General features: G+C 37.0%; 42 protein-coding genes (1 of these 42 running past the window's edge). 15 read left to right on the top strand and 27 right to left on the bottom strand.

Going from position 1 to position 57671, the window contains the following annotated elements; all coding sequences use genetic code 11:
• The 4 genes from LUA91_RS17545 to tgt all read right to left on the bottom strand — a co-directional run.
• Nucleotides 1-799 carry the beginning of a hypothetical protein gene (locus LUA91_RS17545; RefSeq protein WP_231427409.1) on the bottom strand. It extends 1979 nt beyond the left edge of the window, so the window shows 799 of its 2778 coding nt (coding positions 1-799); the start codon lies at nucleotides 797-799; the stop codon falls past the left edge of the window.
• A gap of 1350 nt (nucleotides 800-2149) precedes the next feature.
• Nucleotides 2150-3028: a DMT family transporter gene (locus LUA91_RS17540; RefSeq protein ID WP_231427408.1), complete on the bottom strand. Its 879-nt coding sequence runs from the start codon at nucleotides 3026-3028 to the stop codon at nucleotides 2150-2152.
• 2 nt (nucleotides 3029-3030) lie between these two features.
• Nucleotides 3031-4134: an LptF/LptG family permease gene (locus LUA91_RS17535; protein ID WP_231427407.1), complete on the bottom strand. Its 1104-nt coding sequence runs from the start codon at nucleotides 4132-4134 to the stop codon at nucleotides 3031-3033.
• Nucleotide 4135: 1 nt separating this feature from the next.
• A complete protein-coding gene (tgt, locus tag LUA91_RS17530) occupies nucleotides 4136-5266 on the bottom strand; it encodes a tRNA guanosine(34) transglycosylase Tgt (RefSeq protein WP_231427406.1) in 1131 nt (376 codons plus the stop codon).
• Nucleotides 5267-5578: 312 nt separating this feature from the next.
• Here tgt and LUA91_RS17525 point away from each other — a divergent pair, with 312 nt between their 5' ends.
• Together LUA91_RS17525 and rsmG are read left to right on the top strand one after the other, a co-directional pair.
• Entirely contained in the window at nucleotides 5579-6589 is a 1011-nt protein-coding gene (locus tag LUA91_RS17525) for a glycosyltransferase (RefSeq protein ID WP_231427405.1), read from the top strand.
• Nucleotides 6590-6695: 106 nt separating this feature from the next.
• Nucleotides 6696-7331 (top strand): 16S rRNA (guanine(527)-N(7))-methyltransferase RsmG, encoded by a 636-nt coding sequence (rsmG, locus tag LUA91_RS17520; protein WP_231427404.1) that lies wholly within the window; start codon nucleotides 6696-6698, stop codon nucleotides 7329-7331.
• A 2-nt stretch (nucleotides 7332-7333) separates the two neighbouring features.
• Here rsmG and LUA91_RS17515 read toward each other — a convergent pair whose 3' ends face one another.
• The 5 genes from LUA91_RS17515 to LUA91_RS17495 all read right to left on the bottom strand — a co-directional run bounded on the left by LUA91_RS17515 (nucleotide 7334) and on the right by LUA91_RS17495 (nucleotide 15518).
• Nucleotides 7334-8308, bottom strand: coding sequence for a M28 family peptidase (locus tag LUA91_RS17515; RefSeq protein ID WP_231427403.1), 975 nt, complete (start codon nucleotides 8306-8308; stop codon nucleotides 7334-7336).
• 59 nt (nucleotides 8309-8367) lie between these two features.
• Nucleotides 8368-8760 carry a type II toxin-antitoxin system VapC family toxin gene (locus LUA91_RS17510; protein ID WP_231427402.1) on the bottom strand — a complete coding sequence of 131 codons (393 nt, stop codon included), beginning with the start codon at nucleotides 8758-8760 and terminating at the stop codon, nucleotides 8368-8370.
• A complete protein-coding gene (locus tag LUA91_RS17505; RefSeq protein WP_231427401.1) occupies nucleotides 8760-8969 on the bottom strand; it encodes a DUF2281 domain-containing protein in 210 nt (69 codons plus the stop codon). The genes LUA91_RS17510 and LUA91_RS17505 overlap by 1 nt, the downstream gene beginning before the upstream one ends.
• A 305-nt stretch (nucleotides 8970-9274) precedes the next feature.
• Nucleotides 9275-12814 carry a chromosome segregation protein SMC gene (gene smc / locus LUA91_RS17500; RefSeq protein ID WP_231427400.1) on the bottom strand — a complete coding sequence of 1180 codons (3540 nt, stop codon included), beginning with the start codon at nucleotides 12812-12814 and terminating at the stop codon, nucleotides 9275-9277.
• Between the two features lie 406 nt (nucleotides 12815-13220).
• Nucleotides 13221-15518, bottom strand: coding sequence for an ATP-dependent helicase (locus LUA91_RS17495; protein ID WP_231427426.1), 2298 nt, complete (start codon nucleotides 15516-15518; stop codon nucleotides 13221-13223).
• 383 nt (nucleotides 15519-15901) lie between these two features.
• Here LUA91_RS17495 and LUA91_RS17490 point away from each other — a divergent pair, with 383 nt between their 5' ends.
• Nucleotides 15902-16225 carry a DUF493 family protein gene (locus LUA91_RS17490; RefSeq protein WP_231427399.1) on the top strand — a complete coding sequence of 108 codons (324 nt, stop codon included), beginning with the start codon at nucleotides 15902-15904 and terminating at the stop codon, nucleotides 16223-16225.
• 75 nt (nucleotides 16226-16300) lie between these two features.
• On the opposite strand, the gene LUA91_RS17485 is transcribed toward LUA91_RS17490, so the two are convergent.
• Genes LUA91_RS17485 through LUA91_RS17475 form a run of 3 tightly spaced genes read right to left on the bottom strand, consistent with a single transcriptional unit; the run spans nucleotide 16301 to nucleotide 19380 of the window.
• Nucleotides 16301-17809: a PH domain-containing protein gene (locus LUA91_RS17485; RefSeq protein ID WP_231427398.1), complete on the bottom strand. Its 1509-nt coding sequence runs from the start codon at nucleotides 17807-17809 to the stop codon at nucleotides 16301-16303.
• Entirely contained in the window at nucleotides 17809-18348 is a 540-nt protein-coding gene (locus tag LUA91_RS17480) for a PH domain-containing protein (protein WP_231427397.1), read from the bottom strand. The genes LUA91_RS17485 and LUA91_RS17480 overlap by 1 nt, the downstream gene beginning before the upstream one ends.
• 57 nt (nucleotides 18349-18405) lie before the next feature.
• Nucleotides 18406-19380 (bottom strand): SGNH/GDSL hydrolase family protein, encoded by a 975-nt coding sequence (locus tag LUA91_RS17475; protein ID WP_231427396.1) that lies wholly within the window; start codon nucleotides 19378-19380, stop codon nucleotides 18406-18408.
• Between the two features lie 255 nt (nucleotides 19381-19635).
• Here LUA91_RS17475 and LUA91_RS17470 point away from each other — a divergent pair, with 255 nt between their 5' ends.
• Together LUA91_RS17470 and LUA91_RS17465 are read left to right on the top strand one after the other, a co-directional pair.
• The gene (locus LUA91_RS17470) at nucleotides 19636-21006 is read left to right on the top strand and encodes a dipeptidase (RefSeq protein ID WP_231427395.1); all 1371 of its coding nucleotides are present in this window, start codon (nucleotides 19636-19638) and stop codon (nucleotides 21004-21006) included.
• A 223-nt stretch (nucleotides 21007-21229) separates the two neighbouring features.
• On the top strand, nucleotides 21230-22210 hold the full coding sequence (locus LUA91_RS17465; protein WP_231427394.1) for a glycoside hydrolase family 43 protein: 981 nt from the start codon (nucleotides 21230-21232) through the stop codon (nucleotides 22208-22210).
• A gap of 161 nt (nucleotides 22211-22371) precedes the next feature.
• Here LUA91_RS17465 and LUA91_RS17460 read toward each other — a convergent pair whose 3' ends face one another.
• The 7 genes from LUA91_RS17460 to LUA91_RS17430 form a co-directional block, all read right to left on the bottom strand.
• The gene (locus tag LUA91_RS17460; protein ID WP_231427393.1) at nucleotides 22372-23589 is read right to left on the bottom strand and encodes an MFS transporter; all 1218 of its coding nucleotides are present in this window, start codon (nucleotides 23587-23589) and stop codon (nucleotides 22372-22374) included.
• A 919-nt stretch (nucleotides 23590-24508) separates the two neighbouring features.
• A complete protein-coding gene (locus LUA91_RS17455; RefSeq protein WP_231427392.1) occupies nucleotides 24509-25510 on the bottom strand; it encodes an SDR family oxidoreductase in 1002 nt (333 codons plus the stop codon).
• Between the two features lie 22 nt (nucleotides 25511-25532).
• The gene (locus tag LUA91_RS17450; protein ID WP_231427391.1) at nucleotides 25533-26624 is read right to left on the bottom strand and encodes an NAD(P)-dependent alcohol dehydrogenase; all 1092 of its coding nucleotides are present in this window, start codon (nucleotides 26622-26624) and stop codon (nucleotides 25533-25535) included.
• A 577-nt stretch (nucleotides 26625-27201) separates the two neighbouring features.
• Nucleotides 27202-29328: a xanthine dehydrogenase family protein molybdopterin-binding subunit gene (locus LUA91_RS17445; protein ID WP_231427390.1), complete on the bottom strand. Its 2127-nt coding sequence runs from the start codon at nucleotides 29326-29328 to the stop codon at nucleotides 27202-27204.
• Between the two features lie 16 nt (nucleotides 29329-29344).
• Nucleotides 29345-30325: a xanthine dehydrogenase family protein subunit M gene (locus LUA91_RS17440; RefSeq protein WP_231427389.1), complete on the bottom strand. Its 981-nt coding sequence runs from the start codon at nucleotides 30323-30325 to the stop codon at nucleotides 29345-29347.
• Between the two features lie 14 nt (nucleotides 30326-30339).
• A complete protein-coding gene (locus LUA91_RS17435) occupies nucleotides 30340-31122 on the bottom strand; it encodes a (2Fe-2S)-binding protein (protein WP_231427388.1) in 783 nt (260 codons plus the stop codon).
• A 384-nt stretch (nucleotides 31123-31506) separates the two neighbouring features.
• The gene (locus LUA91_RS17430) at nucleotides 31507-32505 is read right to left on the bottom strand and encodes a LacI family DNA-binding transcriptional regulator (RefSeq protein ID WP_231427387.1); all 999 of its coding nucleotides are present in this window, start codon (nucleotides 32503-32505) and stop codon (nucleotides 31507-31509) included.
• 255 nt (nucleotides 32506-32760) lie between these two features.
• Here LUA91_RS17430 and LUA91_RS17425 point away from each other — a divergent pair, with 255 nt between their 5' ends.
• From LUA91_RS17425 to LUA91_RS17395, 7 genes are all read left to right on the top strand, one after another.
• A complete protein-coding gene (locus LUA91_RS17425; RefSeq protein WP_231427386.1) occupies nucleotides 32761-34497 on the top strand; it encodes an alpha-glucosidase in 1737 nt (578 codons plus the stop codon).
• Between the two features lie 7 nt (nucleotides 34498-34504).
• Nucleotides 34505-35854, top strand: a complete 1350-nt coding sequence (locus tag LUA91_RS17420; RefSeq protein ID WP_231427385.1) for an MFS transporter — start codon at nucleotides 34505-34507, stop codon at nucleotides 35852-35854.
• Entirely contained in the window at nucleotides 35854-37059 is a 1206-nt protein-coding gene (locus LUA91_RS17415) for a glycoside hydrolase 100 family protein (RefSeq protein WP_231427384.1), read from the top strand. Before LUA91_RS17420 ends, LUA91_RS17415 begins: the two co-directional genes overlap by 1 nt.
• Nucleotides 37040-37975, top strand: a complete 936-nt coding sequence (locus LUA91_RS17410) for a carbohydrate kinase family protein (RefSeq protein ID WP_231427383.1) — start codon at nucleotides 37040-37042, stop codon at nucleotides 37973-37975. Before LUA91_RS17415 ends, LUA91_RS17410 begins: the two co-directional genes overlap by 20 nt.
• Nucleotides 37976-38109: 134 nt before the next feature.
• Entirely contained in the window at nucleotides 38110-41103 is a 2994-nt protein-coding gene (locus LUA91_RS17405) for a SusC/RagA family TonB-linked outer membrane protein (RefSeq protein ID WP_231427382.1), read from the top strand.
• 15 nt (nucleotides 41104-41118) lie between these two features.
• Entirely contained in the window at nucleotides 41119-42627 is a 1509-nt protein-coding gene (locus LUA91_RS17400) for a RagB/SusD family nutrient uptake outer membrane protein (protein WP_231427381.1), read from the top strand.
• Nucleotides 42628-42736: 109 nt separating this feature from the next.
• Nucleotides 42737-44773, top strand: a complete 2037-nt coding sequence (locus tag LUA91_RS17395; RefSeq protein WP_231427380.1) for a glycoside hydrolase family 65 protein — start codon at nucleotides 42737-42739, stop codon at nucleotides 44771-44773.
• Nucleotides 44774-44838: 65 nt separating this feature from the next.
• Here the strand turns inward: LUA91_RS17395 and treF are convergent, their stop codons facing one another.
• Nucleotides 44839-46446: an alpha,alpha-trehalase TreF gene (treF, locus tag LUA91_RS17390; RefSeq protein ID WP_231427379.1), complete on the bottom strand. Its 1608-nt coding sequence runs from the start codon at nucleotides 46444-46446 to the stop codon at nucleotides 44839-44841.
• 209 nt (nucleotides 46447-46655) lie between these two features.
• Here treF and LUA91_RS17385 point away from each other — a divergent pair, with 209 nt between their 5' ends.
• Entirely contained in the window at nucleotides 46656-47522 is an 867-nt protein-coding gene (locus LUA91_RS17385) for a glycoside hydrolase family 25 protein (protein ID WP_231427378.1), read from the top strand.
• Between the two features lie 161 nt (nucleotides 47523-47683).
• Here LUA91_RS17385 and LUA91_RS17380 read toward each other — a convergent pair whose 3' ends face one another.
• Complete coding sequence (locus LUA91_RS17380; RefSeq protein WP_231427377.1) at nucleotides 47684-48781, bottom strand: mandelate racemase/muconate lactonizing enzyme family protein; 1098 nt, start codon at nucleotides 48779-48781, stop codon at nucleotides 47684-47686.
• 168 nt (nucleotides 48782-48949) lie between these two features.
• Here LUA91_RS17380 and LUA91_RS17375 point away from each other — a divergent pair, with 168 nt between their 5' ends.
• Nucleotides 48950-50971 carry a thioredoxin domain-containing protein gene (locus tag LUA91_RS17375; RefSeq protein WP_231427376.1) on the top strand — a complete coding sequence of 674 codons (2022 nt, stop codon included), beginning with the start codon at nucleotides 48950-48952 and terminating at the stop codon, nucleotides 50969-50971.
• 10 nt (nucleotides 50972-50981) lie between these two features.
• Nucleotides 50982-51488: a peptidylprolyl isomerase gene (locus LUA91_RS17370; protein ID WP_231427375.1), complete on the top strand. Its 507-nt coding sequence runs from the start codon at nucleotides 50982-50984 to the stop codon at nucleotides 51486-51488.
• A 58-nt stretch (nucleotides 51489-51546) separates the two neighbouring features.
• On the opposite strand, the gene LUA91_RS17365 is transcribed toward LUA91_RS17370, so the two are convergent.
• From LUA91_RS17365 to LUA91_RS17340, 6 genes are all read right to left on the bottom strand, one after another.
• A complete protein-coding gene (locus LUA91_RS17365; RefSeq protein ID WP_231427374.1) occupies nucleotides 51547-51987 on the bottom strand; it encodes a DUF3299 domain-containing protein in 441 nt (146 codons plus the stop codon).
• A 243-nt stretch (nucleotides 51988-52230) separates the two neighbouring features.
• Nucleotides 52231-53502, bottom strand: coding sequence for a hypothetical protein (locus LUA91_RS17360; RefSeq protein WP_231427373.1), 1272 nt, complete (start codon nucleotides 53500-53502; stop codon nucleotides 52231-52233).
• Nucleotides 53495-54079, bottom strand: coding sequence for an RNA polymerase sigma factor (locus LUA91_RS17355; protein WP_231427372.1), 585 nt, complete (start codon nucleotides 54077-54079; stop codon nucleotides 53495-53497). The genes LUA91_RS17360 and LUA91_RS17355 overlap by 8 nt, the downstream gene beginning before the upstream one ends.
• Before the next feature lie 117 nt (nucleotides 54080-54196).
• The gene (locus LUA91_RS17350) at nucleotides 54197-54898 is read right to left on the bottom strand and encodes a DUF4397 domain-containing protein (protein ID WP_231427371.1); all 702 of its coding nucleotides are present in this window, start codon (nucleotides 54896-54898) and stop codon (nucleotides 54197-54199) included.
• A 110-nt stretch (nucleotides 54899-55008) separates the two neighbouring features.
• Complete coding sequence (locus LUA91_RS17345) at nucleotides 55009-55665, bottom strand: hypothetical protein (protein WP_231427370.1); 657 nt, start codon at nucleotides 55663-55665, stop codon at nucleotides 55009-55011.
• Nucleotides 55666-55745: 80 nt separating this feature from the next.
• Entirely contained in the window at nucleotides 55746-57368 is a 1623-nt protein-coding gene (locus LUA91_RS17340) for an ABC-F family ATP-binding cassette domain-containing protein (RefSeq protein ID WP_231427369.1), read from the bottom strand.
• Between the last annotated feature and the right edge of the window lie 303 nt (nucleotides 57369-57671).

Genomic DNA, 57671 nt, shown 5'->3' with positions numbered 1-57671 from the left:
GAAAGTATTTTCTGGTGTTTTTTCCTGTGAATTTTTTAAGGCTTTGTGAAAACGGATAAAGCCTTATCGGCCTTTTTCTGATGTCGCCAAGCAAACTGTCTGAAAAGAATTGTCCGTATTTTTCTTTCATGTCGGCCACCATCAAATAACCTGTTTGGTAATAGCCTGGAGTTACGACTTTGTTTGACCCAAAGTATGCTTTGCTGTAAGAGAATTTTCTACCTTCCAAAACCGATGTTCGAAAAGGCATGATCCAATTTGGTTGCCGGCCGCGACCCGACTCAGTTAAAGCAGTCTCATTCACAACCGCATCTCCCTCAAAAAACCAGGTAGGTATGCCTGCTCCAAAATAGGCGAAGTAAGCCAACTCGGGAAACGGATGTGATTGCGTTCCTGTCAATTTGTCAAACTGTGCAATGTGCCTTAACTCATGTACGGCAAGATTATTTAACCAATCCTGACTATCAAAATATTGTGGTGGTGTTGTATAGAATTCCGACTTCTTCGGGCCTAACTGAACAAAGCCATTTGCAATAGTTCCTCGGTTCTGTAATAGGAGGGGAATGGAGGTTTTTTGCTGTCTCAAACCCATACCAATTTTAGGATAAATAAAGGGTAGGGTATTGGCCATTCTTTGTGCATCATCTTCCAGTTCTTGAGGATAGATGATTCTAAAGCCTCCTGATTGAATATAGTTCCATCTTACACTAAGTGGGTTCTGTGCGGAGCTGAAAATCTGCCCAAAAACTGATAGTGAAATTAAACTGAATATAAATGTGATTAAGTATCTGATAATCATATTTTTATTTTCTCTTATTAAGGTCATCTATTTTGAATGCTAAAATATTTAGTTTTATTGTAATATTGGTTACTGTTTTATTTTCATTTTTAATTTACTTGAAATTACATAAGTATTTGATTTTAATAACATTGTAATTTTTATGTAATTATGTTTTAGTTATCAATATTCTATATTTATAAGAATGATTCTTTATAAAATTGAAGTTTCACTAAATATTTTTTGCCATTAAATTTTATACTCTTAATTTACACTAATTAATCGATTTTCCTCGAAAAAAAATCTAACAGTTCAAGATTTTGTATGCTATAATACGCTTGAATTTTGATCTATATTTCTCACTAACAGTCTAAATTTGCACTCTTATTTAAATCTTTTTCATTTAGATTTTAGTTAGTTTTCCTTCTTAATTAAATAGTATTTATCTAATCGTATTTAACAAATGTCTACTGTTTTAATTTCAGATTTAATATGATTTGGCAGATGATTATTTAGTTATTAAATGCTTTCTTATGGCGTTTTAAACTCAGGTTTTAATCCTATTTTCAGCCTTTAAAAATTAAAAATAACTGACTAAATGTCTGATTATACTCGTTGTATTAACTCCTAAATCAATACCTGATTTAACGAACAGATTCGTATTTTTACAAAAAATGGATTATTGTGATCGATTAAACTAGTGAATCATATGTTAATATTTAATAAATAACATAGTTTTCGAATAAAATCTGACTGTATCTTAAGATTATTAGATTGTGATTTTTTGCTAAAATGTATGTGAATTATTAATTTATACCTCAAGAAAACCCTAGAATAGGAGACTGTAATCGCATTTCCTTAGCATATTTGGCTTAAAGGATTAGATTTTTTAATTTTATGTCAGAAATTCGAATACTTTTATAAGTAATTGATTATCAATGATATATTAGTAAATATTTATTTGATTTAAGTATATTTCATTTAGGCCTAGTCAAAGAAATTTAGCGCTTAGGAACTCTTTTTTTTTGATGATTTAAGAAGAAATTAATGCTAATTTCGCTTAAATATTAATTTAAGAATAGCTTTTTCCATCTTCGTATTTTTAATAAACGGTTCGATTATCTTTTAAAACTTCGGGTTTATTTCGTGTAGTTTATGGATATGTGATGTTAATTAATTACCTCATTTTTGAACCTATGATTATGGGTTCTATCCTTCGAATTAAGGCTATCTATTGAGTGTAAAATTAGATGTATTATGGTCTCGGTTTACACTCGAATTCGGCGTATTTAAATCCTGAGCCAATACACTTCAACACTCGATTTATTTAACTATTAATATGACTAAGCAGCCAATAAAAGTGCCGATTTTTTAATGTTTATTTTGTCTCTTTTTATAGATAGGGTAAAGAAATATTGAGCCTAAAATAATCAGTGCTCCAATGTAAAACCCGCCTGTCATTTGTTCTTTATCTTTAAAGAAAAAATAAGCCAGAATGATGCCATATACTGGCTCAAGATTGGTTACTAAAGCAACGCGAAAAGCTGATAAAGTTCTCATCACTGATACTCCAGCAACATACGCAACTGATGTGCAAAGTGTACCTAAAATACCAATGTAAAACCAGTCAGTTGTACTCAAATTAAATGGAGAACTAAGTAAAGAGCCATCGTAAAATCGATATAAAGTAATCCAAAAAAGGCCGCCAATTAACTCGTAAAATCCGATGATTGAGGGTTCGCTTTTTTGTACTAGAGTAGAATTTATGGTAGAAAATAAACTCGAAGCTACTGCAGCCAGGAGTCCGAAAATGATACCAAGAGTATATTGACTTTCAAATTTGAAAATCATGTAAATTCCCAGTATGATCAATAACCCAACTAAAATATCGCCAATTTCAATAGGCTGTTTTTTTATCAGGGGCTCTAAAATTGCTGTAAATAAAGTAAAAGATGATAAGCAAACCAGGGTAACAGAAACGGTAGAAACCTTAATGGCATGGAAAAAAAAGATCCAGTGAATGGCCACTATTCCACCGGTTAAAAAGAACTGGAAAAATTGTTTTTGAGTGACCTTAATGTTTTTTTTAGTAATCAGAAACCACAAAAAAAGTGTCGACGTTGCAATCAAAACCCGATACCACACAAGCGGTACTGCATCAATAGAAATTACCTTTCCAAGCACACCGGTGAAGCCCCAAATTAAAACAGTAATATGAAGGATTATTAAGTTTTTTTTGTTGATATCCATTGCTATTTTGGAGCTCTCTGCAGTAGGTAAATGCCCAAGACGCCGAATACAATTGTAGGCAATATCACTGCGATAAAAGGAGGTAATCCGCCTTTGGTAGAAAACATCTGCGTAAATTGATTGAATACTATGTAGGCAAAACTAATGAAGATGCCAATACCCAAAGAAACGCCAACACCGCCACGAACTTTACGTGATGACAGGGCTACTCCTATAAGCGTTAAAATGTAAGCTGAAAGCGGATGTAAGTAACGTTTAAACTTTTCAAATTCCAGGTCGTTCATAATTCCCGTACCACGAATTTTTTCCTTGCTGATCTTCTCTGAAAGCTCCTTGGTTGATAGATTTTGCACCACATTATCGTAAGCAGAAAAGTCATCTGGACGCATATCTAAAATGGTATCTTTTACTTTGCCACTTCCATAAACCATACTTTCTTTTAAGCCATCAATTTTCCTGATGGAGTAGTTACTGAGTTGCCATTTGCGCTTTAATGAATCCCATTTAATATTGTCAGCAACAATCTTTTTAACCATCACATCGCCGTTGAAATTATCTAGCGTAAAGCGATATCCGTAATTGGTTTTATTATCAAAGCTTTCAATATAAATATAGGTTTTGTTATCCAATTTCATGTGGATATTGGATTTAGTTGATGGATCGTTACGCTTTACAAAAGTATTCTCAAAACTATTTTTAAGCGTATTTGTGTAAGGTAAAATGTAAAGATTGGAAACTAAATTGGCAGAAAAAATTATAGTTGCAGATACGAAGTAAGGGAAAAGGAAACGATTAAAACTCACGCCTCCACTTAGTATGGGCACAATTTCAGTTTGATCAGCCATTTTTGCTGTAAAAAAGATAACCGCAATAAAGTTGATCAACGGGGAAAGCATATTCACATAAAAAGGGATTGAGCCAGCATAGTATTTGGTGAGTACGCCCCAAAAACTTAGTCCGCTCTTCATAAAATCATCCATTTTTTCCGACAGATCGAAAACGACAATAATGATCACGAAAATAGCTAAGGTATATATAAAGGTACCCAGGTATTTGCCAATGATATATTGATCAATAATTTTTATTCTCCCTTTTATTAGACTCATTTTATAATTTGTTGCCTAAAATTTTTACCATTTTGTTTTTCCATTCATAGAATTCTCCAGAAATTATTTTCTCACGGGCTTGCTTAACCAGCCACAAATAGAAATGTAAATTATGCAGTGTTGCAATTTGAGCGCCAAGCATTTCTTTGCTGTGTACCAAATGCCTTAAATAGGCTTTGCTGGTTACTTGGTCGGCATGTAAATCACTTTCGGCATCCAATGGAGAAAAATCATTTTCCCACTTTTTATTTCTAATGTTGATGATCCCGTTTCGGGTAAAAAGCATCCCGTTTCGTGCATTCCTTGTTGGCATTACACAATCAAACATATCTACTCCGAGCGCAATATTTTCTAAAATATTGATCGGTGTACCAACACCCATTAAATAACGCGGTTTTTCATAAGGTAATATATCACAAACCACTTCGGTCATGGCGTACATTTCTTCAGCAGGTTCACCAACCGATAAACCGCCGATTGCATTCCCTTCACGGTTCATGCTGGCAATAAATTCTGCCGATTTTATACGTAAATCTTTGTAAACCGAACCCTGAACAATAGGAAATAAGGTTTGATCGAAACCATATTTTGGTTCTGTATTATCGAAATGTGTACAACAACGTTTTAACCAACGGTGTGTCATTTTAATAGATTGCGCTGCGTAGGTATAATCGCAGGGATAGGGTGTGCACTCATCGAAAGCCATAATAATATCGGCTCCAATGGTTCGCTGAATATCCATCGCATATTCTGGCGTAAAAAGGTGTTTTGAACCATCAATATGTGAATGGAAGGTTACGCCTTCTTCCTTAATTTTTCGAACCTTACTTAGGGAATAAACCTGATAACCACCACTATCAGTTAAAATCGGACGATCCCAGCCTATAAACTTGTGTAATCCCCCGGCGCTTTCTAAAATGTCCAACCCTGGTCTTAAATATAAATGGTAAGTATTTCCAAGGATAATTTGCGCATCAATATCTTCTTTAAGCTCACGCTGATGAACAGCTTTAACCGTTCCAGCTGTGCCCACAGGCATAAAAATAGGGGTTTGTATTTCTCCGCGAGCCGTTGTTACGGTTCCTGCTCTGGCTTTTGATAAAGGATCGTTTGCCTGTAAAGTAAATTTCATATAGTATGCAAAAGTAACAAATTTAAAACACCTATATATATTGTTAATGAGTTTAATGGGAGAAGAAATTAGGATATAGGCCGATGTAGATTGCTTCCCAAAATCAGTTTATTACATTAATCCTTCTTATTTTTTTCAACATCAGGCATATTACAGATTAAAAATGAGAAATTTGCGCCTATTTATCTTACCATCGTGATATTAACCCTGCCAGAAATTATACTGCTTTCCTTTTTAGCATTTTGCTTAATTGTTCAATTATACTATGTTCTTTTCGTACACTTAAAATTAGCCAATACCAATGTTGAACAAATGCCGGAAATAGCTCTCAAGCCAATAAGTGTCATTATTTGTGCAAGAAATGAAATCAGAAATCTCGAACAATACCTTCCTTCGGTTCTCCATCAGAATTACCCTGAATTTGAGGTCGTGGTAGTAAATGACCGTTCGTGGGATGGTACGGAAGAATTTTTAGAAGCTTGGGAGAAAAAATATGATCATCTAAAAGTGGTTAAGATTTTAGATAATGATAAATTCCTGGCAGGGAAAAAGTTCGCGGTAACAATGGGGATTAAAGCCGCTAAATACGATTGGTTAGTATTTACCGATGCGGATTGTACACCTGCTGCTAATAATTGGTTATTTGATATGCAACAACCTGCAAATGAAGAAATCGATATTGTTTTGGGTTATTCGCCATACCTTAAACGTAAAGGTTTATTAAATGCACTTATTCGTTTCGAAACATTTTTTACTGCTGTAAACTATTTAGGATTTGCTTTAAAAGGCATGCCATATATGGGAGTGGGCAGAAATATGGCTTATAAAAAATCGTTATTTTTTAAAAATAAGGGTTTTGCATCGCACATGCATATTCCATCTGGCGATGATGATTTATTCGTAAATGCACATGCAAATAAACACAATACCGAAATAAGGTTAAACCAGGAAAGCCATGTTTGGAGTGAGCCTAATCATACCTGGGCGGGTTACCTTCGACAAAAAAAGCGTCATTTTGGTGCCGGAAAATTATATAAATCAAAGCATAAATTTATTTTAAGTCTGCAAATTGTGATGCAATTTCTGTTTTACGGATTCTTTATTGGATGTATGTTTTTAAGTCGGGAAGCACAATTTACCGCAGGTGGAATTCTTTTATTGAGCATCATCATTAAATGTTTTGTTTATCCAAGGTTACTGAAACGTTTAAACTATGGCGATTTGCGTTGGTGGTTCCCGATTTTAGATATACTTTTGTTTCTGTTTTTAACCATCAATGGATTTCTAGCCATGTTTGGTAAGAAAAAAGTGAATTGGAAATAAAACAGATTTACAATTGAAAAATATTGAGAGTTTAGACTAATTAGAATAGGATAGAACTTAGCGTATTTGACTTTGAACCTTAACTTTCTAATTTTAATTTATAAATATGGCTGATATAAAACCAGATATCATTTTAAAATATTTTCCTGATTTGACTGCGAAACAAATAGACCAGTTTTCACAACTATTTGATTTGTATAGCTATTGGAATGCACAAATCAATGTGATTTCTAGGAAAGACATCGAAGAATTATATGAACGCCATGTTTTACATTCATTAGGTATAGCAAAAATCTGCACTTTTAAAGCTGGCGAATCTGTATTGGATGTAGGTACAGGCGGAGGTTTTCCTGGTATTCCGTTGGCCATACTTTTTCCTGATACGCAGTTTTATTTGGTTGATTCTATAGGAAAAAAAATAAAGGTTGTTAAAGAAGTAGCTTCTGCTTTGGGATTGGATAATTTAAAAGCTGATCATTTAAGGGCAGAGCAAGTGAAAGAAAAGTTCAATTTTGTGGTTTCAAGAGCGGTAACTCGCTTGGGCGAATTTTACCCATGGATACAAGGAAAATTCAAAAAAGATTCAATTAATGCCATTCCTAATGGAATTTTGTATTTAAAAGGTGGCGATTTGGCTGAAGAAATAAAGGAATCAAAACTGAAAGCAGAATTATATCCACTTTCAGAATTGTTTGAGGAAGATTTTTTTGAAACCAAATATGTGGTTTATGTACCGCAGTAAGCCTAAAACTTATTCATTTTCTGAGGATTGTCAGTCATTCGCATCTTATCCTTTAGCGATTGTTGTAAACTGGACTGTTTGTCTACACTTTTAACAACTTCTAACACTGCATTAGCTGCATCGCTAAAGAACTGTTTTGTAATGGTAGAATATTCATCGGTGGCTTTATGGTAATCTTTATGGTCTTCAACCCCAAAGTACAAGAATGGGATATTTTTAGCATTAAAAGCACCTTGGTCGCTTTGGTTTGTCCAATCATCATGACCAAGCTTAGGATCATCGTGACCTAAAATAACCTTTATTTCTTTTCTTGTGGTATCAACATACTTTTTTAATTCTGGATATTTGAACGTGCCAGCTACATAAAGCTCACTCTTGTCGCTGTGGCCAATCATATCCATATTTAAGTTGATAGCTATGGTATTAATATTTACAGGCGGATTGGCAACAAATGCCTTTGCGCCTTGTAAGCCCATTTCTTCAGCATCAAAAGAAGCAAAGATTATGGTGTTATTTGGTTTGTTCTTTGCAAAGTAGGTGGCAATTTTTAAAAGTCCAGCCGTACCGGATGCATTGTCGTCGGCTCCATTAAATACATCATCCTTTACTACGCCTAAATGATCGTAGTGGGCTGAAACAACAATAACATTCGTTCCTTTGCCAGGAATATAGCCAATAATATTTGTGCCGTTAACTTTTGTACCCCCTCTTGAATTAAAAGTAAATTCCTGTGCATAGTTTACATGTTGAGGATAAGATTTTAAACCTAGTTTTTGGAAACGGTCAATAATATAGGCTCTGGCCATCTCAGCACCCTTAGTTCCGGTTTTTCTACCTTGATAGGCATCAGAAGATAATACTTCAACATCTTTTAAAAGTTGATTATCTAATTTTTCAGCGCCAGTTGAAGTTTGGTTTTTAACTGATGAACAGCAGCTTAGCATAATAGCCAAGGGAATGATATATAGGATTTTCATGTTTTTTTCTTAATTGTAAAATATCCTGCAATTGTATTTTTATTAACTCCAGTACAATTTTAAAATATCTGTGTAATGTTTAATTTTTCATCAGCCGACAATAAAGTAGCATCCTTTTGCAGTGCTGAAGAAATCAACAATCTATCAAATGGGTCTCTGTGTTCATTTATTAAAGGGATAGTTCGATAACTAAATATTGCGGAATTTTCTATGGGAAGAAAGGTAAATCCATCAGCCAAAGCCTGATTGTAAATGTCTTCTGATGTAATGTTAAAATGAGGTAATTTGCCAATTGATTGCTTTATTGAAATCTCAAAAAGACTTATTTGACTAAAAAATATAATATTATTTGTATTCTGAATGAGATCCATAACCTCTCGAGGTATTTTTGGATTATCCTCTTGAAACCAGATTAAGCAATGAGTATCTAAAATGTAATAATTAGATGCCATTACATATATTCCTTTAAATCGTCTAGCGGTTCGTCAAAATCATCAGGCAAAGTCACCTTTCCTTTAAAAGCACCAGGAATTCTTTTTGGAAAATGAGGTTTTTCTTCTGTTAAAAATGTGACAATAACATCTGTTTTTGTTTGAACAGGTGCATTTTCTTCTAATATAATTTTCCCTTTTTCGTAATATCCTTTAAAAGTTGCTAACATAATTTTAACTTCTTAAACAAATATACGTTTTTCAGTATGTTATTCAAACGCTGTTTTTGATGCTGTATTACACAGCTGAGGAATTGTCATGCCGGGGATTAATTTATTTTATAACAATAAATATGGATAACATTTTGTAGCAGTCGTCATTTTGAGGTACGAAGCAACCCTTTTTTTGCTAAAATAATATTTCGAATGAGATTGATTCTTCGGCTGAAAAAGCCTCCTGGCGAAGACGGTATTCGAGCGTTATACTTTTTGCTTTAATCTTTCTTCTTTGAGCTTTAAACTTTCAGCTCCCAACTTTATGCCGCTACTTCCCTCAAATCTACCGCCACAACCCTCGAAACGCCTTGTTCTACCATCGTAACACCATAAATAATATCGGTACTGGCAATGGTTCGTTTGTTGTGGGAAACGATAATAAACTGAGACTGATCAGAGAATTTGCGGATAATATTGTTGAATTTATCAATGTTTGTATCATCCAATGGTGCGTCAACCTCATCGAAAATACAGAATGGGGCAGGTTTTAAAAGGTAAAGTGAAAACAATAAGGCTGTAGCCGTTAACGTTTTTTCTCCACCAGATAACTGATTGATAGACAATGGTCTTTTACCTTTCGGACGGGCAATGATATCAATATCAGCTTCTAAAGGATTGTTTACATCAGATAAAATCAGATCGCAACTATCTTCTTCATTAAATAATGAACGAAAAACAACAATGAAATGCTCCCGAGCTTGTGTAAAGGCTTGCATAAATTTATCTTTCGCAGTATCGTCAATTTCTTTGATGGTTTGCAAAAGGTCCGTCTTAGCTGCGTTAAGGTCTTTTTTCTGATTTTGAATAAAGGTATATCGCTCTTCCATTTCTTTAAAAGCCTCCATTGCCATTGAGTTTATGGCACCAAATTCATCTAACTGGCGTTTCATTTTCTCTACTTTCTGGCGAATTTCAAACTCACTCTCAGTAATTTCAACTTCGCTTTCCGTTTCTAATAAGTCGTTGATATCGATATTAAATTCCACTGCCAAGCGTTCTTTAAGCGAATTTAAATCTATTTTAAGCGTATTCTTTTTGTCCTTAATTTCGGTTAACAGAAAATCGGTTTTCTCACGGTTTTTACGAATGATTGCCATGTTATTTTCCAGCTCATTAATATTGCCCTTATTGTCAAAATACTCTTTTTCAACTTCGGCAAGACCTTTTTCCAGCTCTTCACGCTGCTGATACATCTCCAAAAGCGTATCATCACTTAAATCGGTATGTTGTAAAGTTGCCGTAATTTGAGTTAAAGTTTCCTGAAGTTCTTTATCATTTTGCGCAATTCTTTTGTTCAAAGCTTCCTCTTGCACAAATCGATAATCCAAATCTTTCTCTAAGCCTGATAATTTATTTTGCTGTTGATGAAAACGAATATTATCCTGATTATATTTTCCTGCAGATTCATTTACCTGATCGGCCACTTCCTGGTAATTCAATTGCTGTTCTTGGAGGTTTAGATGGTCTTGTTGTTGCTTTTTCTGTAATTCAACCAATGCAGGCAACTTTTCTGAAAGCGATTTTTGTATCGAAACTATCTTTTGTGCAATATCCGTTTTGCGGTTTTCGCTGGTCGTGATAAATTCCTGGTATTGGTCTCGACGCGTTTGGACAGAGATTTGCTCATTTATAAAACGATTCAATTCCTGCTGCAAAGTATTAATCTGATTAATTTTTGAGGCGTTTTTGAGGTTAAAGATATTATCAGTTTCAGTAGTAATCGTGGTATTGTATTGATTTATCAGCGATTCTGATGCTTTAATTTCTTTTGCTAAATTCTCCAGGTTTTTAGCACGCCCAATTCTTTTTCCTTCGAATAAGCCAACGGAACCGCCCCCCAAAGTAAACTTAGTCTGCGCATATTTTCCGTTTTTGGCCAAAATGGTTATACTTTCAGTTGGTGTTTCTTTGAAGATATTTTCATGTTCTGTAATGGCGATATATACATTTTGCAAGAGCAAATTGCAAAGTTGCTGGTACTTTTTATCAACCTCAATTACAGATAAGGCTGAAATTAAGCCATCATGTGTGGCAAGCGTTGGGTTTTTATCAGGAATGTTCTCTAAAATAAAAAAGTTTGCCCGCCCGCGACTGGCATCGGTTAATAAATTGATCGCCTGAACAGCATCAGCATATTTATCAACCACGTAATGATTCATCACCGGCTCCAAATAATTTTCAATAGCGATGCGGTAATCCTCATCACAGAATAAAATATCTGATAGGAGTAAGGCACTTTTTGCAAATGCACTATTCTTTTTAAGGAAGCGAATGGATTCTGGAAAACCCTCTAAACTATCTACAAGTGATTTTGTAAGGTTATATTCGTTCTGTTTTGCATCTTTTTTACGATTTTCGGCAGTTAGTTTCTCTTTGTTAGCGCTTAAGTTAATTTCCGATTCGAGCAATTTTTCTTTTAAAATTTCTTCAGCTTCTTTAAGTTGTTTGATATTGATTTGCTTTTTAGCAACCTGAACATCCAATTCTGCCAAAGCATGGTCGAATGCTTTTAATTCTGATGTTTTGGTTTCCGTATCATCAACATTTCTGCTGGTTTCCTGTACTAAAGCATCTTTTTGGATGTTTAAAATATCGATTTCTTTTTGCGATTGATAAACTTGATTTTGTAGATCGTTAACCGATTTAATCAGGTTGTCAATCCGATTTTTCTCTATCTGCTGTTGTTCACGTAATGTATCGAGAGACGATTTTAAAAGTTTTAAATCAGATTCTATTTTATTAAAAACTTCGGTTTCTATTAGCACTTCTTCGTTTAAGCGCTTAATGTTATATTTAATGTGGTTAACCTGATTTTTATCCTTTTCAAGTTCACCTGATAAACGCGTTTCTTTTTCCTGCAAGAAACGCATTTGCTCGTTTTTTACTTTCTTTTCACTTTCGTAAGCACGAATTTTCGAAACCAATTCATTTGTAGTTTTCTGCTGAACGGAAAGGTTTTTCTCCTGATTAATGCTCTCGAGTTTAAGCTTTTGAAGTTCAGCTTCCCGGGTATCGATTTTGGTGCTTAATTCCGTTTTTAAAACTTGCTGACTCTGTTCCTGGCTTTCTAGTGCATTTAAATCGGTACGGAAAAAGGCGATTCTGTGTGTAGCCAATTGAACGCTCAATTCGCGATATTGTTCTTTCAGTTTATAGTAGCGTTCAGCTTTACGGGCTTGATTTTCAAGGGTTTTTAAATTCTTTTCAATTTCAAAAAGCAAATCTTCAACACGTTCTAAATCAGCTTCTGTATCTTTTAATTTGTTAAAAGTTTGTTTCTTACGAAGCTTGTATTTCGATATTCCCGAAGCTTCTTCAAACAATGAGCGGCGACTATGTTCTTTATTGGTAATGATTTCATCTACCATTTTCAGCTCAATGATCGAATAACTATCTGAGCCAATTCCCGTATCAAGAAATAAATCGGTAATATCTTTTAAACGACATTGAACATCATTCAATCGATATTCGCTATCGCCATTTCTATATAATTTTCGGGTAATCGTAACTTGCGAGTAAGCTGTGGGAAGAATGTTTTTAGTGTTATCGAAGCTTAAGGAAACCTCAGCCAATTGCGCCTGTTTACGGTTTTTAGTGCCATTGAAAATGATGTTCTCCATCTTTTCAGAGCGTAGCGCTTTGGTACTTTGCTCACCTAAAACCCAACGCATGGCATCAATAACATTCGATTTTCCACAACCGTTCGGACCCACAATAGCTGTAACTCCTTCATTAAAATTGATGGTCACTTTGTCGCCAAAGCTTTTAAATCCTTTAATTTCTAATCGGGTAAGTTGCATGGTTTTTTACGGGAGAACCGAACTCAATAATAAGGATAATTTTGGGCTTTTTCAAGTTTTTAACCGCAAAGGCCACAGAGTTTTTCGCAAAGAATGCAAAGGGATTTACCACAGAGTACACAGAGAAGCCTCACCCTTTGAAAGTTTGCATTTTGGCAAAAGCTGTAACCGCCCTCTTCAAAAGAGAGGATTTTCAGAGGTGGTGCTTTTAACCAAAGGCTAATAACCTCACCCATTGAAAGTTTGAGCTTGGGCGAATATTTTAACCGCCCTCTCCTGAAAGAGAGGGTTTTTAGAGATATTGCTAACAACCAAAGGTTCGTAGTACAATCTTCGTTTCCCTCTCTTTCAGGAGAGGGACTGCACTAAAAGAAGATAAACTACAACCATTGATAGGGTGAGGCCTTTACTTCACAATCATCAGTTTCGCAAACTTCAACAATAGCTGCTTGTTACCTAAACCTTGAAAAAATACTGTTGCTTTAACATCAGGTAAATTGCCTTCCAAACTGATAATTTTTCCGAAGCCAAATTTTTCGTGTTCTACTTCCATACCACCTTGAAATTCATGGGGTTGTGATGGTGCAAAACCAGGAGTTGGAATGTGCGCTTTGGCCAGCAATGAAGTGGTTTTTGGTCGAGGCGGTGGGGCAGAAGTTGTGCCTGCAGGTTTTGGCTTGCTAAAGAAATCACGAGGTTGCGAAGTCCAGGTTTTACGTTCATCATCAAAATTGCCTTCAAAAACATTGCTTTTTGCCGGCTTAACATCTAATTCTAAAAACCTCGGATTAATTTCATTAATAAAACGACTAGGTTCGCAATTGGTTAATGTACCCCAACGGTAACGTGAAGTAGCATAAGTAATCGTTAATTTTATTTCAGCACGGGTAATGGCTACGTAAAACAATCTACGTTCCTCTTCTAAATCTGCTCTCGAATTAACCGACATCTGCGATGGGAAAAGGTTCTCCTCCAAACCTACAATAAACACGTTTTTAAACTCCAAACCTTTAGCCGAGTGAATCGTCATTAACGAAACCGTATCTTTGTTTTTATCGCCATCCTTGTCATCATTCGTTAAAAGGGCAACATCCTGCATAAAAATATCCAAGCCTTTTTCTTCGATATCCTCACGCTCTGCAAACTCCTTTATACCATTTAATAACTCCTGAATATTTTCGTATCTCGCTCTTCCTTCAACACTATCATCGGTATACAATTCTTTCAAAATCCCTGCGTGTTGAGCTATAAATAATGCCGAATCGTAAGCATCAAGCTTTTTTGCTTCAGCCTGAAAGCTTTGAACCATCATCGAAAAATCGTTCAATTGGTTTGCTAAACGACCATCCACATACTGATGCGCATTTGAAATTACATCCCACATGGTGATGTTGTTTTGGTCGGCAGCAACAATAATTTTATCTATAGAAGTATCTCCAATTCCGCGTTTGGGATAATTAATAACCCTTTTTATCGCTTCTTCATCTTTCGGATTGAAAGTCAGGCGGAAATAGGCAATTAAATCCTTAATCTCTTTGCGTTGATAAAATGAGGTACCTCCATAAATTTTATAAGGAACATTCAGCTTTCGTAAACCTTCCTCCATTGCTCTACTTTGCGCATTTGTACGGTACAAAATGGCAAAATCGTGGTATTGATAACCTTTTAAACCACGTTCCTGGATAATGGATTCAGCTACTAATTTTCCTTCCTCATTGTCGGTAAAAGCACGCGAAACTTTAATTCTATCCCCCTCAACATTTTCAGAAAAAACATTCTTTTCCAGTTGATTTTTGTTGTTGGCAATAATGCTACTGGCTGCATCAACAATATTTTGGGTAGAGCGGTAATTTTGCTCCAGTTTGTAAACTTTTAAATCAGGATAATCGCGTTCAAAATTCAAAATGTTTTGAATATTTGCCCCACGGAAAGCATAAATACTCTGTGCATCATCACCCACCACACAAATATTCTGGTAAGCGGCAGCCAATTTTTTTACAATGGTATATTGCGAAAAGTTGGTATCCTGATACTCATCAACCATTAAATACCTGAATTTTTGCTGGTATTTATTTAAAACATCCGGATGTTCTTTCAATAGGATATTGGTTTTGAACAATAAATCATCAAAATCCATTGCGCCAGCACGAAAGCAACGTTTTGCATATTGTTCGTAAATCTGCCCAATTAACGGGCGTTTGTTCTGAATATCTTCTGCCTGAATCTTGTCGTTAGATTGATATTCTCCCCATGAAATTAAATTATTTTTTGCCGATGAAATGCGGCCAAAAACGAAATTTGCTGCATACAATTTATCGTCGAGCTGCATTTCTTTCAAAATAGCACGGATTACACTTTTGCTATCGTCGGTATCGTAAATGGTAAAATTGCTTGGGTAGCCAATTTTCTCCGCTTCAACACGTAGAATTTTAGCGAAAACAGAGTGAAAAGTACCCATCCAAATGTTTTTAGCTTCGGCACCAACCACTTTCGAAATACGCTCACGCATATCCTTACTTGCCTTGTTGGTAAAAGTTAAAACCAAAATATTAAATGGGTCGTTGCCAGTTTGAATTAAATGCGCTACACGGTAGGTTATTACACGTGTTTTGCCAGAACCAGCACCCGCAACAATCATTACTGGTCCTTTTGTATTCTCTACTGCTGCTCTTTGTTGTGGGTTTAATCCTTCTAAATAATCCAAATCGGCTCCTGTTTTTTTGAGGTTCAAAAATAACAATTCAAAAGTTTTTTATTGAATTTGTGGAGAAATAGCGGGCTGATTTTTTTGAAAAGCAAATCCTGAGTATAAGTAGAATGGCAGTCCTTTGCTTTGCTCATACGCCTTCAGGCCTTAGGCGCTTGGCCGGTATCCGCTACGCCAAGGTTTAGATCAATCAGGTTTGTGGTTCTATTAGAGATAAAACCCAATCTTTTAATCTTTCTCAAAGTTAAAAACATAGCTCTTATCTTACGGGTAAAGAATCTGCTAGCCTTATTATTTGTTGCATTTAGTTGGTAGAAAGTTGCATTTATGCCAAAATTGCATACCAATTATTTAGGAATAGAATTTGATATATTGCAATCATGGAAGAGAAAAAAATAAATAAAGACATCGAATTTATTGATATTCCAGAAGGAAATAGTACTGATATTTATGCCAATTTAAAAGAGAAATTAGAAAGCGTTGAGAAATTTCCGGGCTTATATAATTTCAAATTTATTATTACTGGTGGATTAGATAAAGTAGAAGAATTAAGAAAGGTTTTACCGAGTGATGAATTCATTGAACAGCCATCGAAAACTGGTAAGTATGTATCGATTACTGTAAAAAAACAAGTAGAAAATGCAGATGAAGTGATTGCTATTTATAAGCAAACTGCAACTATTAAAGGCATTATGACATTATAATTTTTCCCGCAAAAGAATTGATTTTCGAAGAGAAATCTGAAATAATCTGTTTCATTTGCGGAAAAAATTATTCAGCTACATCCAATCCTCATTTCCACTTTCAAGCTGGTATAGCCAAAAATTAACCAATTTCTTTATCTCGCTATAATTACCATATTTAAAACGGATTTGTCCGGCGGCCGTGTGTAAACATAAATGACCTACATCCACGCTTTTATGCCATGGATATTGCGAAGCGGTAATGGCCTGGATTTTATGTGGAACAATTACTTCTTTTGAAATATCCCAAATTCCGCTCGTTTTGATGATAAAATCTTGATCAACAGCAATCCGATGTCGGCGGTAACTGATAGAAATCATAAAAATGCCAATAAGAAAATATGCAGCGGCAAAGCCAATATATGGTTTTACTTCTTGAACATTAAAAGCAACAATCAGAAATATAGCCACAGGTAAAACTAGCTTAAAGAATATGGGTAAGTTCAAAAAGCGCCAATCGGGAGCGAAGGTTTTCCCTGAAATTGGAACCTGCCCAAGTATCATCTTTAAAAGCTGATCTCTTTCAATAGCATCGCAACCAACAATTTCAAGTGTATTTCCCTGCATTTCCTTTCCCTTCTTGCTTTCTCCAAAATGCGCCTGCTTAAGGCTTATGTTTAATAGATTAAGTTTCTTTTGAAAATAATTCTGGCTATGCTTAGTTATTTGAACTTTATTTGGATTGATTAATGTATTCTTTTTAGCAATCACGCCAGAAGATAGTAACAAAGAGTTTTTGTGATGACTTACTTCCAATTGAAAATATTTATAAAAAGTTCTGATCAGATTAATGAATAAAAGCACCATTAAAAAAATAACAACTATTACAGCAACAGAAAACAATGTTGCTAAACCTAAAACGGTACTTTTAACATAACCCTTATCAAGTTCGAAAATATCCATAATGTGCCTGGCTTCCTGTACGGTGTACATAAAAAATACAAGGATTACCGTTAAACTTTGGCCATAGTTGGAGGTTAATCCTACTTTGAATAATGTCCAGGAACTGATTTTTAAGAATGGAATTTGTTCAATTAATGCATCTTTTTCAATCAAGATATCAGATTGATCAATTGCAGCAGCTTTACCTTTAAGTAAGTGCTCTTTTAAATTATATGCAGAAACTTCATCAATGGCTTTAATGCTTACTTCTTCTCCGCTGGCACCTGCGGTATCAATTTTAAGTCCGTAAACGCCAATCATTTTTTGTAAAAGGTTCTGGTTAATATTCACTTGCTGAATTTTATCCAGCTGAATGATAACCTGGTCGCGATTTAGAATACCTTTATTAACTACAAATTCCTGCTTTTCTTTATCTAAAAAAAATGTAAACTTTAAATACCATAAATAAGAAAAGATAATACAAAGCACTATAATTATACCAATGCCTAATAGGGCATAAGTGGTATAGGCCGGGCCCATTTTTATGAAAGCATAAACAATAAAGAAAAATGTTGCCTTGCCAATTTTAAATGCGGTATGGGCTGCCATTACAATGATACCAAATGCCGATTCTCTTTGCGGCTTACTGAAATCGCTGTTCATTATATTTCGGTTTCAGGAGTTTCAACTAATTCGAGTTTGTTCAGCAGCAAATCTCTTATGCTTTTTGCCTCATCAATTGGTATTCCTGCAATGTGAATATGACCTGTTTGACCGCCGGCGGTAAATATTTGAAGCGAACCTAATTTAAACATCCTAGAGAAAAATCCCTCGTTTAATTCAATATGCTGAATTCTGTTAAGCGGAACAATAGTGGTTGATTCTGCTATAATACCACTTTTATAAATAACATCTTTTGTTCTGATGGCATAACCGCGTTTTTTAAAACTTACATAGAACAATAAAATTGAAAAAATTGCAATGGTTATATAAGTTATACTGATTAGTATAGCATGTGGCTGTATTTTCTCATTGAAAAAAATTAGCAGACCAGCCGAAACTCCGATTAATAAAAAGGTAATAATTAAGTTAATGCAGATGATTTTCCAATAATTGGTATCTGGTTTCCTTAACGGAATTTCTTCATATTTCGGTAATGCATCAATGTCGATTGCATCGTTTGTGAAAGTTTCTGTAGGCATTTTTTAAAGATATAAAAACTAATTAATCTGTTTTAAGACTAATGTTATTATCTTTTGTTACCTCGCTACGATGAACTTTTTAGCAGCATTAAATTGACCAGAATCTGAAGTAAGCTTAAAAAAGTAAATCCCCGGAACAAAGGTTGAAGTATTTATTTCCAAAGTATGTTTGCCTGTATTGATGTACTCATTCAGAACTGTTTTCACTAATCTGCCCATCATATCAAAAACCTGAATGGTTAGTTTATCTGTTTCTGGTAAAACTACATCCAGATATGTTTGTGTACCAGCAGGGTTGGGGTAGTTTTGTGAAACAACAAACATAAGGAACTTATCAAAAATGGCCTTGTTAATGGCATCGAAAATTACATAACTAATTAATCTGTAACCTCTTGCATTGGGGTGAAAGGCATCTTGATAAAGGGTGAAATCTCGGCGCATGGCTGCATTCACATCAGCTAAATAAATTTTATATTCAATGGCTAACCTTCTGTAAATAACATTTAAAGCCCTAATGGTTGCGTTTGCTTGCACCAATGGCGGATTATTTCGATCATCAACATTTTGCAGGGTGCACAAAATTGGAACCAGATTTTGTTTCAGGCTTGTAGTAATTAATGAACGCATATTGGCTTCAGTTTCGGCAATGCTTCCTCTTCCAGCGCCCATGGCCAGGGCATCATTAATGCCCATTGAAATCACAATGAAACCTGTCCTATCTTTTATCGCGTTGTCTATCCTTAATAATCCCTGGAATGTGGTTTGGCCGCCAATACCATGATTGGTAATATCAACAACTTTGTTTGGATAACAATTTAAAAAATTGTTTCTCAACATGGTTTGAAACCCTGCTCCATTAACACCTTCGACTGTACTGGCCCCAAAAGTTACGATATTGATACTGTCTTTGGCATAAAACTGAGCTGCCTCGGGACAACTTATCCGTGGTGGCGTTGTAGTTTGCGAAAAACCAGAAATACTGATGGAAAATAGCAATACGAAAAAAATAATTGTTTGTATGCCAATCTTCATTATGAACGATTCATTTCGGGTTTTATTAAGAATATTTAAAAGGTGCAATTTACGAAAAAATGGTTTAAAAAATATTTCATAAAGTTGAATTTTATTTAAAAACAACAATTTTTTAACAAACCCGATCCGATTATTGAATTTATAAAACTTAATTTATTATTCATTAAAAAAAACATTCCCGGTAAAAGTAAAATACACCCGATTAACCAATAGCTTTTATCCTAAAACCCTATATTTGCCCAAATTCATTTTGTTATGCAAGAGATTAAAAATTATGTTGAAACGCACAAACAACGCTTTTTAGATGAGTTGTTCGAGTTATTGCGTTTTCCATCAGTAAGTGCTGATCCAAAATATAAGGCTGATGTTTTAAAAACAGCTGATTATGTAGCACAAAAACTGAAAGATGCAGGTGCAGATCAGGTTGAAATATGTCAAACGGCTGGATATCCAATTGTTTATGGCGAAAAAATTATAGATAGTTCTTTGCCAACAGTTCTCGTATACGGACACTATGATGTGCAACCAGCAGATCCGTTGGAATTATGGCATACACCGCCATTTGAGCCCACAGTTCGCGACGGTAAAATTTATGCCCGTGGCGCCTGTGATGATAAAGGTCAGTTTTACATGCATGTTAAGGCATTTGAATTAATGATGCAAACCAATACTTTGGCATGTAACGTAAAGTTTATGATCGAAGGTGAAGAGGAAGTAGGTTCAGCAAATCTTGGCATTTTTGTTAAAGCAAATGCTGAACGTTTAAAGGCCGATGTGGTGCTAATTTCTGATACCTCTATGATCAGCATGGAACATCCTTCAATTGAAACTGGTTTGCGTGGTTTGGCATACATGGAAGTTGAGGTTGTTGGTCCGAACCGTGATTTACACTCGGGTGTGTATGGTGGTGCGGTAGCAAACCCTGCAACTATTCTATGTAAAATGATTGCTTCTTTACATGATGAAAATAATCACATTACCATTCCTGCTTTTTACGATAAAGTAGTGGAGCTGAGTGATGAAGAAAAAAAAGCTTTAAATTCTGCTCCTTATGATGAGGCAGAATACACTAAAGATCTTGATATTGAAGAAGTTTGGGGTGAGAAGGGCTATTCTACTTTAGAGCGTACAGGTACTCGCCCTACTTTGGAAGTTAACGGAATTTGGAGCGGTTATATTGGCGAAGGTGCAAAAACCGTATTGCCAAGTAAAGCAAATGCAAAAATTTCGATGCGTTTGGTGCCGAATCAAAGTTCGGAGGAGATTTCAGAAATCTTTACCAAACATTTTGAAAGCATTGCGCCTAAAAATGTGAAAGTGAAGGTTACGCCTCACCATGGTGGAGAGCCTGTGGTTACCCCTACTGATAGCATTGCTTACCAGGCCGCCGAAAAGGCCATTGAAGATAGCTTTGGTAAAAAAGCCATCCCAACCCGTGGTGGCGGTAGTATTCCAATCGTTGCTTTATTTGAAGATGTTTTGGGTATCAAATCGGTACTTTTTGGTTTTGGTTTAGATAGCGATGCATTGCACTCACCAAATGAGAAATATGATATTTACAATTACTACAAAGGCATTGAGACCTTACCATTGTTTCATAAATATTTTGCTGAATTAAGTAAATAGAAGGCAAAACATTTAAGCTATACATCTAAAATCTCTGTTTAATAAGCAGAGATTTTTTTTTGGAAATTGATCAGTGTATTTAATAGATGCTGTGGTATTTTTAATGTAATGTAGTCATCCGATGAATATCTGCATACCGTCTATATTCATCGGATGACTATTAATTAAAATCATCAACTTTTCTAAATTTTCTAACAAACGAATTTTTTTATAAATTACGCTCATGAAATACTTATTCTCATCACTTCTACTTTTAGCTGGAATCACTTCTTTTGCTCAAAGTACTAAAACGATTAAGCAGTCTGGAAATCCAATTTTTCAGGGTTGGTATGCCGATCCGGAAGCTGCAATTTTCAATAATAAATACTGGGTTTATCCTACCTATTCGGCAAAGTACAGAGAGCAGGTTTTTCTTGATGCTTTCTCGTCAGACGACCTGGTAAAATGGAAAAAGCATCCCCGCGTTTTAGATACGGCTGCGGTAAAATGGGCTAATAAAGCCATGTGGGCACCGGCAATTGTTCAAAAGGATAAAAAATACTATCTGTTTTTCGGTGCCAATGATATTCAGAGTGATAATGAGGTTGGAGGAATTGGTGTTGCAGTTGCCAATAAACCAGAAGGACCCTATAAGGATCATTTGGGTAAGCCTTTAGTTGATAAATTTTACAATGGTGCACAACCCATAGATCAGTTTGTGTTCAAGGATAAGGATGGCCAATACTATTTGATTTATGGTGGCTGGAAACACTGTAATATTGCTAAGTTAAATAACGATTTCACTGGTTTTATACCTTTTGAAGACGGAACTACCTTTAAAGAAATTACGCCAGAAAATTATGTGGAGGGCCCTTATATGTTTATTAAGGATGGAAAATATTACTTTATGTGGAGCGAAGGTGGCTGGACAGGGCCAGATTATTCTGTAGCTTATGCCATTGCAGATTCGCCTTTTGGACCATTTAAAAGGGTAGATAAAATTTTAAAGCAAGATCCTGAAGTAGCAAGAGGAGCCGGACATCACTCTTTGTTTATCAACGAGAAAAAAGGTACTTACCATATTGTTTATCACCGCCGCCCATTGAGCGAAACTGATGGTAATCATCGTGTTACCTGTATAGATGAAATGAAATTTGATGCTGATGGAAAAATTCTTCCAGTAAAAATTACGAATGAGGGAGTGAAAGCGCAGAAGGTTAAGTAGCTCTCTAATGGCAGTTATAAGTATGATTATGGCTGCTGATTTACAATTAGCTGTTTACAGCGATTATCATTTTGAAGGGCATAACCCATTATAAATTATAGTAGAAAGTTCAAATTGGAGGGGTATACATCTTTCCAATTTGAACTTTTAACATCCCATATTTAAATTCCACTTTTAACACTTGCTTTTTCCAGTCTGCTAAATCCCCAGGCACATAATAACAACATGCAGGCGAGTCCAAACCAAAGCCAGTTGTAACTTAAATTTTTGGCGATATAAAACCCGAACAATGGGCCAATAACCTGTGCGCAAGACCAGCTAAGCGTGTAGCCGGCAGCATATAAACCTCTGTTGTGCTCGTTACTTCTGCTGATTACAATGGTGTTGATAAAAGGCAAAGAAAACATTTCGCCACCCGTAAAAATAATAATCACAATTACTGCTCCAACAATATGTAATCCTATTAGTGCGCTTAACATCAGGTAAGAGACCGCAAAGAAAATTGCACCAATGATAATGAAAAACATTGGAGGCCTTTTGGCTTCAATTTTATTAATCATAATCATTTCAAAGAGTGCAATTACCGCCCCATTAATGCCTATAATTATCCCGATAGCAAATTCATCAATATGCCACTGCTCTTTAAAAAATACCGGAACCACCCTAAACATTAAGAAAGCACAAGTGATAAAAACGGTGGTGAGTAGAATGAATTTTACGTAAAATATATCCCGCCAAGGCTTTGTAATGACCATATTTAATGCATTTTCTTTCGCTTTTTTAATAAAACCCTTTACCTGTGGAAGAAACGACAAGATGAGTAACCCAACAATAATGCTCACTCCTCCTTCTACAATAAACAATAGTTTGTAATTGATGGAGGCAATAATACCTGCCAAACTTATTCCTACCGACCAGCCAATGTTTACCGCCAGTCTGTTTAAGGAATACGACCTCGTAATGGTGCCTTCAGTGGCGTAATGTGCAACTGCGGTAAAGTTGGCAGGGCGAAAGGCTTCTGAAAAAAAACTGATGACCACAGCCAAAATACACAAGGTAGAAAAATGGGTAATGGTAGAAAACAGGATAAACAGCAATCCTCCAATAATAGATGACAGGATTTGCACGGGGCGAAACCCAATCATATCTGTTAATTTACCGCCGGTTGCCGAACCTAAAATTGAGCCCACACCGAACAAAGTAATAATTAATCCAGCATCCATTTCCGAACGGTGCAAACTTTGCGTTACGTATAAGCCCATAAAAGGAACGGCCATACTTCCACATCGATTAAACATCATCACAATGCTTAACAACCAGGTTTCGCGACTTAGACCTCTGAAAGACGTTTTATAGGTATCAAATATGAGCTTGAACATGAGTTTATCTGGTGCGCAAAAGTAGTGATCTTTTTATTTAAGTGGGGATCTAATGATGATTAAAACCTCTATAATCAATGGGGTCAGCTACAGTTGAAAAGTTGAAATAAGCTTGCTGTTGTGTAGGGCAAATCATGGCAGTAGAATCAAGGGGCAATGTCACAACTTATTTAATTTTTTTTTTACCTCACGAGCGTCGGCCTCTTTTTTTTCTTTTGATAGAAATGAAACAAATGAACGAAGCTTGGCTCTTTTGTTGCATGAAGCTAGCGGAAAACTTCTAGCGTTAATTTGAGGCCAGCCCAAACGCTTTTTCTTCAAGCTACAATTATCCTGGTAAATTGTGTTTGAATTTTTCTGATTATTTTCCACTTCTTTCTGCTTCCAAAATTCGCTAGGCCGGGTAGCGAGACGCAGAAACCCAATCGGTTATCGTCATCCTCGCGAAGGCGGGGATCTTAAAACACTAGAGTTATATCATCTTCAAACTAGGGATTTTTTCTATCACTTTATCGATGACCTAGTAAGCGTACTTTACTCAAAATTTTTGGTGAAATTTTAATATGCCTTAAAATGCAATCATCATGCCTTAGGCATGCAATGGAACCCCAATGGGGTGGCGATCGTAATTATCGTCTTTATCAAAGCTCTAATACTAAAACACCTTCTTCACACAAAGAAGTTAAAAAAGCGTTTTGTTACTGAAAATCTTTTTCATGGGCTTAGACTAAAGAATCTTTTCATAACTAATGAGGCATAGGTTTTATTCAATATGAAAGGTTTTTGATGGATAGGCTATTAAAAATGAGCACCATGACTTTTACATTGATAAATAACAGCAAAAAAATAGATATGCATTTTCAGCATATCTATTTTTTATTCCAATTCAGGTTAATAAACTAAATTTTTATTTTGAAAATTACGGCTGTCCACCGCCACCCATTGCTCCGTAGATTTGTCCTGTAGAATAACTTGCACTATTATCTGCTAATTGTACATATATAGAAGCTAGTTCGGCAGGTTGCCCTGGTCTGCCCATTGGGGTAGCCTTACCAAATTCTGTTAGTTTTTCATTAGTTGCGCCACCGCCAACTTGTAAAGGCGTCCAAATCGGGCCAGGGGCAACACCATTTACCCGAACGCCCTTGGGCGTAAGGAATTTCGCAAGTGAGCGAACCGTACTTGTATTTGCTGCTTTGGTTTGCGCATAATCAAAAAGTTCGGGAGATGGGTCGTTGGCTTGTTCCGATGTGGTAATGATAATACTTGATCCTGGTTTCAGGTGCGGAATTGACGCTTTTAATAACCAGAAAGGACCGTAGATGTTAGTTTTTATGGTGGCATCGAAATCTTCAGTGCTAATATCTAAAATAGATGGTTTTGTTTGCTGGCGGGCAGCATTGCTCACCACGATATCCAGACCGCCCAAACGTTTAACACTATCGTCTACCAAACGCTTGCAAAACGATTCCTCGCGAAGATCTCCCGGAATGGCGTATCCTTTTCTACCGGCCTTGGTAATTAAATCGATCACCTCTTTCGCATCTTCTTCTTCAGCAGGCAGGTAATTGATTACTACGTCTGCACCTTCTCGGGCAAAAGCGATCGCCGCTGCACGGCCCATGCCCGAATCACCTCCAGTAATTAAGGCTTTTCTTCCAGCCAATCTGCCAGAACCTTTATAGCTTGACTCCCCATGGTCGGGCCGGGGATCCATTTTACTGGCTAAACCTGGAAACGGCTGTTGCTGCGCTTTAAAAGGAGGTCTGGGATATTTTGTAGTTGGATCTTGAAGTTCGGCTGGTAGATGGCTGTGTGCAGTTGAATGCTCAGCACCAAAAGCAGGAGAAACGGCAAGTCCTGCGAGGCCTAAGCCAAGACCTGAAACTGCCTGGCGTCTAGTGATATGATCTTTTTTCATCGTTCTGATTTTTTTAGGTTAACTAATTTTTAGCTTCATTTTTCAGACTTGCCATATCAATTACATATCTGAAGCGCACTTCTTCATCTTTAAGTTTGTCAAAGGCTTTATTGATCTGATCTATATTTATCATTTCTACTTCTGGTAGAATTTGATGCTGTGCGCAAAAATCAAGCACTTCTTGAGTGATGGCTGTTCCGCCTATTAGTGATGCTCCAACCGTTGAAGAAGTTTTTGCGAGCTCCATATTATTTGTGGCTGATTTGTAAGGGCCTAAAAGACCAACGGTGACTAAAGCACCATGCCTGCGTAATAAGGGGATGTAATCATTCACATCAAATGAATAGGGAATTGTACAAAGCAGGAAGTCGAATTTCATCGCATTTGCCTCCATCTCATCCTTATTTTCTGATATGATCACAGCATCTGCGCCAATTTCAATCGCCGCTGTTCTTTTATCTTCTTTACTTGTAATGGCAGTTACGGTAGCACCCATTGCCTTAGCAATTTTTACAGCAACATGCCCTAAACCGCCAATACCAATTATGCCAACTTGATGCCCGGCTTTTACCCCAAAGTTTTTTAGTGGAGTATAAGTAGTGACACCGGCACACAATATTGGGGCGACTGCGCTGATTTCTAAATTTTCAGGAATGCGCATTACAAACTTTTCCTGAGCGATAATATTTGTGGCATAACCACCGTACGTGTTAAATCCTGTTTCGTCAGGTTTCCAATAACCATTGTAGGTCATGGTTTGGCCGTGAGGTCCCTCGCAAAATTGTTCTTCATCATCCAGGCAAGCTGAACAGGTTTTACAAGAATCGATCATGCAGCCTACACCAACTACATCACCTGTTTTAAATTTCGTTACTGAGGCACCCGTTGAAACTACTTTTCCAATAATTTCGTGACCAGGAACACAGGGATATATTGTATTTTTCCAATCATTATTCACTTGGTGTAGATCTGAATGACATACACCACAGTATAGTACATCAATTAAAATTTCATCTTCTTTTGGTTCATTTCTTTGAATTTCTATTTTTTCGAGGGTTTTACCACCGATGAGAGCGCCTGATGCTCCATAGGCCAATGTTTTTATCTTTTCCATAGTAGAATTTTAACATTAGGAAATTGATAAAGGTTTTAACCTAGATACTACTCATGAGAATAATGAGGAAACTTTGGATTTGCTTTTATTCAATTTTAAAACCTTGAAAACAAGATGGTAGGGGAGATTACCTGGTAGGGGGACATAACTATAGTTCACTCAATAAAAGAAAAAGGTTTTCTATATAAGTGAATGCTGATGGACTGTATTTTTTTATCAGTTTGAATATTTTCATCTAAGCACAGTACTTACTAAAAGTAATTGCATGTATATCAATAATCCTGATCCAATAATAAAAACTAATGCTATTACCAACAAATTGGCTTTCAATTTTTTATCTTTCTGCATTTTATAGTTAGAACGAGCGCTTCTGGCAATGTGGTAAAGCAAGAAGGAGATAAAGGGTTTGAAGAGAATTGCAGCCATTCTGAGCGATATGTTTATCCTTAGCCATTAAAATAATTTAACTATTGATGGGTTCCAAAGTTGAATTTTGCCAGAAAAGGTTTTATCAACCCTACAAACACTTAAGTTTATTGACTTATTAAAACCTTTCGTTTCTAATCTCCAGCGGAATTTAAAGCAGTTTATCTGGCGTGATTGGTAGCGATCTTACTCTTTTTCCAGTCGCATTAAATACTGCATTAGCTACCGCGGCAGCTACGCCAACGATACCTACTTCACCAATTCCCTTAACGCCCATTTTATTTGGAATTAAATCTTTCTCATTGATAAACATCGCATCCAATCTGCCAATATCCAGGTTTGTTGGAACATGGTAATCAGCAAAAGATCGCGTAGCAAAATTACCATATCTTGGGTCGATGATTGATTCTTCTGTTAAGGCCATACCAATTCCCCATACATTGCCACCAATAATCTGAGATCGGGCTGTTTTAGGATTTAAGATTTTTCCGGCTCCGGTTACAGCTAAAAATCGTGTTACTTTAATCATTCCGGTAATGCTGTTTATCCTTACTTCAGCGAAATTTGCATTAAAACTATGTGCCGAATATTTTTCCGCTTCAGCTGGTGCTTTAGAATCGGAACGGGTTTGAAAATCGGTTATGCTTTCTGAAACCATAAGCTGTGCTGCTGTTGGTCTTACAAAAAATTGTTTTCCCGATTTTGCCAGTAATTCATCTGTAATTTTAATGCATGCATCGTTAACAGCATTCGCAAAACTTGAAGCGCCAACAGATCCAACAGAACCTGCAGCAGGAGGAAGCTCAGAATCGCCCAGTTTAACATTAATTTGCGCAATAGGAAGTCCAAGTCCATCGGCAGCAGTTTGTGCTAATATTGTATTTGTTCCAGTACCTAAGTCTGATGCTGCAATTTCGACGGTCGCATATACCAACTTGTTTCTCAGGCTAAGTTTTATTATTGCCGAACTGTCTCTTTGTCTCGCCGGGTATGTACCACAGGCTACGCCATAACCTACTAAATCATCACCTATTTTATTTGTGCCTGGTTTTGATTTTCGTTTTTCCCATCCAAATGCTTTTGCTCCTTCCTTTAAACATTTCACTGTGGTTCTCGATGACCAGGGTTTTCCATTAGAAGGATCTTTTGACGGCTCATTTTTTATCCTCAATTCAATTGGATCCATATTTAATTTGTAAGCCAGTTCATCCATTGCAGATTCCAGCGCAAAACTTCCAGTTGATTTTCCTGGACCACGAGTATAGGTAGGTAAAATGAGGTTCATCGGAACAACGCGATAACTGATCAAGCTATTGGGAACCTCGTACATTATTTTTGTACAATCGCCACAAGGCTCAATATATTCATCATCTACAGCCGTATGTGAGATCGTTTCATGCGCCAAGGCAATTAGCTTACCTTCTTTTGTTGCACCTATACTTAATTTTTGCATGTTTCTTTGTCTCATGCCTACAGAATTAAACATCTGCTGCCTGGTAAGGGCTAATTTTACGGGCCTGCCAACCATTTTAGCCGCTACAGCAGTGAGAACAAGATTGGCCCATTGCCCGCCTTTGGAACCAAATCCGCCACCAATAAATGGAGAAATAATTCTTACCTGTTCGGGCTTCATATTTAAAGTAGCTGCAGCTGCGGTTTGGGCACCGTTTATAATTTGTGAGCCATTATATAAAATTAGTTTATCTCCTTCCCAAACAGCCATGGTTGAATGCGGCTCCATAGGATGGTGGTGTTCAATGGGTGTTTCATATAGCTCTTCCACCTTAACCTCGGCAGTTTCCATTGCCAATTTTCCTGCACCACGAACCAAATCCGCCAACTCTTTACCCTTAGGCATGATTGGTGTTTGGGCAAGTTTCTCAAAATCTATCTTCTCTTCTTTTTGATTGTATTCTATTTTAATCAGATGGGCAGCAGCGGTTGCCTGTTCAAAGGTTTCTGCCACCACTATTCCAATATGTTGTCCGTGAAAGGTAATTTCTGGCCCCTGTAATAGTGCGCCACCTCTTAAGCCTCCCTTTGTATTAAGTTTGGGTGCATTTTCATGTGTAATAATTTTCAATATTCCTGGATACCGCTCTGCTTCAGTACTATTTATACTTTTGATTTGACCAGCAGCAATGGTGCTTTTGAACAATACCGCATAAGCCATGTTTTTTGCAGGATAATCAGTGGCGTAAGTTGCTTTACCCGTAATCTTCAAGATTCCGTCAATGCGGTCTATTCCTTTGCCGATGCTTTTTTTGCTGTCTTCCATATTTAATGATTAACGGTTATCCTTTTAGTGCCAGCTCAAGAGCGTTAACCAAAGTTTTTCTACCCATTTCTATTTTGAACTTATTATGTGATAAAGCTTTCGCAGCCACCATTTCTGCTTCTGCGGCTTTTAAGAAATTTGCTGTCGTGGCTGGTTTACCCTTTAAAAATTGTTCTGCTTTTAGCGCCCTCCATGGTTTGTGCGCAACACCACCCATGGCGATATTGGCAAATTGAATAACATTTCCTTTCAGATTGAGGCCTGCAGCAACAGAAACCAGTGCAAACGCATAAGAACTGCGATCTCTTACCTTAACGTATGCTGAGTTTGCGGCAAAATTATTTTTGGGAATTTCTATAGCAGTAACCAATTCGCTATGCGTGAGGCTATTGTCTTTTTCAGGGTGATTGCCTGGAAGGAGATGGAAATCTTTAAATGGTATGTATCGCTCTGCATTGTTATTTTGCACTTTTACTGTTGCATTCAAAGCCGATAAAGCAACTGCCATATCGGAAGGGTAAACGGCAACACAATTTTCAGTCCATCCAAAAATAGCATGCATCCTGTTGAAACCTTCCAGTGCAGAACAGCCGCTTCCGGGCATTCTTTTATTGCATGGCATAGATATATCGTAAAAGTAACTGCAACGCGTTCTTTGTAATAAATTTCCACCATTAGTGGCCATGTTTCTGATTTGTGCGGAAGCCCCTGCCAATATCGCTTTACTTAACATTGGCAAGTTTGAACGGATTAGAGAGTGGTTTGCAGTTTCTGTATTTTTGGCCAGAGCGCCAAGTGAAAACCCAGTAGCTGTTGCTTTAATTTCTTGTAGTTTAAGGTTACCAATATCTATAATCTCATTTGGGAGAGCAACATGCTCTTTCATTAAATCAAGGATGTTCGTTCCTCCACCCAAAAAAGCAGCTTCAGCATTATTACTGAGCATATCGATAGCCTCACCAGGATTAGTCGCTGAAATAAATTTAAATGGTTTCATCTTTTTGTCCGTTGTTAATCCGTGAAAAGCCAGTTTTGTGGGATATTTTCTCCTGTTTGCGCTTCTTTAATTGCAGCTATTATATTAGGGTAGGCACCGCATCGGCAAATATTTCCTGACATCCGCTCCGCAATTTCCTCATCAGAAAGCATGATTGATTTGGCAGCTGCTCTCACATCTTTAGTCGCAAAGCTTGCCTGACCTTCTTTAGCTTCTTTCATTAGTGCTACAGCAGAACAAATTTGGCCAGGAGTACAAAAACCACATTGAAAACCATCATGTTTAAGAAAGGCAGCTTGCATCGGATTAAGCTCATTTGCTTTGGCCAAGCCCTCTATAGTAATAACTGATTTTCCTTGACAAGTGGCTGCTAATGTAAGACAAGATAAAACGCGTTGGCCATCAACAATAACGGTACAGGCACCACATTGACCGTGGTCGCAACCCTTTTTGGATCCCGTTAAACCAATTCTTTCGCGAAGGGTATCGAGCAAGGTCATCCTGGAATCAACAAGTACTTTTCTAGAGGTGGCATTAACGTTAAAAGCAATGTCTACACCATTTTCGATCGCTTCCGGGATAAGGTCTGGAATTTCCTCTATCTCAACTGTTCGTGCAAACAATTGCTCCGCCCCAATCGCATAACTGGCCAGTAAACCTGCTGATGCCAATCCCATGAGTTTAATAAAATGACGGCGGTTAAACCCTGAGTTGATCACTTCATCCAATTCTTCTGGCATAAGGTCGCCAAAGAGCCTATGTTCTTCAGGGGTAAGTCTTGTTTTGTTTTGTTTCATGTTGCTGTTTTGAGGTTAAAACAGTTAATATGTGGTTGATTAGCAATCACATTTAATTTTAAACAGCAATGCTGGGTTAAGGTTTTGTTTTCAAACAAAAATGTGTCAATCGTTTTCGATTACATGGAAAGTAATATACAATTATACAAGAACCTGCATTTCAGCAATGGTTCTGTTAAGTTTATCGATATTCATTTGTTATCAAAATTGCTGGTGCCTTGCTGTAACAGAAAGAAGATTTAGAACTTATCTGACTGCTAGCCTTGATTTGGTGAAGAAAAAATAAATCGATGTCAGAAAAACGCTACTTAAATTTTATGGTTCGAAGCTTAATCATTAAACTAAATGGCTTTTGGAATTTTATTGAAAGCTCAAAACATTTTTTTATATTGAACCGCCAACAACGAGTTTGGATTCATCTATAATTGTTTGTGCAAAAGAACTCCCAGCAATACATCGCATCATTCTGTTAAATGCCAGTTTACCCAGATTGCTTCCGCTGGTTTCTGCATAGGTAATTTCCGGATAAAAGAGTTGTGGAATCATGCCATCACTAATAGCGATCAAGCCTAAATCTGTTGGTGTGCTTAGGCCTTTTCTTTGTATCGCTTTCATGACACCAGCTAAAATCTCGTCGCTCATACAGAATATCGTAAATTTTTTACCCACCCAATCTGGTAGTAATGACCAAGTAATTTGTTCGGCTTCTGCAGAACTACATGCATGTACCGTTTTCAGGTTAATATCGTTTCCATTTTGTTGAAGAACGGTGGCGAACTTCTTTAAACGGGCTTTAGTTATTGACATGTTTTGATCTCCAAATATCCCCAGTACGTTTGGAATTTCTTTTTTTATGATCTCTTCGGCAGCCAGCATGGCAGCATGTTCATCGCCTACACATATTTTATTGCATGATTCATATTGCGGAACTTTATCAAAGAAAATAACAGGAATACCATGAACATCCATTTTCAAAAATGGCTCCATGTTATCTGTTTCTGAAGTAATTGCAATAAAAATTCCTGATACCCGCTTGTGCCTGCAGCTTTTCAGAATCTCCTGTTCAATTGTTGGATCGTTTGAAGAACGGTAAATCATTACGGAATAACCATAAATCCTCGCTTCCTCTTCAATTGAACTAATAAAGGAATGATAAAAAAAGTTGGATAAGCTCGGTACAACTATTGCAAACTCCTTGCTACTATGGGTACGAAGATTTACGGCATATGGGTTAGGGTCATATTCGAGTAATTCTGCAAGTTCCTTTACTTTTCGACCGGTTTCAGGTGAGATATCCGGATGATCCTTTAAGGCCCTAGAAACAGTGGATATACTTACATTGAGCCGCTCAGCAATTTTTTTTAAAGTTGGGTTTTGTCTCATCTAAACATATTTGGTTAACCAAATATAAGTTTTCCACAGCAAACATTTCCGCAAATGTTACCGCAAACGTTTGCGGAGAAAAATGATGTATTTCTATATTTTTAGATAATTTATACCGCTATCTTCATATAATAATAAGGAAATAACCTCAGTACAAACCATTTGGCTAGCTGCTATTTCATTAAATAACCAAATATTAAATTTTACAAACCAATTAGTTTCCTATGATCAGGAAGCCTGTTATAATATAGAAATATGAGAAATTCCATTGGCTTAGTTTTTATATTCCTAATATGTTTTGTTTTGAGGGGCAATTCTCAACAAGCTCAGAACAATCAGCCGGCCTGGTGGAAAGAAGCTGTTGTGTACCAGCTTTACCCACGTAGTTTTAAAGATAGTGATGGAGATGGGATTGGTGATATAAAGGGTATTATTTCAAAACTCGATTACATAAAAAGCCTGGGCATAGATGCTGTTTGGTTGAATCCGATTTTTTCTTCTCCAAATGATGATAATGGTTACGATATCAGTGATTACAGAAACATCATGAAAGAGTTTGGCACCATGAAGGATTTCGATGAGTTGCTTGCCGGCTTACATCAACGCAAGATTAAATTGATTTTAGATATGGTGCTCAACCACAGCAGTGATGAGCATGAATGGTTTAAGCAAGCTAAATCATCACGGACCAATCCTTACCGAAATTATTACCATTGGTGGCCCGAAGAAAAGGGCAAACCTACACCACGTTATAGTTTCTTTGATGTTAACAGTGATGCCTGGAAGTACGATGCAACTACAAAATCTTACTACCTACATTATTTCTCGCAAAAACAACCTGACCTGAACTGGGAGAATGAAAAACTTCGTAATGAGGTTTACGATATGATGAAATTTTGGCTCGACAAAGGCATTGATGGTTTGAGGATGGATGCTTTCCAATATGTTTCTAAAGATACTACTTGGAAAAAATATCCTGAAGGTTACGAAAAAGACATTATCAAATATTACGGCATGGGTCCAAATCTTCATCAATATTTAAAGGAGATGAACAAAACTGTGATCAGCAAGTATAACATTATGACTGTTGCTGAGGGTGCTGGCAGTACATTAGAAGATGCTCACGCTCTGGTTGATGAAGACAGGCAGGAGTTAAATATGGCTTATCATTTTGAGATCATGGATATCGGGAACGATCCCGCAGGATATAAGCTTACCGATCTGAAAAAAGCCTTCACAAAGTGGGATCAATCCTTTGCTGAGAAGGGGTGGTTAGCCATCTTTCTGGCTAATCATGATGTACCCAGGATGGTTAGCAAGTATGGGAATGATAGCCCACAGTTCAGAAGTTATTCTTCAAAACTTTTAACCACACTGATTATGACCATGCGGGGCACTCCATTTTATTTTAATGGCGATGAATTGGGCATGTCGAACATCAAATTTAACAACATTGATGATTACCGAGACATCGCAACCATTAACGCTTACAAAAGCATTAAAGCAAAAGGTGTTGATGTACAGGTTTTTATGGATAAACAAAAGTTTATCTCCAGAGATAATACCCGTACACCATTCCAGTGGGATACATCATTAAACGCTGGTTTTACATCGGGCAAACCATGGATAAAAGTAAACCCGAACTACAAAACGGTAAATGTTGTTACCGAAGAAAAGAATCTATTAAGTGAGCTTAATTATTTCAAAAAGTTGGTTGCCTTAAGAAAATCATCTCCAGTGCTTGTATATGGCGACTATAAGGTATTTGATATTGAAAACCCAGATGTATACTGCTACACCAGAACACATGGACAGGAGAAGATGCTGATCGTCTTAAATTTTTCAGCTAAAGCGTTCTCTTATCCGCTGGATCAAAATATTAAAATTTCAGCGGCAAAGGTGCTCATGAATAATTATAACAATGGGCCAAATTTTACGGATAAAGAAATTAACCTAAAACCGTGGCAGGCTTTAGTTTTTAAGCTTAACTAAACTTTATATGATTGTAGCTCAAGCAGAAAAAGTTCATCAGCCTTCATCAGGTTTGAAACTAAATTTTAGCGCTATCATTGCGATGAATCTTGGTTTCTTTGGGATTCAATATAGTTTTGGTTTGCAGCAAACCAATATGACACCCATTTATTCCTATTTGGGCGCCAATGCCGATCAGATTCCTTTGTTAAACTTAGCAGGACCAATGACAGGCTTGATCATTCAGCCCATTATTGGTGCAATGAGCGATAAAACCACCAGCAGGTTTGGAAGACGCAGGCCATATTTTTTAATTGGCGCTATCATTTGCAGTATCTGTCTTTTCGCCATGCCTTACAGCAGTTCAATCTGGATGGCTGCTGGGATTTTATGGATACTTGATGCCGGCAATAATATCACGATGGAACCTTACCGGGCTTTTGTGAGCGATAAACTTCCTTCAGAGCAGCATGCTCTTGGGTTTTTAACTCAAAGCTTTTTTACCGGTTTAGGTATTACCCTGGCTAACCTTACCCCGGGCATACTCATCACAGCAGGGCTAATCAGTATGAATGCAAGAAGTGACAATAACATACCCTATACCACTTATGCAGCCTTTTTTATTGGTGGCGTTGTTTCAATCGGCTCTATTATGTATAGTTGTTTAACCACAAAGGAGACGCCGCTGTCTGTTGAAGAGATTGAGGAAATAAAAAAGGAAACAGGTGGCATTGGAAGGATATTCAGTGATATTATCGCGGCTTTTAAAGTAATGCCCACAATGATGAAAAAACTTGGCGTTGTTTACCTATTCAACTGGTACGCCATGTTTATTTACTGGCAATTTATTACCCTATGTTTAGCCAGAACCATTTACAATACCAGCGATGCAGCATCTGATGGATTTGCCTCTGCTCAGTTGCTTACCGGAACGGTAAACGGGGGCTACAATGTGGTAACCTTTTTAGTGGCATTTCCACTGGCATTTTTCGCCAGGAAAATTACCGCAAAAAAGGTTCATCTGATGAGTTTGCTTTTTGGAGGCTTTTGTTTGATCTGTTTGCCGATGATTCACCATCCCTTTTTACTTGTCATTCCAATCGTGGGTTTAGGGGTGGCCTGGGCCAGCATGATGGGAACGCCTTATGCCATGCTTGCAGGAAGTATTCCGAAAGCAAAGACCGGTATTTTTATGGGGATCTTGAATATGTTCATTGTGCTGCCGATGTTACTTGAGACCATCACCTTTAAATATGTTTACCGCTACCTGCTTGGCCATCGCCCGGAAAATGCAATCATGTTTGCAGGAGTTTTGATTGTTATCGCCGCTTTGATGGTGTTGCAGATCAAAAAAAATGAAAAAATAGCCGATATATAATGTTCGATTCGAAATCATACCACCATGCATTAGGTCTCTTGCGAGAGGCAGTTACCCCATATGGTTTTGTGGCATCTGTAGAGGAGCAAGATAACTATAAACGCGTTTGGACCAGAGATGGGGTTATTACGGGCATTGCTGCGCTATTGAGTGGCGATAAATCGCTTATTGAAACCACAAAAAATACCTTAATCACAATTTTCGAACATCAGCATCCTGACGGATTCATGCCCTCTAATGTTTCACCGAAAGACGGTGCAGTTAGTTATGGTGGAACTTCCGGCAGGGCCGATAATCCATCGTGGGCAGTGATTGGTTTATGTGCATATACCTTACTTACTGATGATGAGCATCTTTGGAATAAATATCAGCATGAAGTTGGCAAGTGTTTTACCCTTTTAAACAGCTGGGAGTTTAATGGAAAACATTTAATTTATGTGCCACAAAGTGGTGATTGGGCCGATGAATACATTCAGCATGGCTATATTCTATTTGACCAGTTGTTAAGACTTTGGGCATTGCGCTTAGCTTCCAAATTATCATTCCATGCAGATTGGGAAGCCAAGATCGCCGATATTACCAATTCAATTCGATCGAATTACTGGATCAATGATCATCCTGAAAAAACCTATTCTCCCAATTTAATTCATCAGTTGAGGGATTTTTCTCAAGAATACTGGCTAATGGGCTTCAACCCGGGGAGAATATATAAGTACTTTGATTTGCAGGCCAATACCTTCGCTCTTTTTCTAGGCTTAGGTGATGAAAATCAAAATCGCAAGGTTTTGCAATATATTGAGGAGACATACAAACAAAGGCAATCGCTATTGCCATCATTTTATCCTACAATTCTGGATGATGATTCGGATATGAACGAACTTAAAGATAATTATGCTTATGCCTTTCGAAACAAACCACATTATTTTCATAATGGTGGTTTGTGGCCAGTTTGGAATGGCTGGCTGGTTGCAGCGCTGCATTTTCATCAAAAAACGAGCCTGGCTCAGGAAGTCCTTTCTGAAATTCACCGCTCGAATGGTAAAGCAGATTTATTCAATGAATGTTTTCATGGAACCAGTCTGGAGCCTTGCGGTGTGCCAAAATGCACCTGGAGTGCCGCTGGAGCAGTTATAGCCGAACAGGCAACAAGTAATGATTTTAGAAAAATTTTAACTTTTGATAGAAATGATGGATTCGGAAAATAATATTTCAGGGAAAAAAATTTTAGTGGTGGGCGAATTATTGGTCGATATCATTTCAGATGAAAATATCGAATCGCTTGCGGTAGCTTCACAATTTTCTACTATTCAGGGAGGCAGCTCAGCGAATCTCTGCGCTAACCTAAAATGGCTGGGCGTAGATGCAGATTTAGTTTCAACCGTTGGTGAGGATAATCTGGGTATTTTCCTGATTAATGAACTTAAAGCAATCGGTTTATCAGACCGCTATATACACCAGGCACCACACCGGCAAACCAGCGTTGTGCTTGTAGCTAAAAATAACCATAGTCCGGATTTTATCCCTTACCGCAATGCCGACTTCGCCATAAGAAGGGTGGATGATGAGCTCATTCAAGCTGCGGAAATTGTCCATACCACAGCATTCGCATTAAGTAGGGAGCCTGCCCGAAGTAATATTATGACCGCATTAACCAAAGCGCATCAAATGGGGAAATCCATTTCGGTTGACTGGAATTTTGCCCCATCAATCTGGCAGGATGATGATGGGAAGGACGTTTTTAAAAAAATTCTCCAACTGACTCCACTGTTAAAAATTAGTGTTGATGATCTTGAACGTTATGTTGGTAAATCTCTCAGTGTAGAAGAATCAGTTGAATGGCTAGATCATCTGAATACTTCGGCAATCTGCCTCACCTGCGGTAAGCATGGGGTGTGGTATAAAACAAATAAGTTAAGTTGGAGATATAAAAATGCCATTCCGGTTGAAACTATTCGAGGCGTTACCGGTGCTGGAGATGCTTTCTGGTCTGGGTTTTTATCTGCTTTCATTCTCGAAATGTCTATTGATGATTGTGTAAATAAAGGACTAGAAGTAGCCCGGTTAAAAGTTGAAAAGCCATTTCCATTATATAAAAAAGAAAATCACACAATATCACCCTAAACCAATTAAATATGATGACTAAACCACCCTAAAAAACAACCCGATGATTTACTAAAGTAATAATACATTTTCTAACCAAATTTAATTAAACCATTATGAACCTAACTCTACCGAGTAATTGGTCTGTTTTACCTATGAAACAGAAATTATGTAGATTGATGAAACTTGTACTGCCAAGTTTACTTCTAGTCATTTTAAGTATAACGGCTTTCGCCCAAACCGTAATTAAAGGAACGATTTTAGATAATGATAAGCTGCCCATGGCTGGTGCAACTATCCAGGTTGCTGGTACAAGTACCCGAACGCAAAGTGATGCAGAAGGTAAGTTCCAAATTACAGTGCCCTCTACAACTTCGAAACTAATTGTGAGTTTTGTTGGCTTCGAAACCCAAACAGTAAACGTTAATAATCAAACTTTAATCAACATTACATTAGCATCATTAAATAACCTCGAAGGGGTTGTTGTGGTTGGTTATGGTTCGGTTAAGAAAAGTGACCTAACTGGTGCTGCGGCAACCGTCTCTGCAAAAGATTTTAATAAGGGCCCATTGACTGCGCCTGATCAATTAATACAAGGTAAAGTTGCTGGTGTGCAGATGATTAATAACAGTGGCCAACCAGGCGGTGCATCTACTGTAAGAATTAGAGGTAACTCAGCTATTACAGGTACAGGGCAACCACTTTATGTAGTTGATGGAGTTGCGCTTGACGGCCGATCTGCCAGACCAAATACAAGTGCCGGTATTGGTACTGCACCTGCTGGTAATCCACTCAACTTTATTAATCCGGCAGATATTGAATCGATGGAGATTTTAAAAGACGCGTCAGCTACTGCGATTTACGGTTCACGTGCGGCATATGGCGTGGTATTAATCACCACCAAGAGAGGTAAATCTGGAGATACGAGAATTGATGTTAACGCATCAGCAGGGGTGAGTAATATTGCCAAGAGAGTGGATGTTTTAACCGGCGAAGAGTATCGTGCAGCTTTGAGAAAATATAGTTTAACCAGTGGCGATTTTGGTACCAGTGTTGATGCTTTAGATGAGATTATTCGTACGGCTTACAATCAAAATTACTCCATTGGTATAAGTGGTGGGGCAAATGGAAATACTTTCCGTGCTTCTATGGGTTATCAAGATCAGCAAGGTATTGTTAAAACTACAGATTTTAAAAAGTACAGTGCAGCTTTTAATGGAAATTTTAAATTCTTGGAGAGTAAAAATCTAGGCTTAGATATCAATATGATAAGTAATCAGTACTTAGAAAATATTGCCCCTATTACAACTGATGCAGGTTTTACAGGAAGTTTAATTAGCCAGGCATTAGCTTGGAATCCTACCCAATCTTTCTATAATCCAGATGGAAGCTTATTTATCGATTATGGTTCAACAACTATTAATCCTTTAGCAGCTTTAGCCGCAAACAGCGATAAATCGAAGGTTTCTACTATTTTAGGTAGCATATCTCCTTACTACAAAATTACACCATGGCTAGAATACCGTATGTTAGCAAGTGTAAATTATAGCACTGGTATTAGAAGAGCATCTACCAGGAGTACTTTAAATTTACAGGGAATACAGCCATCTGGTGATTTCTTAGGTGGTTACGCCAGTTATTCTAATACAGAGTTGGTTACACAACAATTCACTAATACCTTAAACTTCAATAAAGAAATTGCTACCAAATTAAATGTTAATGCTGTAATTGGTTATGAGTATTCAAATTTCATAAACAAAAGTGCTGTTAATACTGCAACAGGATTTGGTAATTTGCCGCTAGACTATACTGATGCTTTTGAATCTACATTAAAGGCGAATAGAACTTTTGTAACTAGTAACGATCCAACTACTGAGCTACAATCTTATTTTGCCAGAGGTATTTTTAATTATGATAATAAATACATTTTAACAGCAACAGTTAGAGCAGATGGTTCTACAAAATTTGGTGCAAATAACAAATATGGCTATTTTCCTTCATTTGCAGCAGCGTGGAACATCAAACAAGAAAGTTTTCTTACTAATGTTGAATGGTTAAACACATTAAAAATTAGGGCAGGTTACGGTAAAACAGGCAACCAGGATTTCCCATCTGGCTCTTCTCAACAACGTTTTGTTTATAGAACACCAGGTAAAGCAGGAGATCCTATCCCACAAGTAGGATTGAATAATCAAAACGACAATTTAAAATGGCAAGAAGACAAACAAACTAACATTGGTTTGGATTTTGGCCTTTTCGGGAATAAACTGACCGGATCTATTGATTATTTTAACAAGACTACCAAAGATTTATTATATCCTCAAACAGCATTTGTACCTGCAGAACAAGGAAATGTAGTTACATGGCAGAATTTAAGTGGTGAAATTGTTAATAAAGGTGTAGAGATGAGTTTAAATGCCAATATCATCGAAAAAGATAATTTATCATGGTCTTTAGGAGGAAACGTAACCTACATAAAAAACAATGTTAAAAATCTGGATGGTATAATTAAAACTGGTTCATTAAGTGGTCAGGGCTTAAGTGATGTAACTACCGAAGTTATTCAAAACGGTTTACCATTATTTGCCATGTTTACCAGACAGTATAATGGTTTAGCTGCAAATGGTTTCTCTTCTTATACTGATGATGGTTTTACTAAATACTACGTTGGTAACCCAAATCCAAAATTTATTTTGGGTTTAAGCACAAATTTGAGATATAAAAAATTCTCTTTCAGTGCTAATTTTAATGGTGCATTCGGCCAAAGCATTTATAATAATACAGCAAATTCAGTGTTGGCAATCTCTAACTTGGGTTCTAGAAACGTTTCATCAGGTATACTTGATTTACCTATTCAAGAATCGTTGGCTAATCCAATTGCTGCCTCATCAAGATACATAGAGAAAGGAGATTATGTTAAATTGGCTAATGCTACCTTAAATTATAATATCGGCAACATTGGAAAAGTGATCAAATCATTAAATATTTATGTAAATGGACAAAATCTGTTTGTAATTACAAACTATACAGGTTTTGATCCAGAAGTAAATGTAAATAAAAGTGTAAATGGCGTTCCATCAGCAGGGATAGATTATACCGCATATCCAACTGCAAGGACATTCAATTTTGGCGTTAATTTTTCTTTATAACTTAACTTTTTCGACATGAAAAACAAATATATTTTAGGCTTGGTAGTAATGGCCATTACGATCTCGTCCTGTACAAAACTTAATGAAGATCTTAATGGGCAAGTAAGTTCAGGTACACTTACTCAGGGAAATGTTCCAGGATTAATTTCTGCGGCGTACATTGCCATGAGAGGCCCATATCAAGCTCCATGGAACTGGTCTGCTTTGCAGGAAGTTACTTCTGATGAGGCGATAGTACCTACAAGAGCAGGTGATTGGGATGATAACGGTGCATGGAGAGCGCTACACTTGCACAAATGGGCAGCAGATGATGGAAGAATATCTGGTGTTTTTAGAGATCTAAACAGTATAAGTTATGCAGCTACAACGGTTTTAAGATTTAGCCCTACTCCAGCACAAGCAGCCGAAGCACGTTTTTTAAGAGCTTTCGCACAGTTTTCCATTTTAGATGGATGGGGGCAAGTTCCTTATCGTGATACTGGTGAAGGTGTAACACTTCCTTCAAAGGTTAGAAATGCCGCTGATGAAATCTCTTATCTAATTAATGAATTAACAGCTATTATCCCTGATTTGCCGAATGGGCCAGCAAATTTTGCAAATAAAAATGCTGCAAAAACTTTGTTAATGAAGGTTTATTTAAATAAGGGTGCTTTCTTAAATCGGAATACACCTACATTTGATGCCGCCGATATGGCAAAGGTTATATCGCTGGCGGATGAAATTGCCACGGGTGGTTATGTACTTTCTGCCAATTATTTTGACAATTTTGCTCCCACTAACAATGTTTTATCAAAAGAAAATATTTTTACTGCAGAAAATACTGCAGGAAATGATGGTAGTGATATTGATGGGCAATGGAAGTGTACTTTGCACTATAATCAAAATCCAGCTGGATACAATGGCTTCTCTTCATTATCTAACTTTTATAATAAATTCGAAGCAACAGATAAAAGAAGAGGCGGAACTTATGCTGGTCAAACCAATGTATCTGGAATAAGGGTTGGTTTTTTAGTAGGTCAGCAATTTGATCAAAACGGTGCAGCTCTAAAAGATAGAAAAGGCAATCCATTAGCTTTTACTCCAGAAGTAAGCATTATCGAACGCGACCCTAACCACTTGGAGGTTGCGGGAATTCGCGTAATAAAATATCCTATTGATTATGCCAATTCAGGTTCGAGAAAACCTGATAACGACTGGGTTTATTACCGTTATTCTGATGTATTGTTGATGAAAGCCGAAGCGCAGTTGAGGATATCTCAAACGGCATCTGCATTAACTTTAGTGAATTCACTTAGAGCAGTGAGAGGTGCATCAGCATTAACGAGTTTAACTTTGGATGTATTGCTGGATGAACGTGGACGTGAACTGTACTGGGAGGGTTTTAGAAGACAAGATTTAATTCGTTTTGGAAAATTCCTTGCTGCTTGGCAAGAGAAACCAGCTAGTGAAGCAAAATACCTTCTTTTCCCTATTCCTGATAACCAACTTGGTAATCCAAACTTGGTACAAAACCCAGGATACTAATTTAGGTTTATTTAAACAGAGGCTGAAATTGCCATCAGGTTATTAAAAATTTGATGGCATTTCGGCCTTTTGTTTATTTTAATTCTATTTATTTCAAACACATACATCTATGAGAAAAATCGTACTTTTCCTTTTAACCGTTATTATTTCTTGTGCTGTACACGCACAAGACCCCTGGAAAATAAGTGACGATAAAATTGACCCCACTAAATATTTCGGAATTACTGTAGGAAACGGGATCATCGGTATTGTTTCTTCTCCTCAGCCATTCAAAGTAAAAAATGTGGTGATGGCCGGCACCTATGACACTTATGGACGTGGTCGTGTGAGTAATTTTTTAAATGGTTTCAATTTGCTTAACATGTACCTGGAAGTTGATGGGAAGCGGCTCGATGATCAGAATACCAGCGATATGCAGCAACAGCTTGATATGCAGCATGCAGCATTTACCACGCAACTGGCTTATGGAAAAAAAGCGGAGATTAAATATACCTATTATGCACTACGCCATTTGCCTTTTACCGTATTGATGGATGTAACCATTATCGCCCGCGAAGATTTGAAATTAACTGCAGCAAGTGTTATGGAAACACCTGATGCACTTCGCGATGTGGAGAATTATTACAATGAGATTGACAGGCCCCATATAACTTTAAGCTTATTAACATCAACAGCAAAAAGCCCTACAGGCAAGCTGCAATTGTGTGCTTCTAATAGTTTTTTATTTAATGAGCAACATGGAAGCGAGCCTAAAATTATTCACGAAATGTGGGATAATAACAGCCATTTGATGAAGTTTAGTAAAAGCATAAAAGCCGGAGAAAGTTATACTTACACGGTTGTTGGGAGTACAATAAGTTCTGCGCAACATGCAGACCCGCTTAATGAGGCTGAGCGCATGACTATTTATGCTAAACTTGAGGGACGTGATAGATTAATTAAATACCATAATGCAGCCTGGGATGATTTATGGAAATCGGATATTATTATTGATGGAGATCCGCAAGCACAACAAGACGTACGCAGTATGCTTTATCACCTTACCTCATTTTCTCGTGCCGGAACATCGTATTCATTATCGCCAATGGGCTTATCTGGATTAGGTTATAATGGCCATGTTTTCTGGGATACGGATATCTGGATGTTCCCGGCACTATTGGTACTACATCCTGAAATCGCGAAATCTTTAATTGAGTATCGATTCGAAAGATTGGAACCGGCAAGAAAAAATGCATTCTCTCATGGTTTCAAGGGTGCAATGTACCCATGGGAAAGTGCAGATTCAGGAGTTGAAGAAACCCCGGTTTGGGCATTAAGCGGACCTTTTGAACACCACATTTCGGCAGATGTTGCTTTAGCGGCATGGAATTATTATTGCGTTACCCAGGATAAAGTTTGGCTTAAAGAAAAGGGATGGCCAATCTTATCACAAACAGCCGAATTTTGGGCAAGCAGGGTAGAGCGAAATGGACCAAATCAATTTGATATTAAAAATGTGGTTGCAGCAGACGAATGGGCAGAAAATGTAGATAATAATGCCTTTACCAATGCAGCTGCTATACTAAACCTAAAAAATGCAAACCTTGCTGCTGCCGTTTTAGGATTGCCTCAAAATATAGATTGGACTTTGGTTGAAAACAACATCCCTGTATTAAAATTTCCGGATGGGGTAACCAAAGAACATGCAACTTACAAGGGCGAAGGCATAAAACAAGGCGACGTTAATTTGCTTGCCTATCCTTTAAAAACCATTACCGATAAAAATCAGATTTTGAATGATTTGGCATATTATGAAACCAGAATTCCTGATGAAGGTACACCTGCAATGACTCATGCAATTTTCGCTTTGCTTTATGCTAGAACGGGTAATGTAGAGAAAGCGTATAAATATTTTAATGAAGCCTACCTGCCAAACTTGAACCCACCATTCAGGGTGATTGCAGAAACCAAAGGTGGCACTAATCCATATTTTGCTACTGGCGCAGGCGGCGTTTTACAAAGTGTGCTGATGGGTTTTGGAGGGTTGGATATTACCAATAAAGGCATCGTTCAAATTCCATCTGTTTTACCATCAAAATGGAAATCTATAAAGATTACTGGTGTTGGTACTGAAAAGAAAACCTTTTCGGTTACTAATAAAAATTAATGATTTTACAACGGATTGCAAATTAATTGCAATCCGTTAATTTTCAAATATCTTTTCTATTCTGCTTACTTCTTCATCAGTTTTAAAAGCACACCATTTGTCCAGCCGAAACCATCTTGCAGTGGATATTCTCCACCACCGCCTTTACTGTTCGTTTCCACTACATTGTACTTTTCCATCAGCTTTCCTGTTTCTTTAAAAACTGCGATATTCTGGTTTATCCATCTGTTCGTGATGTTGTCGGCAAGCTTGCCATAACCATAATGATGCAAAGCTTGTATGCTGATGTATTGCAATGGAGCCCAGGCATTTGGCGCATCCCATTGCTCCTTCGTTGTGGTTAAAGTGGTAATCAATCCGCCAGTTTTTAAAAAATCTTTTTCAATTTTTTCCGAAACTGATTTTGCTTGAGCTGAAGTTGCCAATTTAAAATATAGTGGAAATGAAGCGGCCAAGGTTAACTGATTAGACATTGATTTTGTTTTCCAGTTATAATCAGTAAAAAAGTTAAGCTCTGTATTCCAAAAATATTTTAAGATAGCCGTTTTACGGGTTTGTGCCTTTGCAGTAAATAAGAGTGATTTTGAATTATTTCCAGCTTGCTTATTTGCGTCAGCAATTGCAATTTCAAGATTGTACATCAAAGTATTTAAATCAACGGGCAACAAATCAGTCGTGATGATTCTACTGAAGTCTTTTCCATCGGCAAACCAACGGCTACTGAAATCCCAACCTGATTCTGCCGCAGAGCGTATATTACGCAGAAATACTGCTGGTTGCTGTTTGGTTAATTTCGCCGCTTCCAAATCTTCTCTAAAAGATTCTTCACGAGGCTGGTCGCCAGCATCATAATATCGGTTTAAAACCGTTCCATCAGTAAGCTTTACCGAATGATTTACAGCTTCACCTTTTTTTAATTCTGCAGCGCCCTTCATCCAGAAATTGTATTCTTTTTCCAGCGCATCTTTGTAATCACTGAGCTTAACATCACTATTGTTTTGAGTTAACAACTGCACCATTGCGGCAAAAAATGGTGGTTGAGAGCGGGTTAAATAATAACTTCTGTTTCCATTGGGGATAAAACCATATTTATTTATCAGGAAAGCAAAATTATCAATCATATCCTTCATGATTTGAGTTTTTCCTGCCTTTTGCAAACCCAACATGGTAAAGTAAGAATCCCAGTAATATATTTCTCTAAACCGGCCACCGGGAACTATGTATGGATGGGGAAGCGGCAATAATGATGTTTTAAACTTTGAAACGGTATCCGGATTTCTTTTCAGTACAGTCCATAATGTATCCAAATGTTTTTCAATACCAGCATTTATATCTGATTGATAAACCGCGTTATGATTCTCAGGCATTGAAAAATTTTCTGTCACAAAACTTTTTAGGTTAAAAGCTGAGATTTTTTTTTGTGTATCATAGGCGTTCATAATGGCTGATGGACTCTTTTTAGGAATGGCATCAACGAAGGACTTACCATCGGAATATATTTTTGCTAATTGAACTTTTTCGAATAAATCAGGATAAGTTTGCCGTGGACTCAGTACTTTTTGTGCGTAAAGTTGTCCCGATGCCATCAGCATCATGGCAAACGTCATCACTTTAAAAAATTTTTGAGTAGGGTTCGGGTTTTGATTTGGGAATTGTATGTCTTGACTCATCATTGGTTATTATGTAGTTTAAATTTAAGTATTTTACTTTAAATTCGACGATGCCAGCCAGAGGGAAAGTACGTATAAGCCGGTAGGAGTAAATTTTGCAACAGATAAGGACTCGTGAAAATGGTTATGGTAGTAAGCACAATGATAATCGAGGCAGCAAAATCCTTTTTTATTCCCCAACTTTTTCCTCACCTTAGCGGCATCAAATTATTATGCCGCCAGAGAATAAGAAGCCTGTTGCCAGAAAACCAGCCGTAAGAAAACCTGGTGTACGTAAAAAGAAATCAAAACCTTTCCCTAACCAATGGAAAGTGGCCATTGCTGGTTTGCTGTTAATTTTGCTGTCGCCTTTTTATTATGGCTACATTTTAAATGGTTTTGTATCTACCTGGCGGTGGATAAAAGATTGGGGTGAAGATCCCAATTATCGTACTTATAAAAGCTTCAACATAAAAATACCAAAGCAATATTCCATTCATGGGATCGATGTATCCTATTATCAGGGAAAGATCAATTGGCAGAAAGTTAAAGCGATGGAAGAGGATGAAGTAAAGGTAAGTTTTGCGTTTATTAAAGCCACTGAAGGTTTATTAACCGTTGATCCTTATTTTCAGCGCAATTGGCGTGAAGCTCCTAAAGCGGGTATTGTTTGTGGTGCTTATCATTTCTTCAGACCGAAAAAAAGTGGCAAGGCACAGGCAAAATTCTTTTTACAGGTGGTTAATATCGAAAAAGGAGATTTACCACCAGTAGTGGATATTGAAACCTTGGATGGTGTTTCGCCATTGAGGATGCGTTTAGAACTTTCTGATTTTTTGACTTATGTGGAAATGAAAACAAAAGTTCGTCCGATTATTTACACAGGATTAAAATTTTACCAGGATCATTTAGAAGAAAAGCTAGACGGATATCCATTGTGGGTTGCGCATTATTATCAACCCAAATTAAGATTGGATAAAAGCCTCTGGAAATTCTGGCAGCATTCTGATAAAGCTAAAATCAGCGGAATTGGACACGTGGTGGATTTTAATGCCTTTAATGGTGATAGTACGGCGTTGGCAGAGATGCTGGTGCATTAAGAACCCCTCCGCCCCTAAAGGGGAACTGAATTTCTATAGTTTATGTAAAGCGTTTTTAATACTAACTTATTAATCATATTGATATTTTAACTATCGGAATGCTGAATACTCCTCACTATTTCCATCTCGCCTGTAGTTCCCCCTTCAGGGGGCTAGGGGGTTTAAACTGTCCAACTTTCGCATTTTTCCAGGAAAAGTTCATACGCTTCTGCACCAATGCCAATTTCTTCCGGTACATCCAGAAAATAGCCATTGTAGGTTAAGCCGCCAACACAAGGATCGACCAGATGACCAAGTAAAGCGGTATCTAAATCGAAAAATTCTACATTCGGACTTGCCAAGGCAAAGTGTAAATTGGCACTCAAAGCAATTCTACTTTCTAACATGCTCCCAATCATGCACTTTACGCCGGTTTGTAAGGCTTCTTCATGAATTTTCTGGGCTTCTAAAATCCCTCCCGATTTGGAGAATTTAATATTTAAATAAGTGGTTGATTGACTATTGATGAGTTTTCGGGCATCGTGGTGATTATAACAACTTTCGTCAGCCATTAATTTAATAGGGGAATTTACATTCAGCTCTGGTAATTTATCATCGTACCAAGTACGCATGGGCTGTTCGCAGAATTCGATATTGTATTTATCGAGTTCGCCTAAAGCAAATAAAGCATCATCAAAACTCCATCCCTGATTGGCATCTAAACGCAAAATAACATCAGCGCCTATTGCTTCGCGGATATGTTTTACCCTTTCAATATCATCCTGAACTTTTTTACCGAGTTTAACTTTAATTATCCGACAGCCTTTTTCAATATATTTTAATGCAGTTGCCGCCATTCCTTCCGGGGTATCAATGCCGATGGTCATGTCTGTTTCGATGGTTCGTTTTGTGCCGCCAAGAAATTGGTATAGCGGCAAACCAGCATGTTTGGCTGAAATATCAAACAGCGCCATATCGAAGGCACTTTTAATGGTGTTGTTATGGTCTGCGTAGCCCAATAAATCATTCATTCTATCAGGAATTTCTAGCGGGTCTTTTCCTTTGAGGATTCCAGCAAAATCTTTTGCCATGGCTATACAGGTTTCCTGGGTTTCACCAACAATCATAGGGAAAGCCGAACATTCGCCAATACCATGTATGCCTGCATCGGTATAGATTCTAATTAATACGTTTTGGGCAAAATGCATGGTTCCTGTTGCAATTACAAAGGGTTCCATTGGGATGCTGAATCGATATATTTCGGTATGTGTAATTTTCATGAGGGTTGCCAGTTAAAGGTTGAAAGTTGCGAGTCGAAAGTTCAAAGTGCCAGTTAAATGTTCTAATTTAAATTTTGATTCCATCTAAAGTATAAAAACAAAACTAAAACGAAACAGCTTTGTAGATAATTAATAGCTTTACGATTTCATTTCGATAATCAATTAATCATGTCAAATCTCCATTCCGAACCGAATAATTTAATCAACGCTTCATCACCATATCTATTGCAACATGCTTATAATCCTGTTCATTGGTACGAATGGGGAAATGATGCCTTAGCAAAAGCCAAAGCAGAAAATAAATTGATTTTGGTAAGTATAGGCTATTCTGCCTGCCATTGGTGCCATGTAATGGAACGGGAGAGTTTTGAAAATCATGAGGTTGCCGAGGTGATGAACCAGCATTTTATTTGCATTAAGGTAGACCGGGAGGAGCGGCCAGATATTGACCAGATTTACATGTATGCCATTCAGCTGATGACGGGTAGTGGCGGTTGGCCGTTAAATTGCATCTGTTTGCCCGATCAGCGTCCAATTTACGGGGGCACCTATTTTAGAAAAAATGATTGGATTAATATCCTGGAAAATGTTGCTGGCTTGTGGGCCAATGAACCTGATAAGGCCATACAATATGCAGAAAGATTAACTGCTGGCATAATAAACAGTGAGAAAATTGTTCCATCAGCTTCGCTGGAAACCTATACTGAAGCGCATTTAACAGAAATTATAGCACCCTGGAAACACCATTTTGATATTGGTTTTGGCGGTTACAATCGTGCGCCAAAATTTCCATTACCCAATAATTGGGCTTTTCTTTTGCGTTATGGTTTTCTAAAAGATGATGAATCGGTTTTTACGGCTGTTTGTCATACTTTGGAAGAAATGAGTAGAGGAGGGATTTATGATCAGATTGGCGGCGGTTTTGCCCGTTATTCGGTTGATGATAAATGGCATGTGCCACACTTCGAAAAAATGCTGTATGATAACGCACAGCTGATTAGTTTGTATATTGAAGCCTACCAATGCACCAAATTTGATTCGTTTAAACAAACAGCGGTTGAAAGTTTGGAATGGGTTTTCAATGAAATGACCTCGCCCGAAAGCCTGTTTTACTCTGCGCTTGATGCAGATAGTGAGGGTGTTGAAGGTAAATTTTATGTGTGGGATAAAGCTGAATTCGATTCACTTTTAGGTGAAGATGCCGCATTGCTGGCCGAATATTATAATGTTACAGCTGAGGGTAATTGGGAAGAGGAGCAAACCAACATTTTACGTAAAACAATTGCTGACGATGATCTGATTGCCAAATATGAAATTGAGCCATTAAAATTATATGATCGAGTAAAATCTGCCAAAGCAAAACTTTTAGAAGTTAGAAATAGAAGGGTTAGACCGGGATTGGACGATAAGTGTTTAACGGCCTGGAATGGAATGATGATTAAAGCCTTGGCAGATTCGGCGACTGTTTTAAATCATGATTTATACTATCAAAAGGCATCAGCGGCGGCTGCCTTTATTTTAGCCAATTTAAAAACCAGCAATGGTGGATTGTACCGAAATTATAAGAATGGAAAAGCGACCATCACCGCATTTCTTGATGATTATGCTTTTTTTATTGAGGCATTAATTGCTTTGTATGAATATGATTTTGATGAGCAATGGTTACGGGAAGCGAAAAACTTTACAGATTATGTGATTGAGCAGTTTGGTGATCCAGATTCTCCAATGTTTTTTTACACCTCTGCAGCCGGCGAAAGTTTAATAGCCCGCAAGCATGAAATCATGGATAATGTTATTCCTGCCTCTAATTCTACGATGGCTCAAAATTTAAAGAAACTGGGATTGCTTTTCGATTTGGAGACGTATACCGTTAGAGCGGATGAAATGTTAGGAGCAGTTTATTCCAAAATTAAAACCTATGGTTCTGCTTATTCAAATTGGGCTATACAGTTGCTAAACGAGATTGAGGGGATTAATGAAATTGCCATTGTAGGTCTGGAAAGTGGCCTGGTTAAATTGGAGTTAAGCAATCATTATATTCCAAATAAAATTACATTAGGTGGAACAAAAAGTAACTTGCCACTGTTAAAAGGTAAGCAAAGCAACGAAACAAAAGTTTATATTTGCCGAAATAAAGTATGCCAGTTACCGGTTAACACTGTTGAGGAAGCATTAGCATATTTACATTAAAACAATTTGAATGAATATTTCACCAAACACGGTAGTCGCAGTAACTTATGATTTGCACACTACTAACGAAGAAGGACAACAAGTTTTTGTTGAAAAAGCTGATGAGCAAAATCCTTTAGTATTTTTATATGGCGTTGGCATGATGTTGCCTAAGTTTGAAGAGCACTTGGCTGGCATGAAAACCGGCGATGAGTACGGATTTGAATTATCTGCTGCTGATGGTTACGGAGAAATTGATCCAGGAGCTTTCGCAGATTTGCCTAAAACCATGTTTACTGAAGCAGGTGGTGAAGTACCGGCTGTTGGAGATGTAATTCCTTTGCAAGATAACAATGGAAACCAATTTAGAGCTGGTGTTACTGCTGTTCATGACGAAACTGTAGCAGTTGATTTGAACCACCCAATGGCTGGTAAAAATCTTGTATTTGCCGGAACAATCTTAAACGTTCGCGAAGCGACACAGGATGAATTGGCTCACGGTCATGCTCACGGTGCTGATGGTCACTCAGGTCATTAAGAAAAACATATATTGACTTAAACCAAAAAATCCCGATGATGAATCGGGATTTTTTGGTTTATAGTAATTTCGATGTGGATAAAAGTATAGGAGGGTTATCCATTGTATTGGCATTACTCAACTTCAGTACACCTTTAACAGTAATGGGTTGATAAGTAAATTTTATAGGCTCCGCCATTTCCACTAAAACCATTATTGGAATACCGTTTTTTCCGCAATAAAAGCATTGATTAATGGGTAGGGTAGAGAGCATAAATTTAGTTTGCTTCATTCCGTCTTTTATTGGAACAATATATCCAGAAAGTTCAAATGGCTTGTTTTCGTGTTTTTTAATCGTCGAATTATAAACGGCATATTTTTCAGTCGGTTTAATAGTTTTGAAGCTAATTCCACCAATTACATCCCAGTTTGGCGAATCCATCTGATCACTTGGATCGTGTTGTGCTTTGGCATTAAATCCAATAAAAAGTAAAATTATAATTGTCAATTGTTTCATCATTGCGTTCATCTTAATCATTTACAAATATAATAAAGATGTATAATGGCAATTGTAATTCGTTTATAACAAAACCACTAAACATTGATGAACCAGAGATGATGAGTTAAAATTGTTATGCCGTGGTTATAATGTCCAGAACTTTCTGAATCCGTTATTTTTTGAATAGCATTCGTATTGGTAATCTTGCAATAAATTCAGGGCGAATGATAAAGATATATAGCCATGAAACAGTAATATTGAATCTTAAAAATCGATTTTTAACCTTAACCCACCGTTTGTAAGGTTAAGGTTATCATTCGAAAATGTTTTCATCGGGATTCTTATAAAGGGCTCAACAGCGAAATCAGTTTTCTTGGATATTTTTTGCTTATAACCTAATGAGAAGTTATAAAAGCCGATATATTTATCAGAAACCTGTAGAGATTGAGTTTCTGGCTCTGAAACACGTTCGGTAACAATAAGCATTTTCTGTTCTGCCATACCTGCTGTGTTGGCAACAGTAACAGTTCTGCCGCTGCTTACTAAGTAATTATTGTCTTGCCTGTTGTTTAAAATAGCCAAAGCCGAAACTCCGACGCCTGTATAAAACTTCTTACTGATATTATATTTTAACTCCAGCGGGATGTTAATTCCCCTCACACTGGCATTAACGGATTCTAAACTCTTGGCATTCCCTGAAGAGTAATTTGACATAACATTAGCGCTGGGCATTGCACTGGAAACAGCATCACTTGCACTTCCATTTTGCATTGATGGATTGCTGGTTGAACTTACTGAAGAATAAGCAATTCCTGAACTAATGGAAAGTTTATCAGCCAAGTTATAAGAAAGAGAAAAACCATAATTCATGTTCACTTTATTATCGTTGCCCATTGCCGGCGCTACATAAATACCAGGCTCCCATTTTGAATTTGAAGGGTTTTTAGTTGTATTTTTTAATTCATTTGCTTTACTATCATGCGCCAGTAAATCCTCAAATGTTGGTTTTTTGAATGGTTTCTCTTTTTTAACTTGATCAGTGATTTCGAACTTCCTATTATTGGATGAACTGAGTGAAATGTCTGTTAATGAATTACTTAAGGTGTTGCTGTTCTCTATTTTAACTATTTGATCAGGAGTAGCCACATCAGTGCCATCGTTAGATTTCAGGGTTAAACTACCATTATTTATTGATTTACCTGAACCTTCAATTTCATTTGTATAAGGTAAATTAGATTGACTTTTAGTTTCGGTTTGTGGTGTTTCAATTTGAGGTAAATTGTTTTCCTCAGCAGCTTTTTTATTAAGTTTTTTTGATTGAGTAATTACCAGATCACTTTTATGGTTTTGATTGTTCAACACTAAAAACGTACCTCCTAAAGCCAAAATTAGCGCAGCAGCAATCCACAAAGGCCATAAAACGAAACGGCTTCGCTTATTTTCCTTTTCAGAAAAACGCTCCCAAGCACCTGGAGAATAAGATTCCTCGTGGTTTTGAAGTTGCGTAGTGATATGCTCAATTAATTCTTTATCCATTTTTTTTGTATGATCCAACCATTGTATTTTGGTAAAGTGTGCGCAATTTATTTTTCGATCTGGTAAGGTAAACCCGACTGGAACTTTCTGGAATGCTTAACATTTTTGAAATTTCTTCATGTGCAAAGCCCTCAATTTCGTATAGGTTAAAAACCAGTCTCTGTGTTTCTGGTAAATGATTAAGTAAGTTTAAAATGTCGTTTACATGCAGTTCAGATGCAATCGAAACTTGTGTTACCGGATGTTCATCCTCACCCAAGTCATCAACATAGAATTGGGCTTTTGTACTTCTGATTTTATCTATTGCTGTTCTTGATGCAATTTGTGCAATCCAGCCTTTAAACGAGCGTTGTAATTCTTCAGGGTTTTTTGGAGATTTAAAATTAGCTACGTGTTTAAATATTTTGATAAAGGTATCGTTTACAAGCTCTTCACTATCAGAAATATTTTTTGTGTAACGCAAAATAATACCCATTAAATAGCCATAGAACGATTTATACATCATTTCTTTACAGCTATTGTCGTTTTTTACACAGCCTTTTAAAATTTCCTCAAAACTGAGTATCTTTTTTATCACTCCTGGAAAGGACTATTTTATGTTGATTAGTTTTAAGCGGTTACTTACTCGTTTGCAAAATTAATGAAATAACACCATCCGTATTTCAAGATGGTGTTAAATTCATAGGTAGATATTTTACTTGTTAGTCATTACAGCTATACCAAATTTGGTACTATCGGTTTTGCTGCTTAAGCCCTTCGCCCAAATGGTGTATATTTTTCCTTTTTCGATTTTTACTCCGGGTAAGCTTGCTTTCACAGTAGCCGATCCAGCATCTTTAACCTGAAAAGTATAGCTTTCTGATGGATTGATTGATGAAAAGCTTGTATATTCTTTAAATGCTTTTGCAGTAAATAGGGCAGTAGCATTTCCTTCAACCGCTAAATCTAAAGCGCCAGACCCTGGACTTAAGTTAATAAAGCGCACTTTGGCTTTATCAGTTTCTGGTGCTTTTAAATCATCTTCTACCAATAATATTTTAGTCGATTTCAGTGTATCAACCACAAATGCCGAGTAGAAGGCACCTTGTTTTAAAGTTCCATTGCCGCTTGTTAGGTATTTTAACGAGTCTTTTTTAGCAACACCAATTATTCTGGTTCCTGGGTAGGCCGCATAATAACCACGATCGTTTGTGTAGGTGAAACTTCCGATTTTTTGGTTATCAAGGATAAAATCGAGCGCTGCTGTTCCTGGCGATGCATGGACAAATCCTAATCCTGCAGCTTCAATAGGATTATCATTCCAGTCTTTTTTACAGGCAGAAAATATAGTAGTTATAACGAGAAGGGAGAGTGCAATTTTTGTTGTTAAGCTAAAGTTTTTCAAATGAGTTTTCATGTTTTAAATCAATTTTATAAGCAAAATTGGTTAACGGCCATTAACACTTTTTATCATAAAACGATTAACGAATTGAAAACGCTACAGGGCTATGTAGATATTTTTAAATTTTAGTTTACAGTGAGCCTACTTCTGAAAATGAGTTTGCTCGAAACCGGCTTATCATTTACGTAAGCGGGGATAAAATCAAAATCTTCTGGGCGAAGTTCTTTAAGGGGAATTTCTTCATTTCTTTTTAATTCATTTTCTCCCGTTTCAGTTTCATATTTTGTTAGTTTTCCAGTTTGGTCGATATGAAAAATCAAACTAACAGTATGAACGCCCGCATATGCACGAAATTCTTTAGATGGAGTAAACTCTTTAATAAGAAACCGCAAGCTTGTATAAAATCCACCTATTTTTGCAGGATAAATAACTTTATCATTTTCCGTTAACGAATCTATTTCGTAAAGAATATTTTTACCTGGATGATTGTATTCTAGCTGTTTAGTTGTATAGTTATAAATTTGCTCTACCGAATCAGGACCCTTGAAAAAACGCCATCTTCCATATCGATTTCCATCCTTGTATAAACCTCGTGCAAGTATATCTCTTCCTCTTTTAATCTCTGATTCACCATTTTTAACATACCTTTTTGATTTTAATTCAGTGGCATGTTCAATCATTCCACCTCTGATAATCCGGTAATAAGTTCTTGTCGAATCACTCTTTTGAGCAACAGCAAATAAGCAAATGAAAGATAAGAGAAATGTGAAGAGCGTTTTCATGATGTTAATTTGCTTATAAAGAAAAAGGGTTTTGATGAAATATCAAAACCCTTTTCAAAATATATTTTAGCATATGCTTTTTAAGCGTACATCTCCTCGCGAAGTTTTGCAACATCAGGACTATTAATATACTCGTCGTAAGTCATTAACTTATCTATAGTACCTTTTGGTGTAATCTCAATAATTCTATTCGCTACTGTTTCTGTTAACTGGTGATCTCGCGAAGTAAATAAAATTGCACCTTTAAAATCTTTCATACCATTGTTTAATGCTTCGATAGATTCCAAATCCAAGTGGTTGGTAGGCTCATCAAACATCAATAAATTGGCTTGTTGCAACATCATTCTTGAAAACATACAACGCATTTTTTCACCTCCCGAAAGTACTTTTACGTTCTTTAAAACCTCTTCGCCAGAAAAGAGCATACGGCCTAAAAAGCTACGTACAAATTGCTCATCGGCATCTGTTCCGGAATATTCACGTAACCAGTCAACCAGATTTTCGTCTTTGCCAGCAAAATATTCAGAGTTATCATTCGGAATATCGGCAGTGCTGATGGTAACACCCCATTTAAATTCACCTCTATCAGCGGGCGTTCTATCCGTTAATACATCATAAAATGCTGCGGTAGCTAAACTGTTTTGAGATAAGATTGCAATTTTATCGCCTTTGTTTACCATGAAGGTAACCTTGTCGAACAAAATGCCATCGTTGCCCGATTTGCCTAAAGCCTCAACCTGTAAAATCTGATCGCCAGCTTCGCGACCTGTATTGTTGAAAATAATGGCCGGATATTTACGGCTAGACGCTTTAATTTCGGTTATATCAATTTTATCTAAAGCTTTTTTACGTGAGGTTGCCTGCTTTGATTTCGATGCATTTGCACTAAACCTGCGGATAAATTCCTGTAACTCCTTCACTTTATCTTCCATTTTCTTGTTCTGGTCGCTACGTTGTTTTAACGCCAACTGACTAGATTCATACCAGAAAGTATAGTTACCCGTATAGGTACTCATTTTTGCGAAATCGATATCCACAATGTGTGTACAAACCGCATCTAAAAAGTGCCTATCATGAGAAACTACCAATACAATGTTTTGATAATCAGCCAAGAAATTCTCTAACCAGGCAATGGTTTCAATGTCTAAATCGTTGGTAGGCTCATCCAGCAATAAAATATCAGGATTTCCAAATAATGCCTGTGCCAATAAAACACGAACTTTTTGAGTGTTATCCAGCTCTTTTAATAGTTTATGGTGGTTATCTTCAGTAATCCCTAAATTGCTCAACATGGTTGCAGCATTGCTTTCCATGTTCCAACCATCCATTTCAGCAAAGATATTTTCCAATTCTCCGGCACGTTCGCCATCTTTTTCGGTAAAATCTTCTTTCATGTAAATGGCATCTTTCTCTTTCATAATGGCATAAAGTTCTTTATGGCCAATCATAACGGTTTCTAATACCGAAAACTCATCGAATTCATAATGGTTTTGTTTTAAAACCGCCATTCTTTCGCCTGGAGTAAAAGCAACGCTACCAGAAGTTTGGTTTACTTCGCCCGATAAAATTTTAAGGAAAGTAGATTTACCTGCACCGTTAGCGCCAATTACGCCGTAGCAATTGCCTTGGGTAAATTTGATGTTAACGTCTTCAAATAATGTGCGTTTACCGTAACGTAAAGATAAATTAGAAACTGAAATCATATTAAATAGAAATAAGCCGCAAAGATAGGCAAAAAGGTTGAGGGTAAAAAGGTACAAGGCAAAAGGTGTAGGATTAATAATTTGAAAATGAAAGCTTGATATTTCATGGCTTATGCAGCCCCGCTTTCACTTCAATCTTTTTGTTGTGGTCAGTCTGAGCCTGTCGAAGACCTGCAACAAAAAGTATCCATGTATTAATAAGAGCCTTAGTTCGAGAAGTAGTCAAACTTGCTACAATAAAAAGATAATTTTATACTCAAAACTAAGGCTTATGTCAAATATACGTGAAATTGTAGATTTTTC

The organism is Pedobacter sp. Leaf250 (genome assembly GCF_920984735.1).
Classification (GTDB): domain Bacteria; phylum Bacteroidota; class Bacteroidia; order Sphingobacteriales; family Sphingobacteriaceae; genus Pedobacter.
Note: the sequence above shows the minus strand (reverse complement) of the source record. Positions and strands in the feature narration are given on the sequence as shown.

Bases quoted from the DNA above. Each gene is read 5' to 3' on its own strand.
- LUA91_RS17540 (WP_231427408.1), bottom strand. From the start codon at position 3,028: ATGGATATCAACAAAAAAAACTTAATAATCCTTCATATTACTGTTTTA.
- LUA91_RS17535 (WP_231427407.1), bottom strand. From the start codon at position 4,134: ATGAGTCTAATAAAAGGGAGAATAAAAATTATTGATCAATATATCATT.
- tgt (WP_231427406.1), bottom strand. From the start codon at position 5,266: ATGAAATTTACTTTACAGGCAAACGATCCTTTATCAAAAGCCAGAGCA.
- LUA91_RS17525 (WP_231427405.1), top strand. From the start codon at position 5,579: ATGCCGGAAATAGCTCTCAAGCCAATAAGTGTCATTATTTGTGCAAGA.
- rsmG (WP_231427404.1), top strand. From the start codon at position 6,696: ATGGCTGATATAAAACCAGATATCATTTTAAAATATTTTCCTGATTTG.
- LUA91_RS17515 (WP_231427403.1), bottom strand. From the start codon at position 8,308: ATGAAAATCCTATATATCATTCCCTTGGCTATTATGCTAAGCTGCTGT.
- LUA91_RS17510 (WP_231427402.1), bottom strand. From the start codon at position 8,760: ATGGCATCTAATTATTACATTTTAGATACTCATTGCTTAATCTGGTTT.
- LUA91_RS17505 (WP_231427401.1), bottom strand. From the start codon at position 8,969: ATGTTAGCAACTTTTAAAGGATATTACGAAAAAGGGAAAATTATATTA.
- smc (WP_231427400.1), bottom strand. From the start codon at position 12,814: ATGCAACTTACCCGATTAGAAATTAAAGGATTTAAAAGCTTTGGCGAC.
- LUA91_RS17490 (WP_231427399.1), top strand. From the start codon at position 15,902: ATGGAAGAGAAAAAAATAAATAAAGACATCGAATTTATTGATATTCCA.
- LUA91_RS17485 (WP_231427398.1), bottom strand. From the start codon at position 17,809: ATGAACAGCGATTTCAGTAAGCCGCAAAGAGAATCGGCATTTGGTATC.
- LUA91_RS17480 (WP_231427397.1), bottom strand. From the start codon at position 18,348: ATGCCTACAGAAACTTTCACAAACGATGCAATCGACATTGATGCATTA.
- LUA91_RS17475 (WP_231427396.1), bottom strand. From the start codon at position 19,380: ATGAAGATTGGCATACAAACAATTATTTTTTTCGTATTGCTATTTTCC.
- LUA91_RS17470 (WP_231427395.1), top strand. From the start codon at position 19,636: ATGCAAGAGATTAAAAATTATGTTGAAACGCACAAACAACGCTTTTTA.
- LUA91_RS17465 (WP_231427394.1), top strand. From the start codon at position 21,230: ATGAAATACTTATTCTCATCACTTCTACTTTTAGCTGGAATCACTTCT.
- LUA91_RS17460 (WP_231427393.1), bottom strand. From the start codon at position 23,589: ATGTTCAAGCTCATATTTGATACCTATAAAACGTCTTTCAGAGGTCTA.
- LUA91_RS17455 (WP_231427392.1), bottom strand. From the start codon at position 25,510: ATGAAAAAAGATCATATCACTAGACGCCAGGCAGTTTCAGGTCTTGGC.
- LUA91_RS17450 (WP_231427391.1), bottom strand. From the start codon at position 26,624: ATGGAAAAGATAAAAACATTGGCCTATGGAGCATCAGGCGCTCTCATC.
- LUA91_RS17445 (WP_231427390.1), bottom strand. From the start codon at position 29,328: ATGGAAGACAGCAAAAAAAGCATCGGCAAAGGAATAGACCGCATTGAC.
- LUA91_RS17440 (WP_231427389.1), bottom strand. From the start codon at position 30,325: ATGAAACCATTTAAATTTATTTCAGCGACTAATCCTGGTGAGGCTATC.
- LUA91_RS17435 (WP_231427388.1), bottom strand. From the start codon at position 31,122: ATGAAACAAAACAAAACAAGACTTACCCCTGAAGAACATAGGCTCTTT.
- LUA91_RS17430 (WP_231427387.1), bottom strand. From the start codon at position 32,505: ATGAGACAAAACCCAACTTTAAAAAAAATTGCTGAGCGGCTCAATGTA.
- LUA91_RS17425 (WP_231427386.1), top strand. From the start codon at position 32,761: ATGAGAAATTCCATTGGCTTAGTTTTTATATTCCTAATATGTTTTGTT.
- LUA91_RS17420 (WP_231427385.1), top strand. From the start codon at position 34,505: ATGATTGTAGCTCAAGCAGAAAAAGTTCATCAGCCTTCATCAGGTTTG.
- LUA91_RS17415 (WP_231427384.1), top strand. From the start codon at position 35,854: ATGTTCGATTCGAAATCATACCACCATGCATTAGGTCTCTTGCGAGAG.
- LUA91_RS17410 (WP_231427383.1), top strand. From the start codon at position 37,040: ATGATGGATTCGGAAAATAATATTTCAGGGAAAAAAATTTTAGTGGTG.
- LUA91_RS17405 (WP_231427382.1), top strand. From the start codon at position 38,110: ATGAAACAGAAATTATGTAGATTGATGAAACTTGTACTGCCAAGTTTA.
- LUA91_RS17400 (WP_231427381.1), top strand. From the start codon at position 41,119: ATGAAAAACAAATATATTTTAGGCTTGGTAGTAATGGCCATTACGATC.
- LUA91_RS17395 (WP_231427380.1), top strand. From the start codon at position 42,737: ATGAGAAAAATCGTACTTTTCCTTTTAACCGTTATTATTTCTTGTGCT.
- treF (WP_231427379.1), bottom strand. From the start codon at position 46,446: ATGATGAGTCAAGACATACAATTCCCAAATCAAAACCCGAACCCTACT.
- LUA91_RS17385 (WP_231427378.1), top strand. From the start codon at position 46,656: ATGCCGCCAGAGAATAAGAAGCCTGTTGCCAGAAAACCAGCCGTAAGA.
- LUA91_RS17380 (WP_231427377.1), bottom strand. From the start codon at position 48,781: ATGAAAATTACACATACCGAAATATATCGATTCAGCATCCCAATGGAA.
- LUA91_RS17375 (WP_231427376.1), top strand. From the start codon at position 48,950: ATGTCAAATCTCCATTCCGAACCGAATAATTTAATCAACGCTTCATCA.
- LUA91_RS17370 (WP_231427375.1), top strand. From the start codon at position 50,982: ATGAATATTTCACCAAACACGGTAGTCGCAGTAACTTATGATTTGCAC.
- LUA91_RS17365 (WP_231427374.1), bottom strand. From the start codon at position 51,987: ATGATGAAACAATTGACAATTATAATTTTACTTTTTATTGGATTTAAT.
- LUA91_RS17360 (WP_231427373.1), bottom strand. From the start codon at position 53,502: ATGGATAAAGAATTAATTGAGCATATCACTACGCAACTTCAAAACCAC.
- LUA91_RS17350 (WP_231427371.1), bottom strand. From the start codon at position 54,898: ATGAAAACTCATTTGAAAAACTTTAGCTTAACAACAAAAATTGCACTC.
- LUA91_RS17345 (WP_231427370.1), bottom strand. From the start codon at position 55,665: ATGAAAACGCTCTTCACATTTCTCTTATCTTTCATTTGCTTATTTGCT.
- LUA91_RS17340 (WP_231427369.1), bottom strand. From the start codon at position 57,368: ATGATTTCAGTTTCTAATTTATCTTTACGTTACGGTAAACGCACATTA.